The 57,671-nt window shown below is 32.9% G+C and carries 54 protein-coding genes and 1 other RNA gene (1 of these 55 cut by a window edge); 18 read left to right on the forward strand and 37 right to left on the reverse strand.

Features of this window, described 5'->3' with window-relative positions; translation table 11 throughout:
• Both ACVEGE_RS19055 and ACVEGE_RS19060 read right to left on the reverse strand, forming a co-directional pair.
• Nucleotides 1-3,134 carry the 5' portion of a hybrid sensor histidine kinase/response regulator gene (locus ACVEGE_RS19055; RefSeq protein WP_192501725.1) on the reverse strand. 436 nt of this gene lie to the left of the window's left edge, so the window shows 3,134 of its 3,570 coding nt (coding positions 1-3,134); it begins with the start codon at nt 3,132-3,134; its stop codon lies off the left edge, out of view.
• A 26-nt stretch (nt 3,135-3,160) separates the two neighbouring features.
• The gene (locus ACVEGE_RS19060) at nt 3,161-4,378 is read right to left on the reverse strand and encodes a hybrid sensor histidine kinase/response regulator (protein ID WP_173853432.1); all 1,218 of its coding nucleotides are present in this window, start codon (nt 4,376-4,378) and stop codon (nt 3,161-3,163) included.
• Between the two features lie 623 nt (nt 4,379-5,001).
• Between ACVEGE_RS19060 and ACVEGE_RS19065 the strand changes: the two genes are divergently transcribed.
• From ACVEGE_RS19065 to ACVEGE_RS19075, 3 genes are all read left to right on the forward strand, one after another.
• Nucleotides 5,002-5,571 (forward strand): pentapeptide repeat-containing protein, encoded by a 570-nt coding sequence (locus tag ACVEGE_RS19065; protein ID WP_192501726.1) that lies wholly within the window; start codon nt 5,002-5,004, stop codon nt 5,569-5,571.
• 75 nt (nt 5,572-5,646) lie between these two features.
• Nucleotides 5,647-6,534: a carbon-nitrogen hydrolase gene (locus ACVEGE_RS19070; protein WP_173856068.1), complete on the forward strand. Its 888-nt coding sequence runs from the start codon at nt 5,647-5,649 to the stop codon at nt 6,532-6,534.
• Nucleotides 6,535-6,536: 2 nt separating this feature from the next.
• On the forward strand, nt 6,537-7,577 hold the full coding sequence (locus ACVEGE_RS19075; RefSeq protein ID WP_192501727.1) for an agmatine deiminase family protein: 1,041 nt from the start codon (nt 6,537-6,539) through the stop codon (nt 7,575-7,577).
• Between the two features lie 74 nt (nt 7,578-7,651).
• On the opposite strand, the gene ACVEGE_RS19080 is transcribed toward ACVEGE_RS19075, so the two are convergent.
• The gene (locus ACVEGE_RS19080; protein WP_192501728.1) at nt 7,652-9,919 is read right to left on the reverse strand and encodes a M1 family metallopeptidase; all 2,268 of its coding nucleotides are present in this window, start codon (nt 9,917-9,919) and stop codon (nt 7,652-7,654) included.
• Nucleotides 9,920-10,098: 179 nt separating this feature from the next.
• On the opposite strand from ACVEGE_RS19080, the gene ACVEGE_RS19085 reads away from it, so the two are divergent.
• The 3 genes from ACVEGE_RS19085 to ACVEGE_RS19095 all read left to right on the forward strand — a co-directional run bounded on the left by ACVEGE_RS19085 (nt 10,099) and on the right by ACVEGE_RS19095 (nt 12,183).
• Nucleotides 10,099-10,956, forward strand: coding sequence for an aldose 1-epimerase family protein (locus ACVEGE_RS19085; RefSeq protein ID WP_192501729.1), 858 nt, complete (start codon nt 10,099-10,101; stop codon nt 10,954-10,956).
• A gap of 16 nt (nt 10,957-10,972) precedes the next feature.
• Nucleotides 10,973-11,524 carry a GNAT family N-acetyltransferase gene (locus ACVEGE_RS19090; RefSeq protein ID WP_192501730.1) on the forward strand — a complete coding sequence of 184 codons (552 nt, stop codon included), beginning with the start codon at nt 10,973-10,975 and terminating at the stop codon, nt 11,522-11,524.
• A 107-nt stretch (nt 11,525-11,631) separates the two neighbouring features.
• The gene (locus ACVEGE_RS19095; protein ID WP_192501731.1) at nt 11,632-12,183 is read left to right on the forward strand and encodes a DUF3575 domain-containing protein; all 552 of its coding nucleotides are present in this window, start codon (nt 11,632-11,634) and stop codon (nt 12,181-12,183) included.
• A 2-nt stretch (nt 12,184-12,185) separates the two neighbouring features.
• On the opposite strand, the gene ACVEGE_RS19100 is transcribed toward ACVEGE_RS19095, so the two are convergent.
• A complete protein-coding gene (locus ACVEGE_RS19100; RefSeq protein ID WP_192501732.1) occupies nt 12,186-12,416 on the reverse strand; it encodes a VF530 family protein in 231 nt (76 codons plus the stop codon).
• A 70-nt stretch (nt 12,417-12,486) separates the two neighbouring features.
• Between ACVEGE_RS19100 and smpB the strand changes: the two genes are divergently transcribed.
• Nucleotides 12,487-12,942 carry an SsrA-binding protein SmpB gene (gene smpB, locus ACVEGE_RS19105; RefSeq protein ID WP_173853441.1) on the forward strand — a complete coding sequence of 152 codons (456 nt, stop codon included), beginning with the start codon at nt 12,487-12,489 and terminating at the stop codon, nt 12,940-12,942.
• 189 nt (nt 12,943-13,131) lie between these two features.
• Here the strand turns inward: smpB and ACVEGE_RS19110 are convergent, their stop codons facing one another.
• The 3 genes from ACVEGE_RS19110 to ACVEGE_RS19120 all read right to left on the reverse strand — a co-directional run bounded on the left by ACVEGE_RS19110 (nt 13,132) and on the right by ACVEGE_RS19120 (nt 16,020).
• Nucleotides 13,132-13,773 carry a protein-L-isoaspartate(D-aspartate) O-methyltransferase gene (locus ACVEGE_RS19110; protein WP_173853442.1) on the reverse strand — a complete coding sequence of 214 codons (642 nt, stop codon included), beginning with the start codon at nt 13,771-13,773 and terminating at the stop codon, nt 13,132-13,134.
• Nucleotides 13,774-14,372: 599 nt separating this feature from the next.
• Complete coding sequence (locus ACVEGE_RS19115) at nt 14,373-15,413, reverse strand: RluA family pseudouridine synthase (RefSeq protein ID WP_192501733.1); 1,041 nt, start codon at nt 15,411-15,413, stop codon at nt 14,373-14,375.
• The gene (locus ACVEGE_RS19120; protein WP_173853444.1) at nt 15,403-16,020 is read right to left on the reverse strand and encodes a PASTA domain-containing protein; all 618 of its coding nucleotides are present in this window, start codon (nt 16,018-16,020) and stop codon (nt 15,403-15,405) included. Before ACVEGE_RS19120 ends, ACVEGE_RS19115 begins: the two co-directional genes overlap by 11 nt.
• Nucleotides 16,021-16,261: 241 nt before the next feature.
• Between ACVEGE_RS19120 and ACVEGE_RS19125 the strand changes: the two genes are divergently transcribed.
• The 3 genes from ACVEGE_RS19125 to ACVEGE_RS19135 all read left to right on the forward strand — a co-directional run bounded on the left by ACVEGE_RS19125 (nt 16,262) and on the right by ACVEGE_RS19135 (nt 18,470).
• Nucleotides 16,262-17,230, forward strand: a complete 969-nt coding sequence (locus tag ACVEGE_RS19125) for a D-alanine--D-alanine ligase (protein WP_192501759.1) — start codon at nt 16,262-16,264, stop codon at nt 17,228-17,230.
• A 124-nt stretch (nt 17,231-17,354) separates the two neighbouring features.
• On the forward strand, nt 17,355-17,810 hold the full coding sequence (coaD, locus tag ACVEGE_RS19130) for a pantetheine-phosphate adenylyltransferase (RefSeq protein ID WP_173853445.1): 456 nt from the start codon (nt 17,355-17,357) through the stop codon (nt 17,808-17,810).
• Nucleotides 17,811-17,891: 81 nt separating this feature from the next.
• Nucleotides 17,892-18,470 (forward strand): PhnA domain-containing protein, encoded by a 579-nt coding sequence (locus tag ACVEGE_RS19135; protein ID WP_192501734.1) that lies wholly within the window; start codon nt 17,892-17,894, stop codon nt 18,468-18,470.
• Between the two features lie 300 nt (nt 18,471-18,770).
• Here ACVEGE_RS19135 and ACVEGE_RS19140 read toward each other — a convergent pair whose 3' ends face one another.
• Nucleotides 18,771-19,496, reverse strand: a complete 726-nt coding sequence (locus ACVEGE_RS19140; protein ID WP_192501735.1) for a hypothetical protein — start codon at nt 19,494-19,496, stop codon at nt 18,771-18,773.
• Nucleotides 19,497-19,690: 194 nt separating this feature from the next.
• Here ACVEGE_RS19140 and ACVEGE_RS19145 point away from each other — a divergent pair, with 194 nt between their 5' ends.
• Nucleotides 19,691-20,623 (forward strand): NAD-dependent epimerase/dehydratase family protein, encoded by a 933-nt coding sequence (locus ACVEGE_RS19145; RefSeq protein ID WP_192501736.1) that lies wholly within the window; start codon nt 19,691-19,693, stop codon nt 20,621-20,623.
• Between the two features lie 100 nt (nt 20,624-20,723).
• Here ACVEGE_RS19145 and ACVEGE_RS19150 read toward each other — a convergent pair whose 3' ends face one another.
• The 18 genes from ACVEGE_RS19150 to glyA form a co-directional block, all read right to left on the reverse strand.
• Nucleotides 20,724-21,401 carry an ABC transporter ATP-binding protein gene (locus tag ACVEGE_RS19150; RefSeq protein ID WP_192501737.1) on the reverse strand — a complete coding sequence of 226 codons (678 nt, stop codon included), beginning with the start codon at nt 21,399-21,401 and terminating at the stop codon, nt 20,724-20,726.
• Between the two features lies 1 nt (nt 21,402).
• Nucleotides 21,403-22,659: an ABC transporter permease gene (locus ACVEGE_RS19155; RefSeq protein ID WP_192501738.1), complete on the reverse strand. Its 1,257-nt coding sequence runs from the start codon at nt 22,657-22,659 to the stop codon at nt 21,403-21,405.
• Nucleotides 22,656-23,747: an efflux RND transporter periplasmic adaptor subunit gene (locus tag ACVEGE_RS19160; protein ID WP_192501739.1), complete on the reverse strand. Its 1,092-nt coding sequence runs from the start codon at nt 23,745-23,747 to the stop codon at nt 22,656-22,658. Before ACVEGE_RS19160 ends, ACVEGE_RS19155 begins: the two co-directional genes overlap by 4 nt.
• A 116-nt stretch (nt 23,748-23,863) precedes the next feature.
• Nucleotides 23,864-24,868: a GTP 3',8-cyclase MoaA gene (gene moaA / locus ACVEGE_RS19165; RefSeq protein WP_192501740.1), complete on the reverse strand. Its 1,005-nt coding sequence runs from the start codon at nt 24,866-24,868 to the stop codon at nt 23,864-23,866.
• Nucleotides 24,858-25,796, reverse strand: coding sequence for a bifunctional molybdenum cofactor biosynthesis protein MoaC/MoaB (moaCB, locus tag ACVEGE_RS19170; RefSeq protein WP_370567002.1), 939 nt, complete (start codon nt 25,794-25,796; stop codon nt 24,858-24,860). Before moaCB ends, moaA begins: the two co-directional genes overlap by 11 nt.
• A gap of 259 nt (nt 25,797-26,055) precedes the next feature.
• A complete protein-coding gene (locus ACVEGE_RS19175; protein WP_192501742.1) occupies nt 26,056-26,502 on the reverse strand; it encodes a molybdenum cofactor biosynthesis protein MoaE in 447 nt (148 codons plus the stop codon).
• Nucleotides 26,503-26,515: 13 nt separating this feature from the next.
• Nucleotides 26,516-27,685, reverse strand: coding sequence for a HesA/MoeB/ThiF family protein (locus ACVEGE_RS19180; RefSeq protein ID WP_192501743.1), 1,170 nt, complete (start codon nt 27,683-27,685; stop codon nt 26,516-26,518).
• Nucleotides 27,686-27,743: 58 nt separating this feature from the next.
• Nucleotides 27,744-27,986, reverse strand: a complete 243-nt coding sequence (locus ACVEGE_RS19185) for a MoaD/ThiS family protein (protein WP_192501744.1) — start codon at nt 27,984-27,986, stop codon at nt 27,744-27,746.
• Nucleotides 27,983-28,552 (reverse strand): molybdenum cofactor guanylyltransferase, encoded by a 570-nt coding sequence (gene mobA / locus ACVEGE_RS19190; protein ID WP_192501745.1) that lies wholly within the window; start codon nt 28,550-28,552, stop codon nt 27,983-27,985. The genes ACVEGE_RS19185 and mobA overlap by 4 nt, the downstream gene beginning before the upstream one ends.
• The gene (locus ACVEGE_RS19195; RefSeq protein ID WP_192501746.1) at nt 28,549-29,298 is read right to left on the reverse strand and encodes a sulfite exporter TauE/SafE family protein; all 750 of its coding nucleotides are present in this window, start codon (nt 29,296-29,298) and stop codon (nt 28,549-28,551) included. The genes mobA and ACVEGE_RS19195 overlap by 4 nt, the downstream gene beginning before the upstream one ends.
• Nucleotides 29,295-29,624 (reverse strand): winged helix-turn-helix domain-containing protein, encoded by a 330-nt coding sequence (locus tag ACVEGE_RS19200; RefSeq protein WP_225738176.1) that lies wholly within the window; start codon nt 29,622-29,624, stop codon nt 29,295-29,297. The genes ACVEGE_RS19195 and ACVEGE_RS19200 overlap by 4 nt, the downstream gene beginning before the upstream one ends.
• Nucleotides 29,625-29,676: 52 nt before the next feature.
• A complete protein-coding gene (locus ACVEGE_RS19205; protein WP_192501747.1) occupies nt 29,677-30,846 on the reverse strand; it encodes a molybdopterin molybdotransferase MoeA in 1,170 nt (389 codons plus the stop codon).
• A gap of 61 nt (nt 30,847-30,907) precedes the next feature.
• Nucleotides 30,908-31,405: a GNAT family N-acetyltransferase gene (locus ACVEGE_RS19210; protein WP_192501748.1), complete on the reverse strand. Its 498-nt coding sequence runs from the start codon at nt 31,403-31,405 to the stop codon at nt 30,908-30,910.
• A 45-nt stretch (nt 31,406-31,450) separates the two neighbouring features.
• Complete coding sequence (locus ACVEGE_RS19215) at nt 31,451-33,241, reverse strand: ATP-binding protein (RefSeq protein ID WP_192501749.1); 1,791 nt, start codon at nt 33,239-33,241, stop codon at nt 31,451-31,453.
• A gap of 9 nt (nt 33,242-33,250) precedes the next feature.
• Nucleotides 33,251-33,703 carry a response regulator gene (locus ACVEGE_RS19220; protein WP_173853486.1) on the reverse strand — a complete coding sequence of 151 codons (453 nt, stop codon included), beginning with the start codon at nt 33,701-33,703 and terminating at the stop codon, nt 33,251-33,253.
• A gap of 23 nt (nt 33,704-33,726) precedes the next feature.
• Nucleotides 33,727-34,281 (reverse strand): helix-turn-helix domain-containing protein, encoded by a 555-nt coding sequence (locus ACVEGE_RS19225; RefSeq protein ID WP_173853487.1) that lies wholly within the window; start codon nt 34,279-34,281, stop codon nt 33,727-33,729.
• A gap of 196 nt (nt 34,282-34,477) precedes the next feature.
• Entirely contained in the window at nt 34,478-35,071 is a 594-nt protein-coding gene (miaE, locus tag ACVEGE_RS19230; protein ID WP_173853488.1) for a tRNA-(ms[2]io[6]A)-hydroxylase, read from the reverse strand.
• Between the two features lie 136 nt (nt 35,072-35,207).
• The gene (gene glyA, locus ACVEGE_RS19235) at nt 35,208-36,482 is read right to left on the reverse strand and encodes a serine hydroxymethyltransferase (protein WP_173853489.1); all 1,275 of its coding nucleotides are present in this window, start codon (nt 36,480-36,482) and stop codon (nt 35,208-35,210) included.
• A 107-nt stretch (nt 36,483-36,589) separates the two neighbouring features.
• On the opposite strand from glyA, the gene fahA reads away from it, so the two are divergent.
• Nucleotides 36,590-37,873 (forward strand): fumarylacetoacetase, encoded by a 1,284-nt coding sequence (gene fahA / locus ACVEGE_RS19240; protein ID WP_192501750.1) that lies wholly within the window; start codon nt 36,590-36,592, stop codon nt 37,871-37,873.
• Nucleotides 37,874-37,974: 101 nt separating this feature from the next.
• Here the strand turns inward: fahA and fsa are convergent, their stop codons facing one another.
• From fsa to ffs, 3 genes are all read right to left on the reverse strand, one after another.
• Entirely contained in the window at nt 37,975-38,634 is a 660-nt protein-coding gene (gene fsa, locus ACVEGE_RS19245; protein WP_173853491.1) for a fructose-6-phosphate aldolase, read from the reverse strand.
• Nucleotides 38,635-38,776: 142 nt separating this feature from the next.
• The gene (locus ACVEGE_RS19250) at nt 38,777-39,580 is read right to left on the reverse strand and encodes an SDR family oxidoreductase (protein WP_192501751.1); all 804 of its coding nucleotides are present in this window, start codon (nt 39,578-39,580) and stop codon (nt 38,777-38,779) included.
• Between the two features lie 167 nt (nt 39,581-39,747).
• An RNA gene (gene ffs, locus ACVEGE_RS19255) (signal recognition particle sRNA small type) lies at nt 39,748-39,845 on the reverse strand.
• Nucleotides 39,846-39,933: 88 nt separating this feature from the next.
• Between ffs and ACVEGE_RS19260 the strand changes: the two genes are divergently transcribed.
• Both ACVEGE_RS19260 and hutI read left to right on the forward strand, forming a co-directional pair.
• The gene (locus ACVEGE_RS19260; RefSeq protein WP_192501752.1) at nt 39,934-40,983 is read left to right on the forward strand and encodes a glutaminyl-peptide cyclotransferase; all 1,050 of its coding nucleotides are present in this window, start codon (nt 39,934-39,936) and stop codon (nt 40,981-40,983) included.
• 11 nt (nt 40,984-40,994) lie between these two features.
• Nucleotides 40,995-42,233 (forward strand): imidazolonepropionase, encoded by a 1,239-nt coding sequence (hutI, locus tag ACVEGE_RS19265; RefSeq protein ID WP_192501753.1) that lies wholly within the window; start codon nt 40,995-40,997, stop codon nt 42,231-42,233.
• Between the two features lie 50 nt (nt 42,234-42,283).
• Here the strand turns inward: hutI and ACVEGE_RS19270 are convergent, their stop codons facing one another.
• Nucleotides 42,284-43,168, reverse strand: coding sequence for a hypothetical protein (locus ACVEGE_RS19270; protein ID WP_173856042.1), 885 nt, complete (start codon nt 43,166-43,168; stop codon nt 42,284-42,286).
• A gap of 98 nt (nt 43,169-43,266) precedes the next feature.
• On the opposite strand from ACVEGE_RS19270, the gene ACVEGE_RS19275 reads away from it, so the two are divergent.
• Nucleotides 43,267-44,295, forward strand: coding sequence for a formimidoylglutamase (locus tag ACVEGE_RS19275; RefSeq protein ID WP_192501754.1), 1,029 nt, complete (start codon nt 43,267-43,269; stop codon nt 44,293-44,295).
• Between the two features lie 98 nt (nt 44,296-44,393).
• Complete coding sequence (locus ACVEGE_RS19280) at nt 44,394-45,653, forward strand: DEAD/DEAH box helicase (protein ID WP_173853497.1); 1,260 nt, start codon at nt 44,394-44,396, stop codon at nt 45,651-45,653.
• Between the two features lie 96 nt (nt 45,654-45,749).
• Here ACVEGE_RS19280 and ACVEGE_RS19285 read toward each other — a convergent pair whose 3' ends face one another.
• From ACVEGE_RS19285 to aroC, 4 genes are all read right to left on the reverse strand, one after another.
• The gene (locus tag ACVEGE_RS19285; protein WP_192501755.1) at nt 45,750-47,963 is read right to left on the reverse strand and encodes a response regulator; all 2,214 of its coding nucleotides are present in this window, start codon (nt 47,961-47,963) and stop codon (nt 45,750-45,752) included.
• Between the two features lie 200 nt (nt 47,964-48,163).
• Nucleotides 48,164-49,450, reverse strand: coding sequence for a dicarboxylate/amino acid:cation symporter (locus ACVEGE_RS19290; RefSeq protein WP_173853499.1), 1,287 nt, complete (start codon nt 49,448-49,450; stop codon nt 48,164-48,166).
• 193 nt (nt 49,451-49,643) lie between these two features.
• Nucleotides 49,644-50,921 (reverse strand): dicarboxylate/amino acid:cation symporter, encoded by a 1,278-nt coding sequence (locus tag ACVEGE_RS19295; RefSeq protein WP_173853500.1) that lies wholly within the window; start codon nt 50,919-50,921, stop codon nt 49,644-49,646.
• A 71-nt stretch (nt 50,922-50,992) separates the two neighbouring features.
• On the reverse strand, nt 50,993-52,063 hold the full coding sequence (aroC, locus tag ACVEGE_RS19300; protein WP_173853501.1) for a chorismate synthase: 1,071 nt from the start codon (nt 52,061-52,063) through the stop codon (nt 50,993-50,995).
• A 183-nt stretch (nt 52,064-52,246) separates the two neighbouring features.
• Between aroC and ACVEGE_RS19305 the strand changes: the two genes are divergently transcribed.
• Both ACVEGE_RS19305 and ACVEGE_RS19310 read left to right on the forward strand, forming a co-directional pair.
• Nucleotides 52,247-53,092, forward strand: a complete 846-nt coding sequence (locus tag ACVEGE_RS19305; RefSeq protein ID WP_173856039.1) for a UDP-2,3-diacylglucosamine diphosphatase — start codon at nt 52,247-52,249, stop codon at nt 53,090-53,092.
• Nucleotides 53,093-53,221: 129 nt separating this feature from the next.
• The gene (locus ACVEGE_RS19310; protein WP_192501756.1) at nt 53,222-53,716 is read left to right on the forward strand and encodes a hypothetical protein; all 495 of its coding nucleotides are present in this window, start codon (nt 53,222-53,224) and stop codon (nt 53,714-53,716) included.
• A 48-nt stretch (nt 53,717-53,764) separates the two neighbouring features.
• On the opposite strand, the gene ACVEGE_RS19315 is transcribed toward ACVEGE_RS19310, so the two are convergent.
• From ACVEGE_RS19315 to ACVEGE_RS19325, 3 genes are all read right to left on the reverse strand, one after another.
• Nucleotides 53,765-54,193, reverse strand: coding sequence for a protease complex subunit PrcB family protein (locus tag ACVEGE_RS19315; RefSeq protein ID WP_192501757.1), 429 nt, complete (start codon nt 54,191-54,193; stop codon nt 53,765-53,767).
• A gap of 59 nt (nt 54,194-54,252) precedes the next feature.
• A complete protein-coding gene (gene bshA, locus ACVEGE_RS19320; RefSeq protein ID WP_173853505.1) occupies nt 54,253-55,386 on the reverse strand; it encodes an N-acetyl-alpha-D-glucosaminyl L-malate synthase BshA in 1,134 nt (377 codons plus the stop codon).
• Nucleotides 55,387-55,460: 74 nt separating this feature from the next.
• Nucleotides 55,461-57,464 (reverse strand): heavy metal translocating P-type ATPase, encoded by a 2,004-nt coding sequence (locus ACVEGE_RS19325; RefSeq protein WP_192501758.1) that lies wholly within the window; start codon nt 57,462-57,464, stop codon nt 55,461-55,463.
• Between the last annotated feature and the right edge of the window lie 207 nt (nt 57,465-57,671).

Below are 57,671 nucleotides of genomic sequence, written 5' to 3' on the forward strand. Positions count from 1 at the left end.
TTATTCTCTTCTACAAGATGTAAAAACAAAGAAACCTCATCCAACATTCGTTGATAAGAATGTGCAGTTTTTACAACAATAGAATCAGCGTATTTTTTGATTTTCAGCTCCTCTTTCATTGATAAACTCTTCCCTGTAAAAACAATTACTGGTAGTTTTTCTAAACCGTGATTCTTTTTAACTTCTTCTAGGATTTCATACGCTTTAGCATCAGGAATTCCCATATCTAGAATAACACAATCAATTTCGTTATTACTTAAAGTTTGTACCCCATCATGAACTTCACTTTTAATTTCCGACTTAATATTATATGTCTCTAAAAAATAAGAAAGCGCTTCAGCATGTTTGGGATTATCCTCAATGATAAGTACTTTTTGAGACTCTTTATTGATGATTTGCTCAATGTGTTTAAAAATTTCAGGCATTTTTTCAAATGCGACTGGTTTATTCAAGAAGTTAACCGCTCCTTTCAACAAACTTTCTTGTTTTAATTGATGCGAAGACATAATGTGAACCGGAATGTGTTTTGTTTTCCAATTTCCTTTTAACTCTTCCATCACTTGCCATCCATTTTTAATAGGCAATTGAATATCTAATAAAATACCAACCGGGTTGTATTGTAAAGCATACGTCAAAGCATAATCTCCCCTAACAGAGACAACACCTTTGTACCCACGTTGACGACTAAAAGACAATAGCGATTTAGCAAAATTCACATCATCTTCAACAATTAAAATAACTTTATCTAACGGGGTGATTGTATCACGATCATCAGCTACGTCATCAGGTATCGTTAAGCTTAAATACTTGTTTGCTTCTTGTTCTTTTACAATAGTTACTATTTTTTCTAATTCAGGAACAACTTTCTCTTCTTCAATTATTCTATCTATTGTAGAACCTACAATGGGTACAAGTAAAGTAAACTCACTTCCCTCACCCATTTCACTCTTTAGTTTTATCTCTCCTTGTAGTAACTTAGCTAGCTCTCTACTAATTGACAAACCTAATCCAGTACCACCATATTTCCTTTTAGTAGATCCATCAGCTTGCTGAAAAGCTTCAAACACGAGCGGTTGTTTTTCTAATGAAATTCCAATTCCAGTGTCTTTTACTCCAAACGAAATCATTTGCGGATCCTTAGTATCTTTCTTTATTTCTAAAGTTACGCTTCCTTTTGAGGTAAATTTTATCGCATTAGAAATCAAATTTTTAAGAATTTGTTCTAATCGCATTTTATCAGTCTTAATGACTAAAGGAGCAGCATGAGCGTCAATTTCGAAAATTATTTTTTTATCTCTGGCTACTTCGGTAAATAAATCTTTTAGGCCATCAGTAACTTCTTTAGTTGATACTTCAGTCAGTTCTAATTCCATTTTTCCAGCCTCAATTTTTGATAAATCTAAAATTTCATCAATCAAACCTAACAGTCCGTTTCCAGAACTTTGAATCACTTTAGCAAACTCAATTTGCTCGCCATTCATATTATTATCATTATTCTCTGAAAGCAGTCGACTCAATAATAAAATAGAGTTTAATGGCGTGCGCAATTCATGAGACATATTTGCTAAAAACTCCGACTTGTATCTCGTAGTTAACTCTAAATCTTCTGATTTTTTTTGAATCTCCGAATTTTTTTCCTCTAATAAAACACTTCTTTCAGCAAGTTCTTCATTAGTTTGCTGTAACTCTTCTTGTTGCACTCTTAATTCTTCTTCAGAAGCTTGCAATTTTTCTGTTTGCGTTTCTAATTCAGCATTAATTGCCTCCATTTCGCTGTGTTGCAAACGCAATTCTTCTGATTGTGATTGCGTTTCTTCAAGTAATTCGTTTAAGCGTTTTCGGTTTTGAGTAGCTTTTATTGCTATTCCTATATTACTAGCAACTGCATTTAAAAACTCAAATTCAATTTCTGAAAAACCTTTAACGCTCGCTAATTCAATAACACCTTCTACTTTATTATCCTGTAAAGGGATAGCAATAATATGAGAAGGCTTCACCTCTCCTAAACCGTAAGAAATTCTAATATCATCATCTGTAAAAGTTTTAATTTCTATTAGCTTTCGCGAAATTGCTGCTTGTCCAGTAATTCCCTGACCTATTTTAAAGCGCTCTTTGTCTTTATTAGGAATATAGCTGTAACCAGCAGCTCTATACAATTCATCTCCTTCAGTAATATAAATAAGTCCAGCACTACTGTTAGAGTAAACTGCTACAAATTCTATAATATCCTTAGTTAAAACGGTTAATTTTTTTTCACCAAGCATAATTTCATTAAGCTGAGCAATACCGGTTTGTAACCATTCTTTTTCTGACAATGATTGAAAAGATTTCCCTAATGCTATTCCCATATTATTTAGAGAAACCCCTACATTACCTAGTGCATCACTCTGGTTGTCGTCTACTCTAATATCATAATGTCCCTCAGATAATTGAACCGCGATACTACTAATGGCTTTTATACGTTCAGCAGTTTCAAAATCCTTACGTTCTAACTCTTTTTGAAGTGCTGTTCTTTCTTTAAAATCTTTCAAGATTCTAAATAGCATTAGTACACTAATTAATATCGCTATTAAAAAAGCTACTACTATTAAAACAGAACTATAGTTACCAAAACGTTCTGAAGTAGCATTGCGTTTTACTAATAATGCTTGTTCATTTTTTTCGATACGTTTAACGATAACTTTAATTTGCTCCATTAAAATTTTACCCGTGTCTAAGTCGTAATTTTGAACATTTACCCCTATTCTTTTGTCACTTACGCGGTACCTTAAAAACTTAAACAGCTTATTTCTAATAGGTTTTAACTCCTTTAGACTGCTTTGTTGTATAGGATTATCAACTGTTAATTGTTCAATTTTTTCAAAGGCAGCATTTGCTTTTTCTTCTGATTCATCAAAATGACTTAAAAAATCTTCTCGACCTGTAATCAAGAAACCGCGCATGCTTGTTTGTGCTTCTACTAAATTATTAGTTCCTTCATTAACATTATAGATTATTTCCTGAGTATGATTAACAAGTGCCATACTATCAAGAAGGCTTCTTATACTCATAAAAGAAGCTAATGAACTCACCATTAACACCACTATCGATATTCCCGAACTAATATAAAGATTACGCTTAAAATTATTTCCCATGTACTATTTATAAACCTATTATTATTTTAACTATTAAAGTCTAATGGCAACACTATTATAAAATTTGCCCCTTCTCCTTCTTTACTTATTGCGGTAATTAAACCGTTGTGTTTCTCTATTATTTTTTTGGCTATAGCCAATCCAATACCAGTTCCTTCATACACTTTGCGGTCACTAAGACTCTGAAAAATCATGAAAATTTTATTCAAGTATTGATCATCAAAACCTATTCCGTTGTCTTTTATCGAAATTCGGCAAAACTTTCCTGACTCAGAAACGTTACTATCAAAACTTCTTTCTTCAATTAATTCCGATGTAATATCTATAACTGGTAACACATCTTTTTTAGCAAATTTTAATGAGTTCCCAATCAAGTTTTGAAATACTTGTCGCAATTGTGTTGGAATTCCATTAATTGTGGGGAGTTTATTAATATTGACTACCGCTTTTTTATCCTCTATTAAATAATCTAAATCGTTAACAACCTCAATTGCTAATTCTTCTAAAGGTGCTTTTTCAGGATTTACTTTTGCTGACAAGCGAGAATACTCTAATAAATCAGTGATTAAATTCTGCATCCTCTCGGCGGCTTTCACCGTGCGGTTTACATAATCAATAGCTTTTTCATCTTCTAAAAGGTATTTGTCTTTAATGATATTGATAAAAATTTGAATCTTACGAAGTGGTTCTTTAAGATCGTGAGATACAACCCAAGAAAATTGCTGTAACTCGTGATTTTTAAGCTCTAATTCCTCATTTTTAGTAACCAACTCTTTCGTTCTTTCGGCAATTTTTACTTCTAAGTTCTCTTGCGCCTCTTTTCTAACTTCAACCTCTTTAGATAATAAATCTCTTATATCTATGAGCTCTTTTTGTTGTTGATAGATTTTTAAGAATGTTTTTACTTTTAAAATTAGTAAATCAGAGTCCACTGGTTTTGTGATATAATCAACTCCACCTGTTTCATATCCTTTTGAAATAAATTTCTTTTGTTTATTTACCGCTGATAAAAAGATAACCGGAATATCCTTAGTACGATTATTGCCCGCTAATATCTCAGCAACTTCAAATCCATCCATTCCTGGCATTTGAACGTCCATTATGATAAGTGCATAATCATTCTTTAGAATTTTCTTCAGCGCTTCTTCACCAGACTCAGCCGAATCAACATCTAAATTATGAAGCTCCAATATTTTTTTTAAAGCGATTATATTGGCTTTAATATCATCAACAATTAGTATCATAAATTTGTATTTCTTTCACTTTTGTTTTAAACAAAAATCATGCATTAAGTAACTTTACATTATAAAATAATTACCGTTCTAAAAGGCAAATTTTCGAGTTAACGAAAATAGTTTTTTTCTTATAAAAGAAACAACTTTATTTTAAACATTATTTATTTAAAAAAACTTTCATAAATAAATCTACTAAAATATATTTTTCAGTGATTCAAAATTAAATAAAAGAACTTAAAAACCGTTATAAATACAATTGAATTTTAATTATTTATGTAAAAAAAAGCATACTAAAAAAAAGTACATTATAATCTTATAACTTTATCATAAAATCCTATAATTAATATCTTTAAAAAAACATAAACCCTCTAATAACCTAGTATTTAGAAGCTTTTAATATTTTACTTACTACCTAATTAAAAACTATAAAAAGTGAATATCAACGTCTAAAAAATCATCTTTTTTATCATTTTTTTTAACACTAAATACTTTTAAAAAATCTTTCTTTTTAACCTTGAAAATCATTAATAAACAGCACGATATTTATATTAAAATAGGTTTTAATACTGCATTATTTTTTGTTAATTTGTAATTCCTATCCATTATTACTAAACGGATTTTTACACACTTGAATGACAGCCTATTTACTCGATAAAAACTATACAAAAATCCATTATAATGTGGATGATTTAAACCATCAAGAATTTGAATCTTGTGTTTTTGAATCTTGTGATTTTTCTGACTGTAACTTTATTGCAGTAACTTTTATAGACTGTACTTTCAACCACTGTACTTTTGATAATTCGCAAATAAATCATGTTGCCCTTAGAACTGTTTATTTTAATCATTGTAAAATAAGCGCTGTTAATTTTGCCATGTGCGACAAGCTTATTTTTGAAATACACTTTAAAAACTGCGTTTTAGATTTCTCTAAATTTTACACTCTAAAAATGAAAGCTACTACATTTAAAGACTGTAGTTTAGTTGCCGTAGATTTTATGAGCACCGATTTAACAGATGTCGTATTTGAAAATTGTGATTTATACCGAACTGAATTTGCTGGAGCAAAAGCCAACAAAACAGACTTTAGAAGCAGTTATAATTATATCATTGATCCTGAAAAGACAAAATTAAAGAAAGCTTTTTTCTCACTCGAAGGTGTAAAAGGCTTATTAGCAAAACATAATATAACGGTAGTATAAATATTTCTTAAATCAAATAGGTGATTTTCTACTCTTTATAAAATTCACTATTTTTGTACTCTAAAAATTAATAAGATGCCAAATAAAAAATATAAAATAGCGGTTATTCAACTAAATCTTAATGATGTTGCCGAAAACAACCTCAAGAAATGTTTGAGTTGGGTACGCGATGCTGCTAGCCAAGGCGCTGAGGTTATCTCTTTGCCCGAATTATACAGTAGCCACTACTTTTGTCAAAGTGAAGATGTTGACAATTTTGCTATTGCAGAACCTTTATACAGTACTTCTTTTATAGCTTTTAGCGCTTTAGCAAAAGAGTTAGGTGTAGTAATTATTGTCCCTTTTTTCGAAAAAAGAATGGCTGGAATATATCACAACAGTGCATATATTATTGATACTGATGGCTCAGAAGCTGGTTTGTACCGCAAAATGCACATTCCAGATGATCCTCATTTCTATGAAAAATTCTATTTTACTCCTGGAGATTTAGGTTTTAAAACAATCCCGACACAAAAAGGAAAAATTGGAACACTGATTTGTTGGGATCAGTGGTATCCAGAAGCTGCTCGTTTAACGGCTCTTAAAGGTGCTGAGGTATTATTTTACCCTACAGCAATTGGATGGCATCCAGGTGAAAAAGAACAATACGGAACTAACCAATACGGAGCTTGGATGAACGTAATGAAAGGTCATGCTGTAGCAAATGGTGTTTATGTTGCTGCTGCAAATAGAATTGGTCTAGAAAAATATTTACCTGATACTGACGGAATCGAATTTTGGGGTGCTTCATTTATTGCTGGTCCACAAGGTGAAATTTTGGCGCAAGCCTCACACGACAAAGAAGAAATCTTAATTGCCGAAGTTGATTTAGACTTACAAGAAAACGTACGTCAAAACTGGCCGTTTTTTAGAGACAGACGTATCGATGCTTTTGGAGATATCACTAAAAGAGCAATTGACTAATTATGACTGAAAATAAAAGAAGGTTTCCTGCTGAATGGGAAAAACAACAAGGTGTTTTACTTTGCTTTCCTCATAACGGAAATGACTGGCCAGGAAAATACGAAGCCATTAAATGGACTTTTGTTGAATATATTAAAAAAGTAGCAACTTACGAAACTGTTTTTTTAGTAGTAGCCGATGAAAAATTAAAAGAAAAAGTAACTGAAATGCTAGAAATGGCAAAGGTTAATCTTGATACTATTTCGTTTATTATTCAAAAAACAAATAGAAGTTGGATGCGCGACTCTGGCCCTATTGTAATAAAAAATGGAGAAAATAGAGAAGCTTTAAATTTCAATTTTAATGGATGGGCGAAATATAAAAACCACCAACTAGACAGGAACATTCCTGCTACAGTGGCTAATTTTCTAGACATACCGCTTACCCAAGTAAGGTACAAAGGAAAACCAGTAATTGTTGAAGGTGGCGCCATTGATACTAACGGAAGAGGAACTTTACTAACCTCTGAAGAGTGCTTAATGCATCCTAATATTCAGGTTAGAAACCCTGGTTTTACAAAAGCAGATTACGAAGCCGTTTTTAAAGAATATCTTGGAATCACTAATGTGATCTGGTTAGGTAATGGAGTTGAAGGTGATGATACGCATGGACATATTGATGATTTATGTCGTTTTATCAATGAAGATACTATTGTAACCATTATTGAAACAGATGTAAATGACGCTAACTACGCCCCATTGCAAGACAATTTAAAACGTTTGCAAAATGCCAAATTAGAAAACGGAAAAGCACCAATTGTAGTGGCTTTACCAATGCCAAAACGGGTTGATTTTGAAGATTTAAGATTACCAGCGAGTTATGCTAACTTTTTGATTTTAAATAAATGTGTATTGGTCCCTACTTTTAACGATGCTAATGATCGTGTAGCACTAAATATTATTGCAGCATGTTTTCCTGATAGAGAAGTTATTGGGATTAGTGCTATTGATTTAATTTGGGGTTTGGGTACTTTACATTGCTTAAGCCAGCAAATACCAGAATAAAACGCTCAATATTGTTATAATAAAAAACACCAGCAAATTTGCTGGTGTTTTTGTATGCTATAAATTGGTTCAAATTATTTGTCCTTCGTAAAAGGAATTTTTTGATTATCACTAATGATCATATCAAAACCGTTTTTATCTTCATTAAATTGGAATTTTAATCCCGCTCTTTTAGATTCGAATAAATCTTTTCCAACTGGCTCCACTGAAAATTCAGGATAGTCAGTAATTGCAACATTCAAAACACTATTTTTTTCTGAAAAGGTAATTTTAATAGGCGCTTTAGTATTAGAATATGTACCTAAATAACCATCTAAAATAATGTCTTTTTCAATAACACCTGTTCCTGAAGACCAAACGTTATTTGCTTCGTTATTATCAGGCAAAACATGTTCTGGATCTAAAGTGATGCTTTCTATTTCTTCGGTAGAATCATGTTTAAATGACCATGAAGTATTTCTTTGCCATATTTCAACAGGTAATTGCACTCTATCGATTTTACCACTTTTAGTTTTTACATCTAAAATAACAGGCATAGGCATTTTTTCAAAATTCTCAATAGTAATAACCACCCCTTGTTTTGGATCGTTTTTTACATATTTGATTCCGTTAATTCCTTGGTCAAATTTCCAGTTGTATTGAAACCAACCTCTCCAAAACCAGCTTAAATCTTCACCTGCAACGTTTTCCATTGTTCTAAAAAAATCATCTGGTGTAGGGTGTTTAAAAGCCCAACGTTGTACATATGTTTTAAAAGCCATATCAAAACGTTCTTCACCTAAAACTTGTTCTCTTAAAATTACAAGTCCTGAACTAGGTTTAGCATAACATAAAAGCCCAATATTTCCTTCCTGCATGTTATCAGGAGAGCTCATTACAGTTTCTAATTCAGCGTTAGTATATCTATCTGCTAATTTATGTAAGTCTGAAGCTGGCGTTTTATATTCTCCATTATTGAAATCAACAGAGCTTAATGAGTTGATAAAAGTATTAAAACCTTCATCCATCCAGCCAAATAAACGTTCGTTAGAACCTACAATCATAGGAAACCAGTTGTGACCAAATTCATGATCTGTAACTCCCCATAAATCTTCTCCTTTAGATTCCCATCCACAAAAAACGATTCCTGGATATTCCATTCCTCCTTCATTTCCTGCAACATTTGTTGCTACTGGATAAGTATATTCTAACCATCTTTTAGAGTAGTTTTCGATAGAAGCTTTAGTAAATTCTGTAGAGCGTCCCCAAGCTTCGTTTCCAGCACTTTCTGAAGGATAAGCTGATAATGCTAATGATTTTTTGCCACTTGGAAGATTGATTTTAGCACCGTCTAAAATAAAAGCTGGAGAAGATGCCCAAGATAAATCTCTAGCATTCTTCAATTTATAATGCCATGTTTTGGTAGCTGTAGTAGTTGTATTTGCTAGAGCAACAACTTCGTCCTCAGTACGAATCATAACTGTTTTATCACTTTGTTTCGCTTGTGCTAATCTACTTTGTTCAACTGTGCTATAAACCGCTGTTGGGTTTAACAACTCGCCTGAACAAACTACAATGTGATTTGCTGGTGCGGTGATATTTACATCAAAATCTCCGTATTCTAAATAAAATTCTGACGCTCCTAAATAAGGATTGGTATTCCATCCTCTTACATCATCATAAACACACATACGCGGGTACCATTGTGCAATAGTAAAAATTTTTCCGTTTTTTGTATCTAAAACTCCAGTACGGTCTGAACCTTCCAAGGGAGAAATGTAAGAGAAATCAATTTTAATTTTAACTGTTCCACCTTTTGCTTTTAGCCCTTCCGGAAGAAAAACTTGCATTCTGGTATCTGTAATTAAAAATTTAGCTTCTACTTCAGTAGATTTACCTTTTGTAGTACTAACAATTTTAACCGATTTTATTTTATGACCTCCGTCAAAGACTTCTCCTTGCGCTCCATTGCGACTACCAGTTAAAGGTACTACAGCATTACCGCGAGAATCCGCTTTGAATAAATTTTGATCAACATTCATCCAAACAAAATTCATCTTATCTGGACTATTATTAGTGTAAGTAATCACATCTGTACCTACAATTTCATTATTTTGAGCATTTAATTTTGCGGTAAGTACATAATCAGCTCTGTTTTGCCAATATTCTGCTCCCGGTTGCCCACTCGCTGACCTTGTACTCGTTCCGTTTTTTGTATAAAAAAAGGGAGCAAAAGCATCATGATAATTGTAATTTGAAGTTGGCGTTGTAGCCTTACTTTCAGGTGTTTGTTGTGCCCAGAGCGACGAAACTCCTAATACTAAAGCCAATTGAAGTATGGCTTTGAACCTAATATTTTTCATGTGTTATTATTTTACAACCAAATTAGCAAAAAAAAACAGATTGGTAAATAAAAAACAGTAATAGCTTTAAATTTTAAGTAAAATTTATATAACTCCACATATTTTGCTCTGTAAGTATTAATTAATTGAAATTATAAAATATATTTACAGTATCAAATTAACTACTAAAACCTACTACTTTGACTACAACAATAATTACAAATAGTTTTTTATCAGCTGAAATTAAACATACAGGAGCCGAGTTATGTTCTTTAAAAAAAATCAGTAATAATAAAGAATATATCTGGGAAGGGAATCCTGAATTTTGGGGCAAACACTCCCCAATTCTCTTTCCTATAGTAGGAACTTTAAAAGACAATAAATACACTTATAATAACCAGCAATATACTTTATCGAGACATGGTTTTGCTAGGGATATGGTTTTTGATTTAATCGAAAAAAAAGAAGACAGCGCTACTTTTTCTCTTAAATCAACTGAGGAAACATTAAAAGTATACCCCTTTGAATTTGAACTCCAAATTTGCTATCAACTAATCGAAAATGAACTTTTAATAAAATATCAAGTGATCAATAAAGGGGATCTAGAAATGGGCTTTTCTATTGGAGCACATCCTGCTTTTGCATTGTCTTCTCAATTTGAAAATTATGCTTTAGAATTTGAAAAAGAAGAACCTTTAATTTACACACTTTCAGAAAATAATTTACTTTCTGATGAAACTAAAAGATTAGATACTGAAGTAAATAGTGTACCTTTAAATTATTCTTTATTCGAAAAAGATGCCTTAATCTTTAAATTATTAGCTTCTAAATCGGTTACTATTTTAGAAAACAAAATCCCTATGCTAAACATCCGTTTTGATGATTTTCCGCATTTGGGAATTTGGACTTTAAACAATGCTCCATTTATATGTATAGAACCGTGGTTTGGGTATTCTGACACCAATAATAATACTGGAAATATTATGGAAAAAGAAGGCATCCAATTATTAGCTCCTAAAAATACTTTTGATTCAAATCTCACTATCGCAATTCTATAACTTTATTATTAAACAAATGTTAGCACTTAATTTTAGTCCTTTCCCAAATTTAGAAACCGAACGATTATTACTACGTAGAGTGGTTAATGATGACGTAAATGAGATATTTTATTTACGCTCAAACCGAGAAGTAATGAAATATATCCCAAGACCTATAGCAATAACTCCTGAAGATGCTTTGGCACATATTGCAACAATTGATGCTACAATTGACAAGAATGAAGGGATTAATTGGGCTATTACTTTAAAGAACAGCGATAAACTTATTGGGGTCATTGGTCATTACCGAATCCAACCGCAAAATTATCGCGCCGAAGTGGGTTATATTCTTCATCCAGATTATCATGGTAAAGGCTTTATTCCTGAAGCTTTAAAAAAAGTAATCGCTTTTGGTTTTAACGAAATGAAATTACACACTATTGAAGCAGTTATTGACCCAAATAACACTGCGTCAGAAAAAGTTCTATTAAAAAGCGGTTTTACCAAAGAAGCTCATTTTATTGAAAATCAGTTTTATGAAGGACGCTTTTTAGATACCGTCATCTATTCATTGTTAAATAAATCATAACAAGAAGTATTTTATAATCTCGACATACTTAATCATTTATTTTTGTGTATATTAATTATTAACTCAAAACCAATTAGCTCTTCAAACAATTGGTTGAAACTTTACTTATGAAAAAAATAATCTTTTTGGCAATTGTACTTTTTACATTACAATCTCAAAGCCAAACTTATGTAAAAGTAAATGCTTTTACAACACTTTTAACTGTTCCTAACGTAGCAATAGAGACTACAATTGGAGAAAAATCAACATTAAATTTTGATGTTTTAGCTTCTTTTTGGAAATCCGTTAACGGGAAACCACGTGAATTTTACACTTTCACACCTGAATACAGGTATCACTTTAAAGCAATCGACAATGGCTTTTACGTAGGTGGACATATTGGAGCTAGTTTGTTTAATTTTCAAAAATGGAACTACTTAAATACTGATTATTACGAAAAAGGATTTGGTTACTTTGCAGGAGTAACTGTAGGTTATAAAGCAAAAATAAATGATAAGTTTTACTTGGATTGCTTTTTAGGTGGTGGTTGGAACCAAGGTTTCTATAAAGGATACCATATAAGTGATGGTAGTCGATATGAAACTGCTAAAAATTATAATAAAAGCGGTGAATGGCTACCTTATAGAGGCGGTGTAATGATCTCTTATAAATTAAATTAGCTTTACGAGTTAAGCTTTTTATAATTTTTCACATATAAATCTTCAACTTGTTTTCTTGCCCATTCCGTTTTTCTTAAAAAAGTAAGACTTGATTTTATACTTGGGTTATCGTTGAAGCATTTAACTTTTATTAATTCACCTAAGGTATCAAATCCATAATGCGCTTCTAATTGCTCTAAAATAGTTTTTAAAGTGATTCCGTGTAAAGGATCTTTTGATTGTTGTTTTTCCATTTGGCAAATTTATACCATTTTTTCAAAAAAGATTGCTGATTCATACATTTGTTGCTACATTTGTCATCCTATGCTAAAAACTGTCAACATACTAAATAAAAGAGCTCGATTTGATTACGAAATAATCGAGAAATTCACTGCTGGAATTGTTTTGGCAGGGACCGAAATAAAATCTATCCGTTTAGGAAAAGCTAATATTACTGAAAGCTTTTGCGAGTTTAGTAATAGCGAACTTTTTGCTATCAATACGTACATAGAAGAATATACTTTTGGTAATCAGTTTAATCATAAAGCGAGAAGCGAAAGAAAATTACTTTTAAACAAACGAGAATTAAAAAGTTTAGAACGAAGTGTACAAGCCAAAGGACTTACTATTGTTCCTTTAAAATTATTCACCAACGAAAAAGGAATGGCAAAACTTGAAATTGGGCTTTGTCGAGGTAAAAAAACCTATGATAAACGAGAATCTTTGAAAGAACAAGATACTAAACGAGATTTAGATCGAATAAAAAAAATATACAAATAATAAAGAAGAAGGTTAAGCAATTAACCTTCTTCTTTGTTTTATCTCAGTAATAACTAGATTTAGTGTTTTATTAAAATTTTAGTACGCAATCTCCCAAAACTATCACACAAATACTCTCAAAGAAAAAACAGTAAATAAAAAAACATAAATAAATTACATTGCAACTCTCAGAAAAATAAAAGAATCGTTTTAATTTTTATCTTCTAATAAAGGAACAAATCGGAATTCACCTAACTCATGTTTCTCAAATTGAGTTTCGTTTTTTCTAATTAACAACGTCATTACTTGCACATCATCTCCAAGCGGAATAACCAGCCTACCCCCTATTTTTAGCTGTGCCATCAAGGGTTGCGGAATAAAAGGTGCTCCCGCTGTTACAATTATACTGTCAAAAGGGCCAAAATTAGGCAACCCTTTATAACCATCTCCAAAAGTAAGATGCTTGGGTCTGATACCCAATTTAGGAAGTAAGGCTGATGTTTGCTTAAATAATTCATTTTGGCGTTCTACGCTATAAACTTTAGCTCCCATTAAATACAATACTGCAGTTTGATACCCTGAACCCGTTCCTATTTCTAAAACTTTATGGTCTTTTTTTATTTCTAATAACTGAGACTGAAAAGCAACAGTATATGGCTGCGAAATGGTTTGCCCTGCACCAATAGGGAAAGCCTTGTCTTGATAAGCATAATCTTCGAAGCTAGAATTTAAAAACAGGTGTCTCGGGATCTTTTTAATTGCATCCAAAACATTTCTATCTGTAATTCCTTTTTCTTGTAAAACGCTTACTAATTGGTTTCGAAGCCCTTGGTGTTTTGCAGTATCTTTCAATGGTGGTATATTATATTTCTGTAAAATTAAGTAAAGAATTCTCATTTGCAACATAAAGTAGACTGGCAAACCCATAAAATTTAAAAGTGGGTGAAATTCACTAGAAACTCATCTTTAATATCCTCATTTAAAAGGAGGAAGAATCAAGTCCTAAAATTTTAGAATCTTTAAAATTAAAAAACAAATAAAGTCTTAAAAAAACATATTTAAAGGAAACATACCCAAAATCAACATACTATAATCCAACCAAATTTTCGTCACATCAAGAAGAATCATGAAATGCAACAGCAGTTCTCGAGTTCGCTCAAACTGAGAATTTGATTATTGCATAGGCAATATTGTAATTAGTACTTTTTATGACAATCTAAATATTTTAAATAGCACTTAAAGTAGGTATTGCAATAAAACTTTTAATTGTGTCTATTTACATATCTTAAAAATTGGTTAAGAATTACTTTCTTACTTACATTCTTGAAGATAATAAACGGCAATTTATTATAAAACAAATAGAATACTATTTCGATAAATAATAAACATCCCAAAAAAAGCCCCTTTTTACTTAAAAAGGGGCTTTTTGAATTTATTATTACAACCTAAGTTTACGCTTCTTCATCTGTTAAATGTGATTTAGAGTAACCTCTCCATTTTTCAATACAATCTTGAAAATCTTTTGGCAATTCGGTGTCAAAACGTTTCATTTCCTTGGTTGTAGGATGTACAAAACCTAATGTTTTAGCGTGTAATGCTTGTCTAGGTAATATTTTAAAACAATTATCTATAAACTGTTTGTATTTTGTAAACGTAGTCCCTTTTAAAATTAAATGACCACCATAACGTTCGTCATTGAATAAAGGATGCCCTATGTGTTTTAAATGCGCTCTAATCTGGTGTGTTCTTCCTGTTTCCAGTTGGCACGATATCAAAGTAACATACCCAAAACGTTCTAAAACCTTATAATGTGTTATAGCAGGTTTCCCTATTTCTGGATCAGCAAAAACAGCCATTTGCATGCGGTCTTTTAAGTGACGTGCTAGGTTACCTTCTATAGTTCCACTTTCTTCAGCTACATTTCCCCAAACAAGTGCCACATACTCCCTTTCAGAAGTTTTAGCTTCAAACTGTTTAGCTAGATGCGTCATAGCAGCTTCTGTTTTAGCAATAACTAACAAACCTGAAGTATCTTTATCAATACGATGTACTAATCCAGGACGCTCACTACTGTTCATAGGCAAATTATCAAAGTGATGTGCTAAAGCATGCACAAGCGTCCCTGTATAATTACCATGACCAGGATGTACTACCATTCCTGGTTCTTTATTGATTAACAATAAAGTATCATCTTCATAAACAATGTTTAACGGAATATCTTCTGGTATGATATGGTTTTCGTAAGGAGGATGCGTTAACATCACTCGAACCACATCAAATGCTTTTACTTTATAATTTGATTTTACAGGAACATCATTTACAAAAATATTTCCTTCTGTAGCTGCAATCTGTAATTTATTACGTGTAGCATTTTGTATTAACCCCATCAAATATTTATCGATTCTTAAAGGTGTTGTCCCTTTAGTAACTTCAAATTTAAAATGTTCGTACAATTCTTGTTCTAGGTCTTCTGACTCTATATTATTGTTCATTTGGTATTTCTTCTGCTGGTTCTACTATAGAATCCGTTCTTATATCTTCTTCATAACTCGCTTTTCCATCTCCTAAAACTAAATCAATTTTAGACGATTTCAAAACCCTATCTCCTGGTTTAATACTTCTACCTCTGTAACGCATATCCAGCACCATATCTTTTGCCAAATTAGGAATATAAGTAATTGTTCCTTCCTCTAGCCCTAAAGCTTTTAAAGTAGGTACTGCTTCACGATAGGTTTTTTCGATCAAATTAGGAACTTTAACTGATGAAAAGCCCGAAGCATTAATTTTAATATATATCTTTCTTCCCTCTTTTACTTTTGCACCTGGCAAAGGATCTTGCTGCACAACGCTAGATTTTGGGTAGTCACTTCTATAATCTAAACTGTCTAGCAATACATAAGTAAGGTCTAAACCATCTAATTTATCTTCTACTTGCTCTTCAGTAAGCTTACTTAAATTGGGAACTACAATTACGTTACCATGATTTGTGGTAAATGTCAACCAATGCATAAACAAATAGCCTAAAACGGCAATAATCAAAGCAGCAAGAAAAACCTGTAAAAGAAAAACTCGGCTAATAAGATAGTTACGTAAACTCATAAATTTATTTTTATTTCTCGCAAAGATAAACCTATTTCGTTCCAAAAAAAATGATAATTTTGTTTAATGGTATTTAGTGCTGCTATTATAATCATTAGGAGCTATTCCCGCTATCCGCTGTATCCACACAAAAAAGTGTGGGATGCCGCTACTATCGGGGCTAAAACACGTTAAAGTAATCAATAAAACTAGTGGTATGTTACTACCATACAAGCCTACTAGAAACATTAAACAAACAAAAATGAAAAACATTGCCATAATCATGGGCGGTTATTCCAGCGAATACAAAATCTCTCTTATTAGCGGAAACGTCGTTTATAAATTTCTAGATAAAACAAAATACAACGGCTACTGTGTGCATATCTTTAAAGAAAAATGGGTATATGTTGATGCTAATAATAATGAATTCCCAATCGATAAAAATGATTTTTCTATCAATGTAAATGGTACTAAAATAGTATTCGACTGCGTTTTTAACGCTATTCACGGTACACCTGGGGAAGATGGATTAATGCAAGCGTATTTTGAATTACTTGAAATCCCACAAACTTCATGTGACTATTACCAAGCAGCACTTACCTTCAATAAAAGAGATTTCTTATCAGTTTTAAAACCATACGGAATTAAAAGTGCTACATCTTACTATTTAAATAAAGGCGACGTAATAAAAACAAGCGAAATTGTAAATACTGTAGGTTTACCTTGTTTTGTAAAACCTAATAAAGGGGGTTCTAGTTTTGGAATATCTAAAGTAAAAACGGAAGCCGAATTACCTATTGCCATAGAATTTGCGTATCAAGAGGACAACGAAATCATTATTGAAAGTTTCCTTGACGGAATGGAAGTTACTGTAGGAGTGATCAATTATAAAGGGGAGATTATCGTACTTCCTATTACTGAAATCGTATCAGAAAATGACTTTTTTGATTACGAAGCAAAATACCAAGGAAAATCCCAAGAGATTACTCCAGCTAGAATCTCTGATGAAATGACCAAAAAAGTAGGCGAAATTGCAAAACGCGCTTACGAATTATTAAAAATGAAAGGATTTTCAAGAACAGAATTTATTATCGTTAATGATGAGCCGTTCATGTTAGAAATGAATACCGTTCCTGGATTAACACCAGAGAGCTTAATACCGCAACAAGCCGAAGCAGCTGGAATTTCATTGACGGACTTATTTTCAAATTCAATAGAACTGGCTTTTTAATAATTCTAAAAGACAATGTCACTTTGCTTGCTGCAAAAATAAAGAATGTGAAGCAGCAATTAAAACCATTCGGATTACATAAACCGTATTGCTATTAAAATTTAATTCATTAATCATAATTGAAATGAGAAAAGCCATATTTCCAGGATCTTTTGATCCCATTACTTTAGGACATGAAGATATTATCAAAAGAGCAATTCCACTATTTGATGAAATCGTAATTGCCATTGGGATAAATGCCGAGAAAAAATACATGTTTACTCTAGAGGAAAGAAAAAGATTCATTGAAGAAACTTTTAAAAATGAACCTAAAATTTCGGTGATTACTTATGAAGGTTTAACTATCGACTTATGTAAAAAAGTAAAAGCTAATTTTATTTTACGTGGTTTACGTAATCCAGCCGATTTTGAATTCGAAAAAGCCATTGCACATACTAACAGGTACCTTTCTAAAATAGAAACGGTTTTCCTACTAACAGCTGCAAAAACTTCATACATAAGTTCTAGCATTGTTAGAGACGTATTAAGAAACGGTGGAGAATACCAAAAACTCGTTCCGCCAGCGGTTCGTGTAAAATAAAATTAATAATAAAGTGACCTTGTAATAATTTGGCAAAAAAGCCAATAAACCTTACTTTCGCAAAAAACAAACAGCCTTATAATGAGTATAGATAGAGAATTGAACAAACGTAGTGGATCAAAATGTGAACTTTGTGGAAATACTGAAAACCTAAAAGTATATCAAGTTTTACCAACTCAAAAAGGCGGAATTGACGAAGCTATTATGGCCTGTGCTACTTGTATTGACCAAATTGAGACTCCTGGTAACGAAGATTTAAACCACTGGAGATGCCTTAACGATAGCATGTGGAGTGAGCATACTGCCGTTCAAGTTGTTTCTTGGAGAATGTTAAGCCGTTTGCGTGCTGCAGGATGGCCACAAGAATTAATTGACCAAATGTATTTTGACGATGATACTTTAGCTTGGGCGCAAGCTACTGGCGAAGGTGCTGAAGAAGAGAATAAAATCGTTCATAGAGACAGTAATGGGGTCATTCTAGAAGTAGGAGATTCTGTTGTATTGATTAAAGATCTAAAAGTAAAAGGTTCTAGCATGGTTGCAAAACAAGGAACTGCTGTTCGTAACATTAGATTAGATCATGAAAATGCTGAATATATCGAAGGAAAAGTAGATGGACAAACCATTGTCATCATTACTCAGTACGTGAAAAAATTGTAAGTTAACAATCATCATAGTATAAAAAGGGACTCATCTACTTAAAAGTTGAGTCCCTTTTTCCTTTTAAAACGAATGCCTTTTTTGATCGAAAAATTAAAAAAGTATTTTTAATTAAACCACAAGTACTGCTTTAGAAATAGTATCTATAGTCGTGAATACAATAGAACCGTTAGAATTAAAGTATAACAATATATTTACTGATTACTTTATTTGAACTAATTTAGAGCTGTTGTTATAAAATTAAAAAAAGCCTTCAATAGATGAGTTGGTCTCTTGAAGGCTTTTTATCATTTTAACTAATTACAACTTAGTAAAAAAGTCTGGACCATAATCTTTGTTAGCTATAACATTTGTTGGTCCTACCTTTTCATTCATTCGATCATAAGAAAAAAGAACTCCAGCGATCTTTTTATAATCACTCCATGGTTTTAAGAAAGCAGGGGCTTCGTCGTTAAAATCGTTATAGTACGCCCATTGCTTGATTAGGTGAGTATCGTTTTCTACATAAATCCAATATTTATTTTCTGGAGTAACTCCTACTCCATCAAAAGTCATTTGCAATATAGTAGCCTCTTTCCCATCTGCTAATTTATCCTCTTTTACATAGGTTAAGGTTACGCCCTTGTCTTGTAATTTCCATGGCATAACTAACCAATAAGAGTCGTTAATCCACCATTCTTTGGCACTTTGTAAAAGAGCTGCAGATTTAGTTGCATCTGTTACTAATGTCCCATTTTCAAAAGCTTGTCCTTTCATCGTATTGACATTTACTAATACTACTTGGTTATCTTTAGGGTTTTCAACACGTACATCAGCAGTCCATTTATTCCAATACAGTTTTCTACCTACAAAACTCCATTCTAAAGTTTTGATGGCGTCATAAGCTTTTTTTCCACCCATAGCGGTTTCTATATCGTCTACAATTTTATCAACCGCTTTATCATCGTGTTTTTTTTCAGCACAACCTGAAGTTGCAATCGTCACTATAGCAAGAAATACTAATGCGATTTGATTTATTTTTTTCATAATCTAATTATTAAGTACAGTTTGTAAATTTACATTTTTAAACAACTGCATTTTAAAATTATACATAAATTTATAACTAATTAAATAAAATTATGAATGGGAAAATTAAAACTTAAAACCATAATAATACAATAGATTCCACTATTAGCTTTGTAACTTAGCATGCAAATTAGGGATCTAAAAAACAATATAACATGCAAACGATACTAGGCGCAAACGGAATTATAGGCGAAGAATTAGCTCGTGAATTGCGTAAAAAATATACATCAAAAATAAAATTAGTAGGTAGAAATCCAGAGAAAGTAAATCCCGATGACGAACTTTTTAAAGCAAATTTACTTGATCTCAAAAGCGTCATTGAAGCGCTCCAAGATACTGATATTGCGTATCTGACTGTAGGCTTACCCTATGATTCTGAAATTTGGCTTCGTGATTGGCAAATTGTATTGAGAAACGCAATTGCTGCTTGCAAGATCAATAAATGTAAATTGGTTTACTTTGACAATACCTATGCTTATCCACAGGATAGTAGTATTCAAATAGAAAAAACGCCATTAACTTCTGAAGGAAAAAAAGGAAGAGGAAAAAAACTAGCCGCCGATTTGCTATTGCAAGCGATAGCTAATAAAGAAATCGAAGCTGTTATTTGTAGAGCACCTGAATTCTACGGTCCTGGAAAAACAAAAGGATTGACTAATACAATGGTTTTTGAAAATTTAAGACAACATAAAGAGCCCAAAGTATTCTTAAAAGACAATGTGTTACGAACGTTAATTTTCACTCCTGATGCGAGCAAAGCTATGGCCTTGATAGGAAATACTCCCGATGCCTACGGACAAACTTGGCACCTGCCTTGTGATGATAACAGACTTACGTACAAACATTTTTTTTTAGAAATCGAAAAACAACTTGGTCGTCCAGTTGCATACACTGTGTTAAGTTCTTTTGTTTTAAAAATCGGGGCTTATTTCAATAAAAATCTAAAAGAAACACAAGAATTACTACCTCGATATAAAATTGAAAACATCTTTGATTCAGCAAAATTTAAAAATCGATTCCCTGATTTTAAAGTAACAACCTATCAAGAAGGAATTAAGATCATTTTAAAGGATTTCGATATAAAATAAAAAAAACACCTAACTTCTAAATCGTTGATAGATTAGAAATTAGGAGTTTTTTTAATAGTATTTTTGATGCTACTATTGTCTCCAAAAATTAGAATAAATATTAAAAAATTATTCTACCATCTTCCATAGTAATAATTCGATCCGTTTTATGAGCAAAATCAGGATCATGGGTAACAATTAGGATTGTTTGATTGAACTCGGTAGCTAATTTTTTGAAGATATCAAATACAACATCCCCGCTTTTTCGATCCAAGTTTCCCGTTGGTTCATCGCCCATGATAATCAAAGGATCGTTTATTAAGGCACGAGCAATGGCAACGCGCTGTTTTTCTCCACCGCTCAATTGATTGGGCATTTTTAAAGCATGCTGCTCAATTTCTAGCGTTTTTAAATGCTTCAATGCTCTTTGCTCTAACTCTTTCTTAGAATATTTCCCTAATTTCAGCCCCGGAAGCATCACATTGTTGAGTACATTATATTCGGGTAGTAGGTAGTGAAATTGAAATACAAAACCAATTTTCTCATTTCTGATTTTCGCTAAATTCTGATCTGATTGTCCAGTGATTAGTTGATTATGAATGAATAATTGCCCTTCATAATCGGTATCCATGGTCGATAACAAATACAATAAAGTCGATTTACCGCAACCTGATTTCCCAACAATCGAAACAAACTCTCCTTGCAGTATTTTTAAATCGACATTTTTAATCACCTGAAATTTGCTGGGATTATAGAAATATTTAATTAAGCCTTTGGTTTCTAATATCGTTTCTTTCATCTTATTTTCCTCTAATAATTTCAACTGGATCTACTCTACTCGCTTTCATGGCTGGAAAAAAACCAGAGATAAGGGTTGTGAAAAGCGCAAATACAAGTCCGATAACATAGTAACTGCTATTATAATCAATGGGATAAGTGGTTACCGAAGGTACTGATGGTGATGAAAAAGGAATCACATCAATTATACTCGAAAAGATAAAACCAAAAATCAACCCAAATACACCTCCCGTAACACCAATAATGATAGAAAGGGATATAAAAATCCATTTTACATCACTGCCTGAGAATCCTGTTGCTTTGAGAATTGCAATGCTATCCATTTTTTCGTAAATCATCATATTCAAAATATTATAAATCCCAAAACCAGCCACGATCAATAAAACAATCCCCACTGCATACGAAATAATGCTTCGGACTGAACTTCCAGTTTCAAATTGCACATTTGCTGCTAAATAATCAATAGTATCGACATCAAAAACGGTATGAAATTCATGGGCAATAGCCACCGCATTTTCTTTGTTATACAAATTAACTTGTATATCAGTGATATAATTTTTAGGCTGACCAACTATTTTTTGGGCTGTAGCCAATGAAGTATAACTCGCCATATTATCGATATCGGCGATACCCGTTTCAGAAATTCCGACAATTTTCAAAGAAGATAATGTACCGTTGGAAGTAGAAACTTTGATTATATCTCCAACCGAAAGCAACATTTTGTCCGACAACCCCTTACCTATAATGATGCTATTATTCTGAAATAAATCTGATAATTTTCCTTCTTTGATGTAATCGCTAATCTTAAAAAGAGTATTCTCTGCCACCACATCGATTCCGTTTACCATACCCGAAATCTCAATAGTTCCCGAATTATATAAAACCGAAGCCGTTACCTTTGGTGCGACATCAATTATGCGTTTGTCTTGCTTCAAAGTCCTAATAATCGACATGCTGTTGTAGATCGATTTCCCTCTGTCTTTTGGTTTTATCGAATGAATGAAAACAGTATTTCCGTTGTAATCTTTCGACAAAGACAAAGGTTGATTATCCGATGGTTTTACTTCATTAAACATTCGGATATGAGGTGTTCTATTGAGCATTAAGCCATCAAGTAAACCATTCAAGCCGCTCATAAAACTGACCAAAGAAATAAACATAGCAATACTAAAAGTAACCCCAACTGCGGCAACAATTGTTTGTTTCAGTCTGGCTCTAAGCAAGTGAAAAGCGATATCTAAAATTAGTTTGTAATTCACTTTTTTGGAGTATAAATAGTTTCTTCTTTTTTCAATCCTGCAACTATCTCTACTTTTTCGTAATCGCTCAATCCTATTTTTACTTTTCTCTTTTCATCTTCATTTACCAGTACATATTGGTTATCTATCAAATAACTTCTCGGAATCGTTACGGCGTTCTTCTTGGTTTTGATAACGATATTGGCTTCGGCCGTGAGGTTAGGATATAATTTTTGAGGTGGATTTACAAAGTGCGCTTCGATTTTGAACGTACGGGAACGCTCATCCATGATGGGATAAATTTTATCGACCGTAGCGTCAAAAGTTTGTCCTTTGTAACTGTCCATCGTTACCACCACTTTTTGACCAATAGCTACTCGAACCATATCATTTTCATCTACTTCTAATTCCAATAAAAACGAATCTGATTTACCGATAATGGCAAGCGGAGTCTGATTGGTCACCAAGCTTCCTTCTTTGACCAAAACATCAAATAAACGTCCTGTAAAAGCACTTTTTATACTGTAATCACTTTGCGAATTTTGCGAGTATTTTAGTCGATTACTATTGCGGTTTTGATCGTTTTCTAATTGTGCCTTAAGTTGTGCCAATTGTTTTTTGGTACTTTCGTAATTGATTTTAGAACTTTTATAGGTCAGTTCGATTTTTTCAAAATCAACCTCAGAAATTCCTTCCAGCGCCCTCACTTTTTTATTTCTATTCAAAATAGATTCGTCAAGAGTCAGTTTGTCTTTTGCAGCCTGCACCTTCATTTCTATTTCCACAATTCGATCCTGAATATAACGACTGTTTTCTGTGCTCAATTGGTATGTCAATTGTGCATTTTGGGTATCAAGGTCGGCTTTTTTGCTTTCTATTTCGAATAATAACTGCCCTTGACTAATTGATTGTCCAGCGGTGACTTTTATAGTTTGTAGAATGCCATTAACGGTAGAAAAAACGGTGTATTGATCGTCTGCCTTAATGACTCCCGATGCATAGACACTTTCGGTTACATCACTAACGGTGGGTTGTATTCCTTCTGCTTTTTTCGAACAAGAAAACACCACAAACAAAATGGTAAAATAAGTGTAAAATCTGAATTTCATTCTCATGTATTTAATAAAAATCAATAACTAATGATACTATAAATTTACCGCTTTTTTCTGTTTTTAAGGAGGTATTAGTACTTTATATTCAAATAATTATAACCTAATTTATTAAATCAACCCCCAATCTTGATCATACTTCTATTTTGAGAAAATAGTTTTGGGTTTTGAAATTTAGCATCGTCATCCATGCCACCACGCATGGCGTGTTTCGATTTTATATTCTGAAAAATAAGTGGCTCAATAGCTCCTCCAGAACGCAAAGTTTGCAATAAATCAGTTTCAGAATTGGAGAAAAGACAGTTTTTAAGTTTACCATCGGCGGTTAAACGGATGCGATTGCAACTGCTACAAAAGGGATTAGTAACGGAACTAATCACCGAAAAACTCCCTTTGTAAGATGCTATTTTATGATTCTTGGCGGTATCGTGTGGTTTATCTATCAAGCGTTCCACTTGTTCAACAGTGTATTTATCATTGACTTGCGAAAGGATTTCGGCATAAGAAACCAGCTTCTCCTTGTTCCATTGATTGCCATCAAAAGGCATAAATTCAATAAACCGAATTTGGATGTTTCGGTTTTTGGTCAATTCGATAAAATCAATGATTTCATTGTCGTTAAAACCTTTCATCACCACTACATTCAGTTTCAACTGAAAACCATTGGCGTCAAGCAACTCCAAGTTTTCATTGAATTTATCAAAATAATTCCTTCGGGTTATCTGGTTGAACTTCTCTTTTTGCAAACTATCAATACTCAGGTTTAAGGTGTGAACACCTGCTTCTTTGAATGTATCTATAAAATCATGAACCAGGATTCCATTAGTAGTCAGTGTGAGTTCGACTCCTAATTTTCCAAGTCGCAGCATAATATCTTTAGCATCTTTTCGAACCAAAGGCTCTCCACCAGTCAGCCTGATTTTATTTACACCTTGATTGACAAAAGTTTGTGCAATAGTAACAATTTCATCTGCAGTCATCAGATGGGCTTTTGGCGTAAGCGAAATCCCTTCGGCCGGCATACAATACGTACATCTCAAATTACAATTTTCTGTAATTGAAATACGCAAATAGCTGTGTCCGCGACCATGAGTATCCTGCATTTGAATGTTATTTTCCATGGTTGAATCCTTTTAAAATTTTGAATAAATGCAAAACCGAAGGAAAAACAGCATCCATTGATTCCCCAGCTCCTGCAGTAGAACCTGGCAAAGCCATAATTAATGTATCTCCTTTAAAACCGACAACGCTTCTGGACAACATTGCGTAAGGCGTGCGATCCTGACCGTACGCACGAATCGCTTCCTCGATGCCTGGAATGCGGCGATCTAACAACGGAATCACCGCTTCGGGCGTGACATCTCGATCAGACAATCCTGTTCCGCCAGTCAAGATAACCAAGTCCATATTCTTAGCACATAGTTTATTAATGGTGTCCTGAATGTCTAAAACCTCATCCGGAATAACGATATAATTAGAAACACTTAGTCCTAAATTCTTGATTTTATCCGAGATTACTTTTCCAGCTCTATCTTCTTTTTTTCCACTAGAAACACTATCCGAACAGACCATTACCGCTACCGATAAATCCTGAACTTCTTTGTTGCCATAATCTGATTTTCCGCCTTTTTTATGCAATAATTTAATGCTCGAAATTTCCACTTGTTTGTCAATCGGTTTCAGCATATCGTACATCGTTAATGCCACAATCGAAGCACCATGCATGGCTTCGACCTCAACACCAGTCCTGTAAATTGCTTTTACGGTAACTTTAATTAAAACCGAATCCTCCAAAAATTCATAGTCGATTCCCGTATATTCAATCGGCATAGGATGGCAATCCGGAATAGAATTAGAAGTATTTTTTACTGCAAAAAGCCCTGCAGTTCTAGCTACTTCTAGCACATCGCCTTTGGGAACTGTTTTATCCAAAATCGCTTTCATCGTTTCTGCCGAGCCTACTTTTACGATGGCTTGTGCCGTTGCGGTGCGAAGCGTAATTATTTTATGTGTAATGTCTACCATTTTATTGCTTTTGGCTGTGTTTATATTATTTGGGCGTGTCCCTACGGGTCGGGCTTTCCGTTACAATCTTTTTTGCGGCAGAAAAAGCCACAAAAAAGGATTTCCACTTCAATCCCTCACGCAAACCCCGTTATTAAATCAAGTTCCAATTTATCAATTACTACTATAAGCCAAAGGATAAACCTCTTTAACTGTGCCTTGATACAAAATATTAGGAATCAGTCGTAATCTATTAAAAAACCTTTTTCTACTCTAAACTCTCTTTTCTTGCTTCTATCCTCTCTCAAGAATTCTCTTTCCAACTATAACTCTCGTCTTCCATTATTTCTTTACCAAAAACAGCGGTCTTTTCTTTGATTTCTTCAACCAAAAACTCCAAGGCTTCATAAACCACTTTTCTCCTTGGTGCCGACACAAAAACAAAAAGGCAAATCTCCCCCGTTTTTACAGTTCCTAGGCTATGATAAATATGCAGACATGAAAGCTCATATTTGGCGAAAGCCGCTTCACGAATTTCATAAAAAGTCTGTTCAGCCATTTCCTCATAAGCCGAATATTCGATAGCTACAACCGTTTTCCCATCAATAACATCGGCACGAACTTGCCCTAAAAAAATATTATGAGCCCCAATAGATGTTTTACTTTGATGCTTCGCAATAGCATTTCCAATGAAATCTGATGTTATCGCTCCTTGAATAAAAGAGCTTTTTTTAGGTTTTGTTGTTGCCATTATATTGGTATTTTTATTTAGTTTCTAAATGTATTTTTATGGATTCAATTCCTTTTTCAAGATGAGAAAGCTTTGTAAATCCTTCTTTTTTTAAATAGTCCAAAGCCAATTGGCTTCGTTGTCCGCTTTGACAGAATAAAACAATCTCTTGCGATTTATCAAGCTTACCGCAATAGTTTTCCAACTCAGCAAGAGGTACGTTTACTACATTTTGCTCATTGAATTTCGGTTCTTCGTAGACTTCTCTAATGTCAATGACTACGCAATGGTCATGACGACACTTTTCTAAAAAAATTTCTTGTTTTAAATTTTCAACTGGTATAAAACGCTGTCCCCTTTTTTCGGTTTCGACTCCCCTTTCCTTCGGAGAGGGGTTGGGGGTGAGGATATTTATTCCGCTTCTAAGCCCTTTTTCAATTTCTCTAGGATTTTTTGTAAAATCAATTATTTGCGTTTGATACTGCAATGCATCATAAAGCAGCAATTTACCCGATAGTACACTTCCTATTTCCAGAATAATCTTTAGCACTTCGGTAGCTTGAAGCGCACCAAGTGTATTCGGCAAAACGCCCAAAACTCCAGAACTAACGCAATTTGGAACGGCATTCAAACCCTCCTTTTGAGGAAATAAGCAACGGTAACTCGGCCCATTTTTATAATTAAAAACCGAAACCTGCCCCTCAAATTTGTAAATTGACGCGTAAACAACAGGAACTTTTTTGACTAGTGAAACATCATTAATCAAATAACGAACACTAATCGTATCTGTACAGTCTACGATAATCTGATAATCATTCACAATTGCAAAGGCGTTTTGAGTATTAAAAAACTCAGGAAACACCCTAACTTCAACATCGGGATTCAGTTCTTTAATTGCGGTAGCGGCTGTTGCTGCTTTGCTCTTCCCGCAATCTTTTAAAGTGTATAATAATTGTCGATGTAAATTGGTTTCTTCAACGATATCACCATCTACAATTCCGATGAAACCCACTCCAGCGGCAGCCAAATTCTGCAAAACAGGACAACCTAGACCACCTGCACCAATTACTAGGACACGAGCGTTCTGTAATTTCTGCTGGCCTAACTCTCCTATTTCGGGTAGCGCTATTTGTCTGGTATATCTCCCGCTATCCCCCGAAGGGGGAACTGCCACTGCTGATGTATCTAAATTATCTTTTTTCATTTTGGAGTTTGGCCCTTCGACTGCGCTCAGGGTGACATTTAATATTGGAATTTAATTTTTATCCTCCCGCAAATGGTGGCAAAAATGCAATTACGTCCTGATCTTTTATCTTGGAATCCATGCCCACCATTGCTTGATTCACAGCAACTGAATAATTGGTGTTTTGTAATTCTTGATACGCTGATTCCATTTTAGATTTTAAAAAAGCAACCGAAAAATTGGATTCATCCAACGTCATTTGCTCCTCTTTCTTCTTGGTGATATCAGCCAGTAAACCAAAATATTTGATATTTATAATCATGATATTATTTTTTGATATTCTTCTTGTGTGTTTATATTTTGCACTTGATCGTTCCATTTTTCGGGAACTACAATGGTTTGATGCGCCACCTCATCTCGTACGCGTCGCAATCTTAATTGGTCGTTTCTCAAGTTTTCTTCAAAAACAGTCACCACCGATTGGTCGTAAATTGCAATCAAAGGATAACTTTTGTCATTGGCCTGCACTTGCGTCATTAAAAAGGATTCCGAATGATTTTCGAGAATCCAAAGCAACAATTCGGTGGTGACCAGAGGCGCATCCACGCTTAGAACAAAGTTTAATTTTGTTTTGGACTGTTGCAAAGCAGTATAAATTCCGCCCACAGGTCCTTTGTCTTTTATTATATCTTCAATTCGGGTATACCCCAAAAAATCATAGTCGGTATTCGAGGAAACAATAACAATATTCTCGCCCACAATAGGACTTACAGCTTCACAGATATGGCTGACAAATGGTTTTCCGTTCAAAGGCAACAAACCTTTATCGGTTCCCATGCGTTGGCTTTTACCGCCTGCTAGTATAAATGCTGTTATTGTATTTTTCATGCGGTTACATATAATTTATAAATCGCTATGGAGAGCACTACGGCCAACACATTTCGTAAAACCAGTGTGTTGAATTTCTTGCTTCCGTAATAAGCTCCAAAAAAACCACCTATAAAAACAATGGCTATCAATGGCAACGACGATTCTGGAAGCAATCCGCCTTGGAGCAAGAAACCAGAAATTCCGGATATCGAGTTAACAAATATAAACAAGGCCGAAACCGCTGCCGTTTCTTTCATTGTCCCCCAACCTAAAAGAAGGATTACAGGACTCAATATAATACCGCCGCCAATACCTATCAAACCAGACAAAAGTCCGATGACAGCTCCCACAAATAAGGCTAGGTATATATTTACGGGTGTTATCTCCTCCTTCGTTTTTCCTAATAAACCCAACAACCGCATCACCGCAAAAATTAAGGCTGTCGCCAAAATTATTTTATAATAAAAAGTGGAAACCGTAAGATAGCCACCCAAAAATGAAAAAGGAACCGAGGTTATTGCAAAAGGATAAAATAAGTTCCATTTGAATTTTTTTTCTCTATAATAAAAGTAAAAGGCAATTCCCGAAACCAAAATATTAAGTACTAAAGCAGTTGGTTTCATAAATGTTACCGGAAAAGCAAAAGCACTCATTAATGCCAAATACCCGCTTGCTCCTCCGTGGCCTACGCAAGCATACAAAAAAGCAACGATAGCTAACAAAAGCAATAACAAAGGGGTATCAAATAAATGGACTGCAGTCATAGGGAATGTTTTTTGAGCTGTTCGTCAAGAAACTCCCAACAGGCTGCATTAATAGATTCGAAAGAGGTTATAAGTGATTCGCCATAGGGAGTTAATACTGTACCGCCACCTTTGCTTCCACCTACTTGGGTTGCTATCAAAGGGCTGCTTGCCGCTTTATTAGAAACGTCTACTAATTTCCAGGCTTTTTGGTAGGATAGATTCATCGCTTTGGCTGCTTTATTGAGCGAACCCGTTTCGGCAATCAATTTCAATAATTGAACACGACCTTCGCTAATGAGAATGCCTTCCTCTGTTTCTATCCAAATTTTACTCTTTATCTTCAAAACTAAAATACGTTCGTTATACTTTTACAAATATAACGAAAAGAAGTATCAATTATATATGATAAACAGCAACTTGTGAACCTTTAACGATTTCGTAGTTACCATCAGACACAAAAACAAGACTATTGGCTACCGAAAAAGAATTCAACATCGAGGAAGCTTGATGTGATAAAATGGTAACAGTATCACCTTCAACATTGGCTTTTAGAAATTGACAACGGCTGTTATTCACGCTAAAATCGTGGCTGATTGTTTTGCGATCGGTTTGATTGTAGTTAGTTGCTTTTCCCGAAAGAATGGTTAGTGTAGGTAACACATACACATAAAAACAAGTCAAACAAGCTCCTGGATTGCCCGGTAAAGCAAATACCACTTTATCTTTTAGTCTACCAGCAAATAAAGGTTTTCCTGGTTTTTGATTTACTTTATAAAATAAGGTTTCCACCTCTAGTTCTTTTAAGGCCTGCGCTACAAAATCATAATCTCCTACTGATATACCGCCAGAAACTAGCACCACATCATTTTCGGATAAGGCTTGCTGTATTTTGTTTTTAGTATTTTCGAAATTATCATTTACTTCATACAAAGTAACAGCATCATAAAATGCATCTTTCAACGCTGACTCCAGCATAACTCCATTACTTTCATACACTTTTCCGTATTCTAATGGATTTCCGGGTTTCACCAATTCGTTTCCTGTAATCAGAATTCCAATAGCGGGTTTTTGATATACTTTTACTTTGGTAAATCCCAAACCTGCTAGAAACCCAATGGCGGCGGCATTAAGTACCGAACCTTTTTCAAGAGCCAGATCGCCTATGGTAGTTTGTTCGCCAATTGGTCGGATATTTGAATTTAATTTTGGATGTTCTTCTAGTTTTAAAATAGTTTCTTTAACCGAAACTTTTTCGATTTGGATCACCGCTGAAGCCGAATCAGGAACGGCCGCACCTGTAAATATTTTGACTGCTTGACCAGATAGTAATTTAACTTGGTGGCTATCTCCTGCTTTTACTTCACCTATAATTTCATAATTCAAACTATCATGAAAGTTGATTGCAAATCCATCCATCGCTGATTGTCGGAACGGGGGCATATTTATGGGAGAATACAAAGATTGTGATACAACATGTTTACGCGCTTTTGGCAAAAGATATTCTACTTCCTTTGGTTCAGGTAGCTTATTTTTAAGTATCGAAAATGCCTCTTGTACTGAAACCATGTTTTAATTTTTTAATTGAATTAGGTTTAAAAAAAATACCTTAATTATAAATATGTTAAAATCACAATCTTTTCTCCATAATGTAATCTTCCATAAGGTAACCTTCACCAAAAGTGATGTCGACCTCTTCTGTTATTTCAAAACCATTTTTTTTATAGAAACCAAGTGCCGTATTGTATCTATTTACATTTAAAGAAAGGATATCTGAACCTATCTCTAGACCAGATTGCTCCACAGCATCTAGTAACTTTTTACCAATACCTTTTCCTTGGGTTTCTGGTAGAATATAAATTTTATGAATGTGGGTTTTATTTTTATTTTGATAATTATGTTCAAATGAAGCAAAACCCAAACAATTATCATCTTCTAAAGCTAGAATAAAATGATGTCCTTTGTTAACCAAATTATCTATTAAAGTTTCTTCAGAATAAAAATTAGTTAACATATAACTCAATTGCTCTTCTGATAAAATTGCTCCATAGGTTGCAGGCCATGTCTTATATGCAATGTCTTGAATTGTCTTAAAATCATTTGTAGTCGCAGGAGTAATTCTAATCATAAGTTTATTTTTTTTATCATTAAATGCAAAAGCGTCTTGAAATTATTAGCTATTTCTCAGTATAAATAACGCAAATTGTGAACCGTTATTCGGCTCCGAATTCACTTGAATAAACCCATCATGATTTTCTACAATTCTTTTGCAAATAGCAAGTCCTAATCCTGTTCCAGAGTATTTAACATCTTTCTCTAATCTATAAAATAAATTAAAAATTTTATTAGCATATTCTTGTTTGAAACCAATACCATTGTCGGAAATCACTATTTTGCAATACTCCTCATTAGTGATGATTTTGTTTTCATAGATTTCATTTGCAAAAATTTCTTCTTCAAAAATACTGATTACTGGAATCACATCGTTTTTACTGTATTTTAAAGAATTAGAAATCAAGTTGATAAATAGTTGTTCAATTTGAAACGGAATAACTTTTATAATAGGTAAAACTGCCAGATCGATTACCGCATTTTTTTCTTCAATATTAAAAGACAAATCGTCTATTACCTGATGTACAATTTGGTTTAAATCTGTTAATTCAAAAACTTTATCTCCTTTAATTGTTCGGGAATAATTAACTAAATCAATTAATAATGTCTGCATTTTATTGGCGGAAAGCTTAATTTTTGAAAAATAAACTTTTCCCTGATCTGAAATTAAATCCATTTCATTTACTTCAATTCTAGAAATAAACATTTGAATTTTATGTAAAGGCTCTTGTAAATCGTGGCTTACAATATTATTAAAAGACTCCAGTTCTTCATTAATACTCTTTAGTTCTTTGTTATTTTCTTCTAATTCTAATGTTTTTTTATATTGTTCACTAATATCATAATTTACACCAGTTTTCACTAAATCTCCTATACTATTTCGAGTAAAACTACCCACAGACCTTATGTATCTAATTTCGCCATTAGCTAAGAGATAACGAAACATCATTGTAGTAGGCTCAAGTGTGATCAAGGATTCCATGTGTGTCTCTAAAACGTAATCTACATCATCAGGATGTATGTATTGAGAAACATTTTCAATTGTGGGGACAAAATCATCAGGGTCAACACCTAGTAATCGCAAGAAATTATCAGAAAATGTATATAATTTTGTTTCCAAATTAATTTTCCAATGCCCAAAACCTGCAATTTTCTCTGCGTTGTTAAAAGAGTGGTTTAGAAACTGTAAGTCGTCATTTGCCTTTTTAAGCGCATTAATATCAACATTCATTCGGTTGAAGGAAAGTAATAAAATAAGTAGGGATAGGATAACCAATAAAAAAGCACTTATTATGGAATCTTGTAACTCAAATTGATGGTTGTCATTATGAATTTTAATTTTATCTCCTTCGGCATTGATTGTTTTGTAGACAAAAGTTTTCATGGCCTCAGTATAATCAGTGCTTTCTTTGAGCTTTAAAATTAATTGATCTTTATCGGGATTTTTGCTTTCGGCTAACAGTAAGGTTTCTTTAAAAAGAGCAAAACGAGTTTCAATCATTCTTTTAAGTTGATCAACATCTTTACTTCTACCTTTATTATTAGCTACTAACTTTTTTATACGCTCAAAGTTGAGATCTATCTCTCCTTTACGTAGAAAACGATGCTCTAAATACGATTTGTCTTTTGTAATTATGTAACTTCTTAAACTCGTTTCATAAATACTAATGATCGATAAAACACGTTCTAATTCTAATTGAGTTTCTGTAGAATTAGTAATTAAATTAACTGAGGATTCTAAACTTTGCATCTGTTTATAAAAAACAGATGCAATGTAACCCACAACCAAAATTGCAATTCCTAAAGCAATTTTGAATATTTGAGAATTTCTATATAGCCTTTTTAACTTCATTAAAAGAGATTATATGCTAAAGAAAAAAGTTTCTTTATTTAAACCTGATGAATGAAATTGCCAGTTGATATTTAACACTTCTTTTATTACTTTTTTAAGTTTTGTAAAGTCGTTAGGCTTTTTAATATAAATATTAGCTCCTTCAACAAAAGTCTCTTCAATATCTTTTTCAGATGATGAAGTAGAGTAAATTGCGATGGAAACATCTTTAAATCTAGCGTTAGCTCTAATTTCTTTTAAGCATTCAAAACCTGATTTATAAGGCATATTTAAATCCAGAAATAATATATGGGGCATGATAATATCAGGCTTAGCTAAATACTCCATTAAATCTCTTCCGTCATTAAACAATGTTAACTCATTATTCATTCTAAGTTCCATCATTGCATCACTAAAGAAAGCACGATCATCTTCATCATCATCAGCAATCAAAATGTGTATCGAATCCTTATGTGTAATCATAATATGTTTGTCTGTTTGTTTATTTAATTTGATAAATTTCTACGCTTATCTACGATTCTTTTAAAAGCAGATGGAGTTAATCCAGTAACTTTTTTAAATTGACTAGATAAATACGCTACACTACTGTAGTTTAATTTATAAGACACTTCGGTCAAAGTCAATTCATCTTCAATAATTAATTTTTTTGCCCTTTCTATTTTTTGAATGATAATAAAATTTTCAATTGAAGTATACGTATATTCCGAAAAAATATTAGTGATATAACCGTAACTAAAATTCAATTTATCAGCTAAATATTGCGATATCGTAACAGAAGGAAGTTTATCTTTCTCATAAACCATTTCAACAATTGCGTCTTTTATTTTTTGTATTAATTGGCTTTTCTCATTACTTACAACAAATATAGAGTATTTATTTAAAGCTTCTTGTAGCTCAGCCAAACGTTCTTTAGAAACAGTGTTAGAAATCTCAATTTCTCCTAGTTCTAAAAGCTTATAACCTATTTCTAAACGCTCTAATTGCTCTTGTAGAATAACTCTGCAAGCTACAATTCCGTCATATTTTATATAGAGTCTCATTATAGTTCAAATGTGTTAATTAAAAATAAGATTATAAATATAAATTAAAAAAAATAATCGTGAAAATAAACTTAGGCTTAAATCAAAAATAAAAGACACTACAAATTTGTACAATTTGCAAATACCTGATACTTAATAATCTTAATAATCATTGCTGTTCCTCTACTATTTCAGCTAAAAAGGAAATTCACAATACCTATCCATGAATTGTTTCGCCTTTACCGTAATTAGCAATTACAGAAGCTTCGAACGCCAACCATTCTCTCCAGCGCTTCTCTACATCAATTCCCGTACCATATTTCCTAGCATAGGTAATAAAAGTGGTATAATGTCCTGCTTCACTTTCCATTAAGTCTCGATAAAAAACGGCAAGTTCTTGATCTTGAATATTTTCGGATAATATTTTAAAACGCTCACAACTTCTTGCTTCTATCATGGCAGAGAACAGTAATCGTTCTACTAAACTGGATACTCTACTCCCATTACCACTTTTTTTCATATACAAATACAACTCATTTACATAATGATCCTTACGTTCTCGGCCCAACTTCAAACCTCTTTTGATAATTATATTGTGTACTTGCTCAAAATGATCAATTTCTTCTTTGGCTAAAGCCAATAAATCCTGAACTAAATCTTGGTGCTCAGAGTTATTTGTAATAATTGTAATGGCATTTGTAGCTGCTTTTTGCTCACACCAAGCGTGATCTGTCAAGATTTCCTCAATATTTTTCTCAACAATATTGACCCACCTAGGATCTGTTGGCAATTCTAATCGTAATACAGACATTTATTTAAGTCTTAAAGTTAAAAAGTCAAAAATTGTAGAGTCAAAAAAATAAAAGTCGAAGATCAAAATAAAAACAGAAATTCACATCTCTTTTTTAGACTTTCGACCTTCGACCTTAAGACTTTATGACTACTATTTAGAAAACGAAGATTGCTCTTTCGCTCATCATTTCATTCACTTCATTTGCTACTTCTTCAAGGACATCTTCATCAGTATGATTTGATAAAACTTTATCAATTAAAGCAACAATTGTTTCCATATCTTCCTCAACCAAACCACGAGTAGTAATTGCAGGAGTTCCCACACGTATACCCGAAGTTACAAATGGAGATTTATCATCAAATGGAACCATGTTTTTATTTACAGTAATCTCTGCTTTAACTAAAGCATTTTCAGCTTCTTTTCCAGAGATTCCTTTGTTTCTTAAATCAATTAACATCATGTGATTATCAGTACCACCTGAGATAATATTGTAGCCTCTTTTTACAAAAGCATCAGCCATAGCGTTAGCATTTTTTTGTAATTGCATAGCATAAGTAAAAAACTCATCTTTTAAGGCCTCACCAAAAGCAACCGCTTTTGCTGCAATAATATGCATTAAAGGTCCTCCTTGATTTCCAGGAAAAACAGCTAAATCTAATAAAGAAGACATCATTCTAATATCTCCTTTTGGTGTTTTTAATCCCATTGGGTTTTCAAAATCTTTACCCATCAAGATCAATCCACCTCTTGGTCCACGTAATGTTTTGTGAGTTGTAGTTGAAACAATATGACAATGAGGAATAGGATCATTCATCAAGCCTTTAGCGATAAGCCCAGCTGGATGAGAAATATCAGCAAATAAAATAGCTCCTACGCTATCAGCAATTACTCTAAAACGCTCAAAGTCCATATCACGTGAATAAGCCGAAGCTCCAGCGATAATTAATTTTGGTTGCTCTCTAGTAGCAATTTCTTGAATTTTATCATAATCTAAACGACCTGTTTCAGCATCTACCCCGTAAAAAACCGGAGTGTACAATCGTCCTGAGAAATTCACAGGAGATCCGTGAGTTAAATGCCCACCATGAGATAAATCAAAACCTAAAATTTTGTCTCCAGGTTGTAAACAAGCATGGTAAACCGCTGTATTAGCTTGAGAACCTGAGTGAGGCTGTACATTTGCATAAGTAGCTCCAAACAATTCTTTAGCTCTATCAATAGCAATTTGCTCGATAACATCTACTACTTCACAGCCTCCGTAATATCTTTTTCCAGGATATCCTTCAGCATATTTATTAGTTAACACTGAACCAGCAGCTTCCATTACTTCGTCACTTACAAAGTTCTCTGAAGCAATTAATTCTAATCCGTGTATTTGTCTTTCTTGTTCTTCTAGAATAAGGTCAAAAATTTGTTCGTCGCGTTGCATTTCTTTGTTTTTAGTTAATTTGTAGCAAAAATACAAAAAAACGCTTGCCAAACTCCTAGATTATAATATATTTGAACTATAATTTTCAACAAAACAATTAACATATTATGCCAATATCAGCAAACGATACTAACCGTGAATCATGGTTAGAAGTACTAGAGAACAGTGACTTCCCAATTCAGAATATTCCTTTTGGAGTTTTTCTTACGAAAGAAAACGTTGTAACCGTAGGAACAAGGATTGGTGATTTTGCAATTGATCTAGGTGCTTTACAACAACTAAATTACTTTGCAGGTATTGAATTAACTGATGACATGTTCATGCAAGACACGTTAAACGACTTTATCTCTGACGGAAAAAAAACATGGAGATTGGTTCGTAATCGTATTGCTGACATTTTTGATAGCAATAATCCAAAGCTTCGCGATGTACAAAAACATCGTGATATTGTAATTTTTGATATTGTTGATGTAGAAATGCAGTTACCAGTACTTATTGGTGATTATACAGATTTCTATTCCAGCAAAGAACACGCTACAAACGTAGGAAAAATGTTTCGTGATCCAGAAAATGCTTTATTACCTAACTGGTTACACATACCCGTAGGATACCACGGCAGAAGTTCTACAATCGTTCCTTCAGGAATTCCGGTTCACAGACCTATTGGACAAACATTACCAGCTGGAGAGGACACACCAGTTTTTGGACCATCCCGTTTAATTGATTTTGAACTTGAAACTGCTTTCATCACTACAGATGCTAATGTAATGGGAGAAATGATTCCTATTAGTGAAGCTGAAGATTATATCTTTGGAATGGTTCTATTAAATGACTGGAGTGCACGCGACATTCAAAAATGGGAATACGTGCCGCTAGGACCCTTCTTAGCTAAAAACTTTGCTTCATCTATTTCTCCATGGATTGTTACTATGGATGCTCTAGAGCCTTTTAGAGTTCCTGGACCAAAACAAAATCCGAGCCCGTTACCTTATCTTTTACAAAAAGGAAAGCACTCTTTTGATATTAATTTAGAAGTAGCAATTCAGCCAGAAGATGCAGAACCAACAATAGTGAGCAACTCCAACTTTAAACACATGTATTGGACAATGAACCAGCAATTAACACATCATACCTCTAATGGTTGTCGTGTGAACTCTGGTGACATGATGGGATCAGGTACTATTTCAGGACCTACACCAGACAGTTACGGTTCTATGCTTGAACTTACTTGGGGTGGTAAAAACCCAATCACACTTAACGACGGTACAGAACGTAAATTCATAAACGATAACGATACTGTTATCATGAAAGGTTTTTGTAAAAATAGCCAAGTGCGTATTGGTTTTGGAGAAGTATCTTCAAAATTATTACCTCCTTTTGTTAGAAAGTAATTCAGATATATTATTCCATAAAAAAGTCCCATTTGCTAAGCAAATGGGACTTTTTTTATTTCAGCAATATCCAGTGACTATAGACTCAATATTGTTGTTTATTATTTATTATTCCCTTTTTCGAAATCAGCAACAAATTGCGCTAATCCAATATCAGTTAAAGGGTGTTTTAACAATCCGTAAATAGCCGAAAGTGGTCCAGTCATAACATCAGCACCAATTTTTGCACAATTTACAATATGCATAGTGTGACGTACAGAGGCAGCAAGAATTTGCGTTTCGTATCCGTAATTATCATAAATATCTCTAATTTCTTCAATCAAAGCCAATCCATCAGTAGACACATCATCAAGACGACCAATAAATGGCGAAACATAAGTCGCACCGGCTTTTGCAGCTAATAAAGCTTGACCTGCTGAGAAAACTAATGTTACATTTGTTTTAATTTCTCTATCTGAGAAATATTTAGCAGCCATAATACCTTCCTTAGTCATAGGTAATTTAACTACGATTTGCTCATGTAATTCAGCAAGTTCTTCTCCTTCTTTAATCATTCCGTCATAGTCAAGTGCATTTACTTCAGCACTAACATCTCCTTCTACAAGGTTACAAATGTCAACATAATGCTTCAAGATATTGTCTTTTCCAGTGATTCCTTCCTTAGCCATCAATGATGGATTTGTAGTTACCCCATCTAAAACTCCTAATGCTTGTGCTTCTTTAATTTGAGCTAAATTAGCCGTGTCAATAAAAAACTTCATAATTCTATATTTAATTAATTGTGTGTTTGTTTTTTTTTTGGGCGTGCCCCAAGGGTCAGGCTTTTCGTTACAATCTTTTATTTTTTAAAGAAAAAAATAAAAGGATTTCCACTGCAATCCTTCACGCAAATTCGTCGTAAAACTACAACTTATAATGGTTCATTAATATTTTTTCATACATTTTATCTGGTAGTATTCTTTTCAATACAATCGAGAACTTTTGCATAAAGGCACCTACTTTATAATGTACATTAGGTTCTTTAGTTAGGATTATTTTATAAACAGCTTCAGCCATTTCATTAGGATTACTTCCGCCATCAACATGCTCGTCCATTGTACGCAAGGATTCACCATAAGAAACTTCATAAGCAGATCCTTTTATAACTGGCGCATGATAACGTCCTGATGCAATATTAGTAGCAAAGTCACCTGGTGCCACATTAGTAATATGAACCCCAAAAGATTTCACCTCCATGCGCAAAGCTTCGGTAACCAACTCTAAAGCCCCCTTAGAAGCCGAATACATAGAGCGATAAGGCAATCCCATATAACCCGCAATTGAAGTCACATTTACAATCAATCCCGCATGTTGTGTACGCATTTGTGGCAACACCGCTTTCATTACTTCAATAGGCCCAAAGAAATTAGTATCAAAATGATTTTTCATTTCAACAGTAGGAATTTCTTCAAGAGGCCCTGTAATCCCCACGCCTGCATTATTAACCACAACATCTAAACGTCCTGAAGTAGCAATTACTTTAGCAATAGCCGTATGAATTGAAGCCGAATCACGAACATCAAGCGCCACAAGAGGAAAAACCGAATTCAAAATTCGTTCAGGATTCCTGCTTGTTCCATAAACCACAAACCCTTTATGGTGCAAAAACTCCCCAATAGATTTTCCTATTCCGGATGAACCTCCTGTAATCAGCACTACTTTATTCATCAATTTGTATTTTTATAGTAAAGAGCAACGTTATTAAAAATGCTTCTTTTTTAGAATAGCCCAAAAATAAAAAAATCCTCCATAAGGAAGACTATTATTGTTTTTATTTTAGGAATAATATTAAAAAATTGACATAAAAAAATCTGAACTAAGTTCAGATTAAAAAAAAATGGCAAGCGACCTACATCGCACCGCTCAACCACGTACCCTTGCTATGTTCCCATCCTGGGGGAGTCTGCAGGAGCTGGTCGTGTAGGACTTGCCGGTGCAAATATACAACCTTTTTATATTTTTGCAAGCCCTTTGTGCTGTAAAAATAACATTGTATATTGTGGTATCAAAAAAAACAAAACATGAAAAAATATAACTTCCTATCTATCATTTTATTAGGCATCACTCTTAGCAATTGTGGAGATACAAAAAAAGGTGAAAATTCTTTATTTACCTTCAATAAATCTGAATTTAAAGAAAAATATGTATCTGATGACGTACTTAAATTGGCAGTTTTAAATCCTAATTCTAAAGAAATCGATAGTATTATATATTATGTAAATGACAAAAAAGTAGGTTCAGCTAAAGCTGCTGACCAATTTACTTTAGCATTAACTGATCAAAAGTTAGGCTATCAAAACCTAAAAGCATTGGTTTATTATGATGGAGAAAATTCTGAAGCCACCGCAAGAGTTGAATTAGTATCTAAAGTACAACCTAAATTATTAAAATATAAAGTTCTAAATACATATCCGCATGACACACTTTCTTTCACTGAAGGATTAGAATTTTACAAGGACACCTTATACGAAGGAACAGGGCAAAAAGGAACTTCCTATTTAAGAAAATACGATTACAAAACAGGAAAAGTATTCAAGCAAGTAGATCTTGATGCCAAGTATTTTGGAGAAGGAATAACTGTAGTAAATGGTAAGTTATATCAGCTGACTTGGCAAGAAAAAACAGGGTTCATTTACAACCCAACCACTTTAAAACTAGAAAAAACATTTGCTTTTACTAAAGATATTGAAGGATGGGGAATGACAAATGATGGAAAAAACATTTACCAATCAGATGGAACTGAGAAAATCTGGACAACTAATCCTGATAACCAACAAATGCTTGATTACATAAATGTCTACTCTGGAAATACAAAGATCAAAGCTATCAATGAACTAGAATGGATTGACGGAAAAATTTATGCTAACGTTTGGCAAAAAGACGCTATTGCAGTAGTAAATCCTAAAGACGGAACTGTTGAAGGAATTATAGATTTATCAGGGTTAAGAAAAATTGTAAAAAACAGTGCCGCCGAAGTATTAAATGGAATTGCTTACAACCCAAAAACCAAAACTATTTTTGTAACTGGGAAAAACTGGGACAAAATGTTCGAAATCACGGTTTCGGAATAATAAAAAACACGATGACAACTTTAATAATAAATATAAAAGAATTACTGCAAGTACGCGAATCCAACATTTTAAAAGTCTCTGGTAGTGAAATGGCTGTTCTTCCTACTATAAAAAACGCCTATTTAGTTATCAAAGATAATTTGATTGCTGAATTTGGACCAATGAAAAAAACTCCTCAAACAACTTTTGACAAAACCATTGATGCAACGGGAAAAATGATTTTACCCACTTGGTGCGATAGCCATACACATATAGTTTACGCTGGAAATAGAGAGCAAGAATTTGTAGATAGAATAAACGGCTTGAGTTATGAAGAAATTGCCAATCGCGGAGGAGGAATTTTAAACTCAGCACAAAAATTAAACGAAACCACCCAAGAGGAACTTTACGAACAATCTAAAGAACGTCTGGAAGAAGTGATGCGCTTAGGAACCGGAGCAGTCGAAATTAAATCTGGTTATGGACTGACCGTTGATGGGGAATTAAAAATGCTTCGTGTTATTAAAAAATTAGCACAGCGTTACCCTATTGCGATAAAAGCCACTTTTTTAGGGGCTCATGCTTTTCCTTTAGCTTATAAAGACAACCATCAAGGTTACATTAATCTTTTAATCAATGAAATCATTCCTCAAATAGCCAAAGAAGATCTAGCACAATACATTGATGTTTTTTGTGAAACCGGTTATTTTACTGTAGCAGAAACAGAACAAATTATGGAAGCAGGTATTGGTTTTGGCTTAAAGCCAAAGATACATGTGAACCAATTTAACTCTATTGGCGGAATCCAATCTGGAGTAAAGTATGATGCATTATCTGTTGACCATCTTGAAGTAATGAAAACCGAAGATATTCTAGCCTTAAAAAACACGAATACCATGCCAGTAGCATTACCATCTTGTTCTTATTTTTTAAGTATCCCGTATACTCCAGCGCGTGAAATGATTGCTGCAGGCTTACCATTGGCTTTAGCTACAGATTACAACCCTGGTTCTACTCCATCTGGAAACATGAATTTTGTAGTAGCTACTGCTTGCATCAAAATGAAAATGACTCCTGAAGAAGCTATTAATGCCGCTACAATAAATGGTGCTTACGCAATGGATTTATCTACCACACATGGAAGTATAACTGTGGGTAAAAAAGCCAACTTTATAATTACAAAACCAATTCCATCATACAACCAACTGCCCTATGCTTTTGGGACCAATCTAATTGATCAAGTATATATTGAAGGTAAAGTTATTGCATAAAAAAAGAGGAGCGAAATGCTCCTCTTTTTTTATTTAAACTAAACAGTCTACTATTTCAAAGTAAAACTTGTTTTTGAAACCAATACGTTTTTATCAAAAATATTTACAAAGTAAGTTCCTTTTGCAAAGTCTTTACCAGGTAAGTCTTCAGTAACTTGAACTGTTTTATTTTCGTATTTCACATTAGTAATAAAACTATAAACTAAAGAGCTATCTCCAAAAGACTCTGTGTTTTTATTACCTAAAACATTATTCTTACTATCAATTACTTGTACATAGTATGATTTATCTCCAGATTTAGCTACTTCATTCTCAGCAATTGTAAAACTAATTTTTAATACATCAGCTCTACTTGCTTTGTCAGTTTCTATTTGTTTACCTGAACTTCTCATTTTGTAAGCAGCAGTCTTCATATTCAAAATTGATAATTTAGAAGCTTTTTCAACTACTTTAGATAACTCTTCGTTTTGCCCAACTAATACTTCATTATACTTTTTAGATTCACCTAAAACAACTACAGTACTATCACGTTGAGAAGTAACAAGAGCATTCTCTTTCTTCAATTCTTCGTTTTCAGCCATTAAAACTTTCATGTTGCTTTGTAAAGCAAAAAATTGTTTTTTGTATTTTGCTAATGAGTTCACATCACCTTTAGACTTTTTTAAGTCTTCAAGTAAATTAACAACTTTATCTCTTTCTTGAATTAACTCATCAGACATTGATGTGTTTTCAGCAATTGCAGCATCATAAGTTGCTTTCAATTCTTGTAATTCTTTCGTAACCGACTCTTTGTCAGTCAACGTTGTTGTTAATTCAGTTTTAACAGCATCAGCGTCAGATGTTGCTTTAAAAATATAAACTAAACTACCCACTAATAAAACTGCTAATACAGCTATAACTGCCTTTAGACTTGAATTGCTTTTCTGATTTTCCATTTTTAAAATTATTATTTATTCAAATTTAACAATATATATTTAAGTTATAACGTAAGTTTATACAATTATATTATTTTTGAAAAAATATAAATTTGTTTATGGAAAAACTTGTGCCTTTTACACCTAATGATCTTGCTAAGGTAACTAATCACAGAAGCGGCGAAATTAAGTTTGGTGAAAAAATGATGACCATTCCTAAAGGTACTGACCCTCTGTTGTTTTTAGAAGAGACTGAAGCTAAATATGTGATTTTAGGAATTCCTGAAGACATAGGTATCCGAGCAAATTATGGCCGTCCTGGTGCTGCATCGGCTTGGAAAAGTGCTATAAAAAATATTGCAAATATTCAACATAATCGCTTTTGTAAAGGTAGTCAAATCCTGATATTAGGTCAAATTAACGTTAGCGATGAAATGAAAGAAGTCGAAAATCTTGATTTTAATGACATCGATGACCGTTCTAAATTAAGCCAATTAGTAGAGCGGATTGACAAAGAGGTTTCTCATATTATTTTCAGTATCGTAAAAGCAGGTAAAATCCCTATTATCATTGGCGGAGGTCATAACAATTCCTATGGTAATATAAAAGGTACCGCTCTCGCAAAAGGAAAACCAATTAATGCTATCAACTTTGATGCGCATTCTGATTTTAGAATTCTAGAAGGACGTCATAGTGGCAATGGTTTTTCGTATGCGTATGAAGAAGGTTTTCTAAAGAAATATTTTATTTTTGGTTTACACGAAAATTATACTTCAAAAAGTGTTTTAGATCTTATTAAAAAAACCGAAGATCGCGTTCGCTATATTACTTATGACAGTTTGAATATAAGGAGAGAAAAAGAATTTAATCAAGAAATGATTAGTGCCTTAGAGTTTGTTAAAACAGAATCTTTTGGTCTCGAAATTGACTTAGACGCTATTCCAAACATTGCTAGTAGTGCCATGACACCTAGTGGATTTTCAGTAGAACAACTGCGTCAATTTGTATCTTTCTTCGGAAGAAATAAAAACGCTGCCTATTTACACATTTGCGAAGGCGCACCTGATTTAGGAGAAGAGAAGAATAACCATTTAATTGGTAAACTTATTGGTTATTTAGTAACCGACTTTATAAAATCAAACCAATAAAAGAGTAGAAATACAGCCAAAAATTAGCGAATCGATAAATAACACTATCTTTGCGCCACTATCTATGTACTTAATACAAGATATTTAATATTTAAAATATGTTATTCGAAGATTTATCACTTTCAAAAAGTATTCAAAAAGCCGTATACGAACTAGGCTATACTAACCCTACACCTATTCAAGAACAATCTATTCCATTAGTGTTAGCTGGGAAAGATTTAATAGGTTGTGCCCAAACAGGAACAGGAAAAACAGCAGCATTTGCTATCCCAATCATACACCAACTACACCGTATTGTAGGATCGTCAAAAAAAGCCAAACAAATTAGAGCATTAGTAGTTACTCCTACAAGAGAGCTTGCTGTTCAAATTGGTCAAAGTTTTGATACGTATGCAAAATACACTAACCTTACACAATTGACTATTTTTGGTGGTGTTTCACAAAACCCACAAGTTGATACTTTAAAAAATGGTGTAGACATCTTAATTGCAACTCCAGGAAGACTCCTTGACTTGCATAAACAAGGGTTTATTGACCTAGATCACTTACACACTTTAGTACTTGATGAAGCTGATCAAATGCTCGATATGGGATTTGTAAATGATGTAAAGAAAATAGTTAAGCTTACGCCAAAGAACAGACAGACTTTATTCTTTTCTGCAACAATGCCAATTGCGATTCGTGAACTAGCAGAAATGTTTTTAACTAATCCAGAGACAGTAACCGTTTCTCCAGTATCTTCTACTGCAGAAAATGTAGAGCAAAAGATTTATTACGTCGAAAAAGCAGAAAAAAGAAACTTGTTATATCATTTAATTAAAAATGATAATTTGACTGATGTGCTTGTTTTTTCTAGAACAAAACACGGTGCCGACAATGTTGTAAAAGCATTACGAAAAAACAACATCGCTGCAGAAGCAATTCACGGTGATAAATCACAAAATGCAAGACAAAGAGTACTTGAAGCATTTAAAAATAAAGAAGTAGGTGTACTTGTAGCAACTGATATTGCTGCACGTGGAATTGATATTGATCAATTACCATTTGTAATCAACTTTGACTTACCTAATATACCTGAAACTTATGTTCACCGTATAGGTAGAACAGGTCGTGCGGGTAACGGTGGTGTAGCAATCTCCTTTTGTAGTAAAGATGAACATGCCTACTGGAAAGACATTCAAAAATTAATTAAAGTAGATGTTGAAACAGTTAAGGAACACCCTTACCCTTGGCATTCAGGAAGTCCTGAAACTGCTTCTGGAGGTTCAACTCAACCTAAAAACTCTAATAGAAGCGGTGCTGCTCATAAATCAAGAAAGTCAACTACTTCTAAACAGAATAAAAAAAGATGGTATTAATACACAGTCTTTAACTAATAGTCACAAAAAAGTGCTTTTTCTAATATAGGAAAAGCACTTTTTTTTTACCAAAATCTTATAATAAAAATAAAACTTTTAAACTAAGAACTCTTCGTTTTGACTATGAATAAGGTTATTGATCGTTTTAAATAATAGTACTGGATCAAATGGTTTTATAATAATATCATTGAATCCTGCCGAAATAGCTTCTTCAGTAATTTCCTCTTTATCAAATGCCGTTAAAGCAACTATGGCTGTTACCACTCCTTGTTGCCTTATTTTTCTAGTCGTTTCAAAACCATTCATTAATGGCATATTAATATCCATTAAAATAACATCAAATGTTTCCGTTTCTAAAGCATCTAAAGCCGCAAAACCTGAATCAACTATGGTACATTTATAGTTATTATTTTCTATTATTTTTTTTGTCACTAATTGGTTAATTTTATTATCATCAACCACTAAAACAGAGTAGCTTTCTCCTGATTGCAAATCTAAATTATTATTATTAAAAGTCTCAATCGTTTTATAAGGATCGTATTCAAACGGTATTACAAATCTAAACGTAGTCCCTTTGTCTAATTCACTTTCGATAATGATACTACTATTGAAGAGTTCTAATAATCGTTTCACAATAGGTAGTCCTAAACCTGTTCCTTGATAATCAATTTCTTGCCTACTCACTTGACTGAATTTTTCAAAAATTTTCTCCTGATCTTCTACAGCAATTCCTATTCCGTTATCTTGAACTTTAAAAGCTATAAAATAGGTATCGACTTCTACCTTTTCTAATTTAGCCTCTAGAAGAATGCTACCATTTTGAGTGAATTTTAGCGCATTACTAAGTAGGTTTATCATTATTTGTGAAAATCTTAATTTATCACCTATTAAATATTCAGGAATTTCAGGATCAATGTTTATTGTAACTGTATTGTGATGATTTTCGGCAATAAAAGCTAGAGAATCATTTATAAGTTTTATTTCGTCGTTGATATTAAAAGCCAATCTTTCGAGAACAATTCTATTTTCTTCAATTTTATTAATTTGTAATACGTCATTAACTAATGACAGCAGGTATCTTGCAGAAAATTTTAGCGAATTTAAATGCGGACTATCCGCAAGCTCTTTGTGTTCCTCTGATAGTAAATTTGTAATTCCAATGACACCGTACAATGGAGTTCTTAATTCATGGCTTATTGTTGAAACAAATTGCGACTTTAACTGCGACGCAACTTCTGCTTTATCTTTAGCTATTTTTAATTCCTCGTTTTTAAGTATTAGATCGGCATTGCTTTTTTTCTTAAAAGTATAGCTTTTATAAAGAGTATAAAGTAATATTAAAAGAACAATTAAGGCAATTACAACAAGTATATTAATTATTTTAGTTTTTTGCAAACTCTTAGATTGTAAATCATTTTCTGTTTCAATTAAATCAATTTTTCTTTTATACTCGTCTAATTCGAGGTTGACACCCGCAACATTTGTTCTTCGTAATTTTTCAGAATTATATATGTCTTTATTGATAATATTATAGATCGCTAAATTTTCATAAGCTCTTTTATAATCACCATGTTTCAGTAAAAGTTTTGCGTATTCTTCATAAACATAAACCACATCGTCTTTAGTAGGTAATTGTCCTCCTATATTTACTGCGTTTTCAAAATAAGAATTTGCCTTAGCAAAATCATTCTTATTGCTATAATACATTCCGTTTAACATATTGACAATCATCAAATCAGAATTATCAGCATATCTATCTTTATTTTTATTAAGATAATCTAAATAAGCGTAGCCATTTTCAAAATCATTTTTATAAAAATAAGCCCATGTAATATTCATTTTTGTAATAAAAACATTTACTTGAGAACCAATTTTATTGCTATAGCCTAACGATTTTTTATAATAATACAATCCCTTATTAAAATCATTTTCTCCAAATGAATAAATATTTCCTAAGTTATTATTGAGTCCATTTTTTATAGTATCATTATCTGTTTTATTAGCGTAAAACAACCCTTTTTTAAAATAAAAAATAGCCTTATCAGTTTCGGCTAAGCTTTCATAATTAGAAGCAATTATATTATATGATTTTGCAATTAAGTAATCGTCTTTCATACTAATTGCATAATGAAGTGCGAGTCTTGAAAAAACAAATGATTTTTCAAAATTATTTTCATTTAAATAATTAGTAGCGTCTTTTGTTATTTTTAAAACCTCTGATCTTGAAGGAATTGGTTTTTCAGAGATAGGATTATCACTAAAAAAAAAGAAGGAATAAAGTATTAAAAGTAGTGCTTGTGAATTTAACATTTTAAAAATTATATTTCGAATGGTAGCGAATAGTGTTCAAAAATTAATTCAATATTGAATACACTAAATATAGTAAAAACAGAAAGTTACAGGTGTATTTTTAGATTATAAAAAATAAAAAACCACATCTATTTTACATTCAATTACAATGCAATATAGAACATTATTTGAATTATAAATCAATGTTTACTATTTATTTATTAACCCTTAACGTTCTCTTTTGGGAGGTGTAATTTTCCCACTGATTTAGCTACGATCGTTGCTATCGTTGAGTCACTTGTAACATTGACAACCGTTCTACACATGTCTAATGGTCTATCAATGGCAAATATTAGTGCTAATCCTGCTTCTGGAATTCCAGCCTGACCTAAAACAATTACAAGCATAACCATACCAGCACTTGGTACCGCCGCTGAACCCACAGATGCTAAAGTTGCTGTAATTATAATCATCAATTGTGTATGCAAGTCTAATGGTGCCGGAAGCATTGCTTGCGCGATAAAAATAGCAGCAACAGCCTGATATAAACTTGTCCCATCCATATTTACGGTGGCGCCTAATGGTAAGACAAAACTAGAAACTTCATCATCAACACCCAGCTCAGTAACGCATTCCATGGTTACAGGAAGTGTTGCTGCACTAGAACTAGTAGAAAACGCTAATAATTGCGCAGGTGCAATTGCTTTAAAAAACCGTATCGGATTCACTTTTGCGAAAAGCAATAATAAGGTAGGATAAAAAATAAATATCATAAAAGCCAGTCCTAATAGAACAGTCATTCCATAAATACCTAATGCACCTAATGTAGAAAAATCAGGAATCTCGACCATCAAAGCTGCCATTAATGCAAATACGCCATAAGGAGAGAAAAGCATGATAATATCAATTATTTTCATAATAACATCATTCATTCCTTTAAAAAAATCAACTACTGGTTTCGCTTTTTCTTCTTCGATTAAAATTAATCCAATACCGATTAAGATTACAAACAAGATTACTTTTAGCATGCTTCCATTATCGGACAATGCTTCAAAGAAATTTCCAGGAACAACATCTACTAATGGTTGTAATGGTCCGCTAGTTTTTGCTTTCGCGGCAAGCTCAATTTTTTGATTTGCATCTACAGAGAAACTTTCTAATAAAGAGATTCTTGATTCCTCGTTTATATAACTTCCTGGCTTAATAACATTCGCTAATCCTAAACCAACACTAACTGCTACAATAGTAGAACAAAGGTAAAAAAGCACCGTCCTTCCTCCTAATTTTGATATTTTTGAAATATCTTTCAAGTCAGACAAACCTACGATTAAAGAAACTACAATTAAAGGAACCGCAATCATTTTTAATAAATTGATAAATATGGTTCCAAAGGGTTTTACCCAATCAATAACAACACCATTTAACTCTAAATTTTTCATTATCATTCCAAAGAGTAATCCTAAAACCATTGCGATTAGGATTTTATAATGTAGAGCTAGTTTTTTCATATTGTTATTTAAAATTGGTTTTACCGAAAACAATTAGAGGAATTTTACTAATTGTACATAAGGAATGACAATCTAACAATAAATACCGTAAAAGTTACTCAAAATTACATTTTTAACATAAAAAAACGATTTTTAAGCAAAAAAAGCTCCTCTTATTAAGAGGAGCTTGATATATAATAAATTATAAGTTTTTTTAATCTAAAGAAACGATATCTTCTTTCCCTTCTTCCCATTGTCCAACAACTGAAGTAGCTAAAGCATTACCAAGTACATTTGTTGCGCTTCTAAACATGTCACAAAAATGATCAATTGGTAAAATTAAAGCAATTCCTTCTATAGGAATATCAAACATACCACATGTTGCTGCAACAACAACTAAACTCGCTCTTGGTACTCCTGCAATTCCTTTACTAGTTAACATTAATACTAAAAGCATTGTCATTTGAGTTCCTAAATCTAAATGTACACCATAAGCTTGAGCAATAAAAATACTCGCAAATGTCATGTACATCATGCTTCCATCAAGGTTAAAGGAATATCCTAATGGTAACATGAAAGAAACGATTTTGTCTTTTACACCAAAACGTTCTAATTCTTCAGTTAATTTAGGAAAAACAGCTTCACTACTTGTTGTTCCAAAAGCTATAATTAACGGACTCACAATGCGTTTTAAAAGTACAGTCATTCTTCCTTTTAGAAAAAGATAGCCTACAGCAATTAATAAAACCCAAAGGGAAGATATCCCAATTAAAAAGGAACCGAAAAACTTGAAATAAGTAATCGCTAATTCCTGAAAATCTCTTACCGCAAAAACACCTGCAATAGCTCCAAAAACACCAATAGGAGCAAATTTCATCACATAATTAACCATTTTAAGTACAATGTGCGACGTTTTGTCAAGCGCATTAACAACTGGTTTAGCAAAATCTCCTATTGAGGCTGCTGCTAATCCAAAAAAGATAGAGAAAACTACAATTTGTAAAATCTCATTAGTAGCCATTGCCTCAAAAATACTTTTAGGTACGATGTGCTCTATAAAATTTTCAAAAGAAATACTCTTAGTTTTTGCAGCTACTTCAGATGCTGAACTTAAATCTACATTTGACAAATTTAATCCCTCACCTGGTTTTAAAACATTTACAAAAAACATTCCTAGTAATAAAGACAAAAAAGAAGCTGTAAAAAACCACCCTAAAGCTTTACCACCTATTCTACCCACAGTGCTTACATTTCCAAGCTTAGCAATACCAACAACAAGAGTGGTAAAAACAAGTGGCGAAATAATCATTTGAACTAATCGAATAAAAACCGTAGCTAATATTTGAATTTTAGCACTAAAAGCTAAAGCAGATTCTACTGAAATTGTATTGTGAATTACAATTCCTAAAATACCTCCTAAAAGCATTGCAATTAGGATTTGTGTCGTCAAATTAGATAAAAATGACGCCTTTTTTTCTGGTGTATTGTGCATTTGGTAATTTAAAATTATTATGGTCTTGGTCCGTTTATATTTCGATAAAAATATAAAATAACATCAAGTGGTTAAAGGTTATTATTATAGGTTTTGTTTATCAAATAAAAATCGGCTAAAACTATTGCTGCCATCGCTTCTACAATAGGCACCGCGCGAGGAACAACACAAGGATCATGACGTCCTTTTCCTGTCATTTCGGTAATATTTCCTTTGTTATCTAATGATTCTTGTTTTTGCATAATTGTAGCAACCGGTTTGAATGCTACTCTAAAGTAAATATCCATTCCGTTGCTTATTCCACCTTGAATCCCACCTGAAAGGTTGGTTTTAGTCGTTCCGTCAGGGTTGTACAAATCATTATGTTCGCTACCCTTCATTTTAGCTCCGCAAAAACCACTTCCGTATTCAAAACCTTTTACCGCGTTGATAGAAAGCATTGCTTTACCTAGTTCAGCATGTAATTTATCAAAAACAGGCTCTCCTAATCCAATAGGCACATTTTGAATAACACAAGTTACCGTACCTCCTACAGTGTTCCCTTCTTTACGAATTTCACGAATATAATCTTCCATAACTACCGCCATTTCATCATCTGGACAACGTACTGGGTTATTTTCTGTTTTTGAGAAATCTAAATCTTGGTATGGTTTTTCTAAAAATATTGGCCCTACAGAAGATACGTAAGCATTTATTTTTATCTCAGGTAACATTTGTTTTGCTATGGCACCTGCAACAACTCTACTTGCAGTTTCACGCGCAGAACTTCTTCCTCCACCGCGATAATCACGAACACCATATTTTTTTTCATAAACATAATCAGCATGACTAGGTCTGTAATTGTCTTTTATATGTGAGTAATCGTCTGATTTCTGATTTGTATTGGGTATAATAAATCCTATCGGAGTACCGGTTGTTTTACCTTCAAAAATTCCTGATAAAAACTGTACATCATCTGGTTCTTTTCTTTGAGTTACAATTGCAGATTGCCCCGGTTTTCTTCTTGACATTTCAAGCTGAATTGCTTCTAAATCGATTGTTATCCCTGATGGACAACCGTCAATGATACCACCTAAAGCCTCACCATGTGATTCTCCAAAAGTGGTTATTTTAAATAGTGTTCCGTAGCTATTTCCTGCCATTGTTTTTAGTTTTGAACAAATGTAATATATTAGTTTAAAGTTCAAAAGCTTAAGCTTTAAGTTTTTTAAATTAACGACATATTATTTGGCTTTTATTTAATATTAAAGTTAAAATGATAACCTTAATATCAAATTGAGTTCCTTTTAATTGCATTAATTTGTTAAACTTCAAATCAAAATACCTTGAAAAAAAGAAAAGTTGAATTAGTAGTGATTTCTGACTTGCATTTAGGAACTTACGGTAGTCACGCTGTCGAACTCAATAAATATTTAGCATCAATAAAACCTAAAACATTAGTGCTAAATGGAGATATTATTGACATTTGGCAATTTAGAAAGTCTTATTTTCCTAAATCACATCTAAAAGTCATCCAAAAAATAATAAGTTTTGCTTCTAAAGGGACTAAAGTCCATTACATCACAGGAAACCACGATGAAATGCTTAGAAAGTTTAGCGACATGAATATGGGAAACATTTCACTAGTAGATAAATTAGTATTAGAACTTGATGGTAAAAAAGCTTGGATTTTTCATGGCGATATTTTTGATGCTTCTGTTAACCATGCTAAATGGATTGCAAAATTAGGCGGTATAGGATATGATTACCTTATTTTATCAAACCGATTTGTAAACTGGTGTCTAAAAAAAATAGGCCGTGAACCGTATTCTTTTTCGAAAAAAATAAAGGCTAGCGTCAAGAAAGCTGTAAAACACATATCAGATTTTGAGGAAACGGCAACCGACTTAGCTATTGAAAAAAAATATGATTATGTTTTATGTGGTCACATTCATGAACCTAAAATCATACAAAAAGAAAATAAAAATGGGAGTACTTTATATTTGAATTCTGGTGATTGGGTCGAAAACTTAACCGCATTAGAATACAATAATAAACGATGGAAAATGTACCGTTACGATGAAACCAAATACGATGAAGATGATGAAGACTTGTTTGAAATGGAAGAACTAGTTAGCGCCCAAATGTTAAATGCTATAATACGTGAAAACAAGAAAAAAATACTAAGCTAAAACTAATTGATAAACTAAACCTTATTGTTAAACAATTTTTAAACTATGGGAATTCCATAACAATTAATGGTTTAAGCATAACTTATAAAATAAGGTGCTGTAGTACTTTTGTAAAAAACAAAAACAATCATGAAAAAACTTATTTTATCAGCAATAATGCTAGTTGGCTTAGCTTTTACAGTACAAGCACAAGAGATATCTAAAAATGCAATAGGACTTCGTTTAGGAGATAATGATGGTTTTGGAGGAGAAATTACTTACCAAAGAGCATTATCTGACAATAATAGATTAGAATTAGATTTAGGTTGGAGAAATAGCAAAGATGTTGATGCAATTAAACTTGCTGGTTTATACCAATGGGTATGGAATATTGATGGTGGTTTCAACTGGTACGCAGGTGTTGGTGGTGGATTAGCTAACTCTAGTTACGATTATAACCGTGGGGGTCAACGTTATGATGATAGTTATACTTATTTATTTGCAGCTGGAGATATAGGAATAGAATATAACTTTGATATTCCATTGTTATTATCTTTAGATTTCAGACCTGAAGTTTATTTTACAGATAAAGTAAATAAAGATTTTGGACCAGACATTGCATTGGGAATCAAATACCAATTTTAATATTTAAAATATATTTATAAAAAATGCCACTAGAAATAGTGGCATTTTTTATTTAATAATAATTTCTTTCTTAGAGTTTATTTTAACTACACAATAAGGGTAGACTATACTTTGTGAAACCATTGCTCCTGATTCAGGAACAGTTTCTTTTACAGTAACAATAATGTTTTTATCTGTTTCAACAACGTTATCAACATTTATAGCATAACCTCCAGTATTTTTTTCTCCCATATTCAAAATCAAAAAATTAGCTTTCGTAAGATCCGATTCTGCAATTTTATTTTTTAAATGGATATCATTTTGCAACATCTTAATTTCATTAGGTTCTGACAAAATTTCAAAGAATTTAATATTTGCTCCCCCATTATCTTGTTGTGTCAAAATTTCATACAAAGCGTTACTCTCTTTAACTACTTTCTTTGTTTCTGCACAAGACATCATTACTAATGCTAAAATTAATCCAACTGTTTTTTTCATGACTTTTATTAAATAGTAATTCTATATCTGTATAAACAGTAATACTTTCAATTTGTTGTTTATGAATATTTTTTAATTGCTTTTTCATATAAATCAACATACAAAGGCAAGATATTCTTAATATCAAATCTTTTAGCTACGCTAAGTGCGTTTCTTTTGAACTCACACAAAACAGTATCATCTTTTAATATCTTTATAGCATTTACAGCCATTTCATCAATATTACCTACATCGCTTAAAAATCCAGAAAGACCTTCAAAATTCACTTCTGATAATCCTCCTGCATTACTTGATATTACAGGAACACCCCATGCCATTGCTTCAAGAGCTGCAAGTCCAAAACTCTCAGTCTCTGATGGTAATAAAAATAAATCAGTATAACTTAATATTTTATCAATCTCGTTGCTGTTTCCAAAAAAGATGACCTTATCTTGAATTCCCAGTTCTTGACATAAATATTCAGCTTTTTCTTTTTCAGGACCATCTCCTACCATCATTAATTTAGCGGGAATTTCTTGCTGTATCTTATGAAAAATTTTGATTATGTCTGGGATGCGTTTTACTTTTCTAAAATTACTAATGTGCGTAATAATGCGCTCCTCTCCTTTTGCCATTACAGAACGGTTGCAAGGAATTGTAGGATCTGTTGTGTTTTTGTCTAATTCGATAAAATTAGGAATAACATGAATGTCTTTCTTAATATTAAATAATTTATAGGTATCGTCTTTTAAACTTTGAGATACCGAAGTCACCACATCAGATTTATTGATACTAAAACTCACCGCTGGTTTATAAAACGGATGATTTCCTACTAAAGTAATATCGGTTCCGTGAAGTGTAGTCACCATAGGGATTCGAATTCCTTCACTTTTCAGCATTTGTTTCGCCATATATCCAGCATAAGCATGTGGAATAGCATAGTGAACATGTAAAATTTCTATTTTATAAAGTTTCACCATATCAACTAATTTACTTGATAAAGCTAACTCATAAGGTTGGTAATGAAATAAAGGGTACTCAGGAACATTTACCTCATGGTAGTGAACATTAGGGTTTAAAAGCGCTAAACGTACTGGCTGACTATATGTTATGAAGTGAATCTCGTGTCCTTGACGCGCTAATTCAAGTCCTAATTCTGTAGCGACAACGCCACTTCCTCCAAAGGTTGGATAACAAACTATTGCAATTCTCATGTATGTATTTTAATAAAAACGAAATTAAGAAAAAGCAAGTTATTACTTCTCGTTTTTAACGTTTATTTACCTTCTTAAAATTTCATTCTTTGAATACGTACCGCATTCAATATTGCTAGAAGCGCTACACCAACATCTGCAAAAACAGCTTCCCACATTGTTGCTAGACCGCCGGCTCCTAGAATTAAAACAGCAGCTTTAACTACAAAAGCTAAAGTTATATTTTGCCAAACAATTTTTTTAGTTTGCTTTGCAATAGTAATTGCTGTTGCAATTTTACTAGGTTTGTCATCTTGAATAACAACATCTGCAGTTTCAATTGTAGCATCACTACCCAAACCACCCATTGCAATTCCTACGGTACTTAATGCAACAACTGGCGCATCATTTACACCATCACCTACAAAAGCAACAGTTTCATTTTTAGCCAAAATTTCATTTACTTTTGCAACTTTATCTTCAGGTAACAAGCCTCCATAGGCACGCAAAATTTTTAATTTTCCAGCCACGTCTTGTACAACATTTTCCTTATCACCGCTCAACATTGTAACTTTGATTCCTAGCGTTTTTAACTTATTTATAGCAATAGAAGCATCTTCTTTAATAATATCAGCAATAGTGATATAGCCTACAAATTTATTATCATAAGCTATGGCGATTAATGTATAAATGATCTTTTCATGAGCAATATTATGATTTATATAAAATTTTTGCATAAGTTTAAAATTACCTACCAATAACGCTTTACCATTAATGAGTGCTTTTAAACCATGACCAGGAATTTCTTCAACATTTTCTAATACAATAGATGAATCAATCTCTCCTACTTTTTCTTTAATGGCAGTAGCAATAGGATGCGAACTTTGACTTTCTAAAACGTTTACCATTTGTAAAATTTCGTTTTCGTCAAATTCTGGGTCAAAAACAATGTCTTGAACTTTAAAGACACCTTGCGTAAGCGTTCCTGTTTTATCCATTACAACATTTTGAATGCCTGCCATTAAATCCAGAAAGTTACTTCCTTTAAATAAGATTCCGTTTTTACTAGCCGCTCCTATTCCCCCAAAATACCCGAGCGGAATTGAAATCACTAAAGCACAAGGACACGAAATCACTAAGAAAACAAGCGCTCTATACAACCATTCTTCAAAAACATAATTACCGACAAATAACATTGGTAATAAACAAATTCCTATTGCTAAGAAAACAACAATAGGGGTATAAATATTAGCAAATTTTCTAATAAATAATTCCGTTGGAGCCTTTTTTGAAGTTGCATCTTGAACCATTTCTAATATCTTAGAAAGTTTACTATCCTCATAAGCAGTGGTTACTCGTACTTCTGCAACAGTGTTCATGTTAATCATTCCAGCCAAGACAATATTGCCTTTCTTTATTGTCTCTGGTACGCTCTCACCTGTTAATGCAGCCGTATTAAACGAAGCTAAATTTGATAATAATTCACCATCTAATCCCAGTTTCTCTCCCGCTTTTAGTTGTATTATAGCGCCTATTTCTACGGCAGTTGCTTTTATCTTTTTGGCTTTGTCATTTTCTAAAATAGTCACTTCATCTGGACGTTGATCAAGCAAACTCTTGATATCTTTTTTAGCACGTTGTACAGCCATACCTTGAAAAATTTCGCCCACAGCGTAAAATAACATTACAGCTACACCTTCAGGATATTCGCCTATAGTAAATGCTCCAATGGTGGCAATACTCATCAATAAAAATTCGGAAAAAAAATCACCTTTACGGGCACTTTCAAATGATTCTTTCAAAACTGGAATCCCAACTGGAATATAAGCTGCCACATACCAAACTATTCGTATCCAATTTGTAAACCAAGTCTGTGTCCTGAAATGATCAAATACTAAAGCAACTGCTAACAAAATAAAACTTATCATTGCTGGCAAAAAAAGTTGCCATAGAGTTTGACCCCCTATATCATGATTATGGTCATGACCACTGTGACCATCATGCTCTTCATGATGATGCTTTTGTTTTGAATTGTCTTTTGATTGTATGGGTTGATCATCTGAGCAGCAAGAATGTTGTTTTTTATCTAAAATTTTCATGTTTGATTCTCTTTTTATGCTTTAAATTTTAAGAAGACTTTGGTTAATTAAGCAAACTCTCCTTAAAAATAGAAAAAAAATTAATGATTGTGACTTCTTCCTGATTTTATTGCTGATAATAAATAAAACGCCACTTTAAGAACAATAACTAGATCTTGCGGAATAGTATAATGATTTTCACCTTAATATTTCTCATATCAGTCGTTC

Source organism: Flavobacterium sp. PL002 (genome assembly GCF_054165825.1).

Bases quoted from the DNA above. Each gene is read 5' to 3' on its own strand.
- ACVEGE_RS19060 (WP_173853432.1), bottom strand. From the start codon at position 4,378: ATGATACTAATTGTTGATGATATTAAAGCCAATATAATCGCTTTAAAA.
- ACVEGE_RS19065 (WP_192501726.1), top strand. From the start codon at position 5,002: ATGACAGCCTATTTACTCGATAAAAACTATACAAAAATCCATTATAAT.
- ACVEGE_RS19070 (WP_173856068.1), top strand. From the start codon at position 5,647: ATGCCAAATAAAAAATATAAAATAGCGGTTATTCAACTAAATCTTAAT.
- ACVEGE_RS19075 (WP_192501727.1), top strand. From the start codon at position 6,537: ATGACTGAAAATAAAAGAAGGTTTCCTGCTGAATGGGAAAAACAACAA.
- ACVEGE_RS19080 (WP_192501728.1), bottom strand. From the start codon at position 9,919: ATGAAAAATATTAGGTTCAAAGCCATACTTCAATTGGCTTTAGTATTA.
- ACVEGE_RS19090 (WP_192501730.1), top strand. From the start codon at position 10,973: ATGTTAGCACTTAATTTTAGTCCTTTCCCAAATTTAGAAACCGAACGA.
- ACVEGE_RS19095 (WP_192501731.1), top strand. From the start codon at position 11,632: ATGAAAAAAATAATCTTTTTGGCAATTGTACTTTTTACATTACAATCT.
- ACVEGE_RS19100 (WP_192501732.1), bottom strand. From the start codon at position 12,416: ATGGAAAAACAACAATCAAAAGATCCTTTACACGGAATCACTTTAAAA.
- smpB (WP_173853441.1), top strand. From the start codon at position 12,487: ATGCTAAAAACTGTCAACATACTAAATAAAAGAGCTCGATTTGATTAC.
- ACVEGE_RS19115 (WP_192501733.1), bottom strand. From the start codon at position 15,413: ATGAACAATAATATAGAGTCAGAAGACCTAGAACAAGAATTGTACGAA.
- ACVEGE_RS19120 (WP_173853444.1), bottom strand. From the start codon at position 16,020: ATGAGTTTACGTAACTATCTTATTAGCCGAGTTTTTCTTTTACAGGTT.
- ACVEGE_RS19125 (WP_192501759.1), top strand. From the start codon at position 16,262: ATGAAAAACATTGCCATAATCATGGGCGGTTATTCCAGCGAATACAAA.
- coaD (WP_173853445.1), top strand. From the start codon at position 17,355: ATGAGAAAAGCCATATTTCCAGGATCTTTTGATCCCATTACTTTAGGA.
- ACVEGE_RS19135 (WP_192501734.1), top strand. From the start codon at position 17,892: ATGAGTATAGATAGAGAATTGAACAAACGTAGTGGATCAAAATGTGAA.
- ACVEGE_RS19140 (WP_192501735.1), bottom strand. From the start codon at position 19,496: ATGAAAAAAATAAATCAAATCGCATTAGTATTTCTTGCTATAGTGACG.
- ACVEGE_RS19145 (WP_192501736.1), top strand. From the start codon at position 19,691: ATGCAAACGATACTAGGCGCAAACGGAATTATAGGCGAAGAATTAGCT.
- ACVEGE_RS19150 (WP_192501737.1), bottom strand. From the start codon at position 21,401: ATGAAAGAAACGATATTAGAAACCAAAGGCTTAATTAAATATTTCTAT.
- ACVEGE_RS19160 (WP_192501739.1), bottom strand. From the start codon at position 23,747: ATGAAATTCAGATTTTACACTTATTTTACCATTTTGTTTGTGGTGTTT.
- moaA (WP_192501740.1), bottom strand. From the start codon at position 24,868: ATGGAAAATAACATTCAAATGCAGGATACTCATGGTCGCGGACACAGC.
- ACVEGE_RS19175 (WP_192501742.1), bottom strand. From the start codon at position 26,502: ATGGCAACAACAAAACCTAAAAAAAGCTCTTTTATTCAAGGAGCGATA.
- ACVEGE_RS19180 (WP_192501743.1), bottom strand. From the start codon at position 27,685: ATGAAAAAAGATAATTTAGATACATCAGCAGTGGCAGTTCCCCCTTCG.
- ACVEGE_RS19185 (WP_192501744.1), bottom strand. From the start codon at position 27,986: ATGATTATAAATATCAAATATTTTGGTTTACTGGCTGATATCACCAAG.
- mobA (WP_192501745.1), bottom strand. From the start codon at position 28,552: ATGAAAAATACAATAACAGCATTTATACTAGCAGGCGGTAAAAGCCAA.
- ACVEGE_RS19195 (WP_192501746.1), bottom strand. From the start codon at position 29,298: ATGACTGCAGTCCATTTATTTGATACCCCTTTGTTATTGCTTTTGTTA.
- ACVEGE_RS19205 (WP_192501747.1), bottom strand. From the start codon at position 30,846: ATGGTTTCAGTACAAGAGGCATTTTCGATACTTAAAAATAAGCTACCT.
- ACVEGE_RS19210 (WP_192501748.1), bottom strand. From the start codon at position 31,405: ATGATTAGAATTACTCCTGCGACTACAAATGATTTTAAGACAATTCAA.
- ACVEGE_RS19215 (WP_192501749.1), bottom strand. From the start codon at position 33,241: ATGAAGTTAAAAAGGCTATATAGAAATTCTCAAATATTCAAAATTGCT.
- ACVEGE_RS19220 (WP_173853486.1), bottom strand. From the start codon at position 33,703: ATGATTACACATAAGGATTCGATACACATTTTGATTGCTGATGATGAT.
- ACVEGE_RS19225 (WP_173853487.1), bottom strand. From the start codon at position 34,281: ATGAGACTCTATATAAAATATGACGGAATTGTAGCTTGCAGAGTTATT.
- miaE (WP_173853488.1), bottom strand. From the start codon at position 35,071: ATGTCTGTATTACGATTAGAATTGCCAACAGATCCTAGGTGGGTCAAT.
- glyA (WP_173853489.1), bottom strand. From the start codon at position 36,482: ATGCAACGCGACGAACAAATTTTTGACCTTATTCTAGAAGAACAAGAA.
- fahA (WP_192501750.1), top strand. From the start codon at position 36,590: ATGCCAATATCAGCAAACGATACTAACCGTGAATCATGGTTAGAAGTA.
- fsa (WP_173853491.1), bottom strand. From the start codon at position 38,634: ATGAAGTTTTTTATTGACACGGCTAATTTAGCTCAAATTAAAGAAGCA.
- ACVEGE_RS19250 (WP_192501751.1), bottom strand. From the start codon at position 39,580: ATGAATAAAGTAGTGCTGATTACAGGAGGTTCATCCGGAATAGGAAAA.
- ACVEGE_RS19260 (WP_192501752.1), top strand. From the start codon at position 39,934: ATGAAAAAATATAACTTCCTATCTATCATTTTATTAGGCATCACTCTT.
- hutI (WP_192501753.1), top strand. From the start codon at position 40,995: ATGACAACTTTAATAATAAATATAAAAGAATTACTGCAAGTACGCGAA.
- ACVEGE_RS19270 (WP_173856042.1), bottom strand. From the start codon at position 43,168: ATGGAAAATCAGAAAAGCAATTCAAGTCTAAAGGCAGTTATAGCTGTA.
- ACVEGE_RS19275 (WP_192501754.1), top strand. From the start codon at position 43,267: ATGGAAAAACTTGTGCCTTTTACACCTAATGATCTTGCTAAGGTAACT.
- ACVEGE_RS19280 (WP_173853497.1), top strand. From the start codon at position 44,394: ATGTTATTCGAAGATTTATCACTTTCAAAAAGTATTCAAAAAGCCGTA.
- ACVEGE_RS19285 (WP_192501755.1), bottom strand. From the start codon at position 47,963: ATGTTAAATTCACAAGCACTACTTTTAATACTTTATTCCTTCTTTTTT.
- ACVEGE_RS19290 (WP_173853499.1), bottom strand. From the start codon at position 49,450: ATGAAAAAACTAGCTCTACATTATAAAATCCTAATCGCAATGGTTTTA.
- ACVEGE_RS19295 (WP_173853500.1), bottom strand. From the start codon at position 50,921: ATGCACAATACACCAGAAAAAAAGGCGTCATTTTTATCTAATTTGACG.
- aroC (WP_173853501.1), bottom strand. From the start codon at position 52,063: ATGGCAGGAAATAGCTACGGAACACTATTTAAAATAACCACTTTTGGA.
- ACVEGE_RS19310 (WP_192501756.1), top strand. From the start codon at position 53,222: ATGAAAAAACTTATTTTATCAGCAATAATGCTAGTTGGCTTAGCTTTT.
- ACVEGE_RS19315 (WP_192501757.1), bottom strand. From the start codon at position 54,193: ATGAAAAAAACAGTTGGATTAATTTTAGCATTAGTAATGATGTCTTGT.
- bshA (WP_173853505.1), bottom strand. From the start codon at position 55,386: ATGAGAATTGCAATAGTTTGTTATCCAACCTTTGGAGGAAGTGGCGTT.
- ACVEGE_RS19325 (WP_192501758.1), bottom strand. From the start codon at position 57,464: ATGAAAATTTTAGATAAAAAACAACATTCTTGCTGCTCAGATGATCAA.